The 52,434-nt window shown below is 44.4% G+C and carries 47 protein-coding genes and 1 tRNA gene (1 of these 48 cut by a window edge); 19 read left to right on the top strand and 29 right to left on the bottom strand.

The window, feature by feature from the left end; translation table 11 throughout:
• The 15 genes from EXT48_RS01420 to deoC form a co-directional block, all read right to left on the bottom strand.
• A partial coding sequence (locus EXT48_RS01420) for a GTP-binding protein (protein WP_240703331.1) occupies positions 1 to 180 on the bottom strand: 180 nt, incomplete at its 3' end.
• A 57-nt stretch (positions 181 to 237) separates the two neighbouring features.
• A complete protein-coding gene (fusA, locus tag EXT48_RS01415; protein ID WP_010607821.1) occupies positions 238 to 2,352 on the bottom strand; it encodes an elongation factor G in 2,115 nt (704 codons plus the stop codon).
• A 27-nt stretch (positions 2,353 to 2,379) separates the two neighbouring features.
• Positions 2,380 to 2,850: a 30S ribosomal protein S7 gene (gene rpsG / locus EXT48_RS01410; RefSeq protein WP_010376219.1), complete on the bottom strand. Its 471-nt coding sequence runs from the start codon at positions 2,848 to 2,850 to the stop codon at positions 2,380 to 2,382.
• Between the two features lie 101 nt (positions 2,851 to 2,951).
• Complete coding sequence (gene rpsL / locus EXT48_RS01405) at positions 2,952 to 3,326, bottom strand: 30S ribosomal protein S12 (protein ID WP_010367657.1); 375 nt, start codon at positions 3,324 to 3,326, stop codon at positions 2,952 to 2,954.
• A gap of 350 nt (positions 3,327 to 3,676) precedes the next feature.
• Positions 3,677 to 7,858 (bottom strand): DNA-directed RNA polymerase subunit beta', encoded by a 4,182-nt coding sequence (rpoC, locus tag EXT48_RS01400; protein WP_010607820.1) that lies wholly within the window; start codon positions 7,856 to 7,858, stop codon positions 3,677 to 3,679.
• A gap of 109 nt (positions 7,859 to 7,967) precedes the next feature.
• Positions 7,968 to 11,993 (bottom strand): DNA-directed RNA polymerase subunit beta, encoded by a 4,026-nt coding sequence (rpoB, locus tag EXT48_RS01395; protein ID WP_010607819.1) that lies wholly within the window; start codon positions 11,991 to 11,993, stop codon positions 7,968 to 7,970.
• Positions 11,994 to 12,343: 350 nt separating this feature from the next.
• On the bottom strand, positions 12,344 to 12,706 hold the full coding sequence (gene rplL / locus EXT48_RS01390) for a 50S ribosomal protein L7/L12 (protein WP_010376226.1): 363 nt from the start codon (positions 12,704 to 12,706) through the stop codon (positions 12,344 to 12,346).
• A 71-nt stretch (positions 12,707 to 12,777) separates the two neighbouring features.
• Positions 12,778 to 13,272 carry a 50S ribosomal protein L10 gene (rplJ, locus tag EXT48_RS01385; protein WP_010376227.1) on the bottom strand — a complete coding sequence of 165 codons (495 nt, stop codon included), beginning with the start codon at positions 13,270 to 13,272 and terminating at the stop codon, positions 12,778 to 12,780.
• 337 nt (positions 13,273 to 13,609) lie between these two features.
• The gene (gene rplA / locus EXT48_RS01380; protein ID WP_010376228.1) at positions 13,610 to 14,314 is read right to left on the bottom strand and encodes a 50S ribosomal protein L1; all 705 of its coding nucleotides are present in this window, start codon (positions 14,312 to 14,314) and stop codon (positions 13,610 to 13,612) included.
• Positions 14,315 to 14,320: 6 nt separating this feature from the next.
• On the bottom strand, positions 14,321 to 14,749 hold the full coding sequence (gene rplK / locus EXT48_RS01375) for a 50S ribosomal protein L11 (protein ID WP_010376229.1): 429 nt from the start codon (positions 14,747 to 14,749) through the stop codon (positions 14,321 to 14,323).
• A 167-nt stretch (positions 14,750 to 14,916) separates the two neighbouring features.
• Complete coding sequence (nusG, locus tag EXT48_RS01370) at positions 14,917 to 15,474, bottom strand: transcription termination/antitermination protein NusG (RefSeq protein WP_010376230.1); 558 nt, start codon at positions 15,472 to 15,474, stop codon at positions 14,917 to 14,919.
• Positions 15,475 to 15,478: 4 nt separating this feature from the next.
• Positions 15,479 to 15,856, bottom strand: a complete 378-nt coding sequence (gene secE, locus EXT48_RS01365) for a preprotein translocase subunit SecE (RefSeq protein ID WP_010376231.1) — start codon at positions 15,854 to 15,856, stop codon at positions 15,479 to 15,481.
• Between the two features lie 133 nt (positions 15,857 to 15,989).
• Positions 15,990 to 16,066 (bottom strand) — tRNA-Trp (locus EXT48_RS01360).
• 96 nt (positions 16,067 to 16,162) lie between these two features.
• Positions 16,163 to 16,663, bottom strand: a complete 501-nt coding sequence (locus EXT48_RS01355; RefSeq protein ID WP_017219218.1) for a hypothetical protein — start codon at positions 16,661 to 16,663, stop codon at positions 16,163 to 16,165.
• Positions 16,647 to 17,396: a deoxyribose-phosphate aldolase gene (deoC, locus tag EXT48_RS01350; RefSeq protein WP_130163380.1), complete on the bottom strand. Its 750-nt coding sequence runs from the start codon at positions 17,394 to 17,396 to the stop codon at positions 16,647 to 16,649. Before deoC ends, EXT48_RS01355 begins: the two co-directional genes overlap by 17 nt.
• Positions 17,397 to 17,797: 401 nt before the next feature.
• Between deoC and cysG the strand changes: the two genes are divergently transcribed.
• The 6 genes from cysG to cysQ are packed head-to-tail and all read left to right on the top strand — an operon-like array spanning position 17,798 to position 24,716.
• Positions 17,798 to 19,219 carry a siroheme synthase CysG gene (gene cysG / locus EXT48_RS01345; protein ID WP_130163379.1) on the top strand — a complete coding sequence of 474 codons (1,422 nt, stop codon included), beginning with the start codon at positions 17,798 to 17,800 and terminating at the stop codon, positions 19,217 to 19,219.
• A gap of 42 nt (positions 19,220 to 19,261) precedes the next feature.
• Positions 19,262 to 20,161 (top strand): sulfate adenylyltransferase subunit CysD, encoded by a 900-nt coding sequence (gene cysD, locus EXT48_RS01340; RefSeq protein WP_010376235.1) that lies wholly within the window; start codon positions 19,262 to 19,264, stop codon positions 20,159 to 20,161.
• Positions 20,161 to 21,576, top strand: a complete 1,416-nt coding sequence (gene cysN, locus EXT48_RS01335) for a sulfate adenylyltransferase subunit CysN (protein ID WP_017219215.1) — start codon at positions 20,161 to 20,163, stop codon at positions 21,574 to 21,576. Before cysD ends, cysN begins: the two co-directional genes overlap by 1 nt.
• A gap of 33 nt (positions 21,577 to 21,609) precedes the next feature.
• Positions 21,610 to 23,334, top strand: coding sequence for an SLC13 family permease (locus tag EXT48_RS01330; RefSeq protein ID WP_205992048.1), 1,725 nt, complete (start codon positions 21,610 to 21,612; stop codon positions 23,332 to 23,334).
• A gap of 11 nt (positions 23,335 to 23,345) precedes the next feature.
• Complete coding sequence (cysC, locus tag EXT48_RS01325; protein ID WP_010607813.1) at positions 23,346 to 23,942, top strand: adenylyl-sulfate kinase; 597 nt, start codon at positions 23,346 to 23,348, stop codon at positions 23,940 to 23,942.
• Positions 23,943 to 23,945: 3 nt separating this feature from the next.
• Positions 23,946 to 24,716 (top strand): 3'(2'),5'-bisphosphate nucleotidase CysQ, encoded by a 771-nt coding sequence (cysQ, locus tag EXT48_RS01320; RefSeq protein ID WP_039494571.1) that lies wholly within the window; start codon positions 23,946 to 23,948, stop codon positions 24,714 to 24,716.
• A gap of 48 nt (positions 24,717 to 24,764) precedes the next feature.
• Here the strand turns inward: cysQ and EXT48_RS01315 are convergent, their stop codons facing one another.
• Both EXT48_RS01315 and EXT48_RS01310 read right to left on the bottom strand, forming a co-directional pair.
• Positions 24,765 to 25,595 (bottom strand): arylamine N-acetyltransferase, encoded by an 831-nt coding sequence (locus EXT48_RS01315; RefSeq protein ID WP_130163377.1) that lies wholly within the window; start codon positions 25,593 to 25,595, stop codon positions 24,765 to 24,767.
• A gap of 133 nt (positions 25,596 to 25,728) precedes the next feature.
• Positions 25,729 to 28,386 carry a bifunctional diguanylate cyclase/phosphodiesterase gene (locus EXT48_RS01310; protein ID WP_240703335.1) on the bottom strand — a complete coding sequence of 886 codons (2,658 nt, stop codon included), beginning with the start codon at positions 28,384 to 28,386 and terminating at the stop codon, positions 25,729 to 25,731.
• A 156-nt stretch (positions 28,387 to 28,542) separates the two neighbouring features.
• On the opposite strand from EXT48_RS01310, the gene EXT48_RS01305 reads away from it, so the two are divergent.
• The gene (locus EXT48_RS01305) at positions 28,543 to 29,523 is read left to right on the top strand and encodes an extracellular solute-binding protein (RefSeq protein ID WP_240703334.1); all 981 of its coding nucleotides are present in this window, start codon (positions 28,543 to 28,545) and stop codon (positions 29,521 to 29,523) included.
• On the opposite strand, the gene EXT48_RS01300 is transcribed toward EXT48_RS01305, so the two are convergent.
• Both EXT48_RS01300 and EXT48_RS01295 read right to left on the bottom strand, forming a co-directional pair.
• On the bottom strand, positions 29,500 to 30,162 hold the full coding sequence (locus EXT48_RS01300; protein ID WP_130163375.1) for a hypothetical protein: 663 nt from the start codon (positions 30,160 to 30,162) through the stop codon (positions 29,500 to 29,502). The genes EXT48_RS01305 and EXT48_RS01300 overlap by 24 nt on opposite strands.
• A gap of 84 nt (positions 30,163 to 30,246) precedes the next feature.
• Positions 30,247 to 30,516, bottom strand: coding sequence for a hypothetical protein (locus EXT48_RS01295; protein ID WP_130163374.1), 270 nt, complete (start codon positions 30,514 to 30,516; stop codon positions 30,247 to 30,249).
• Positions 30,517 to 30,714: 198 nt separating this feature from the next.
• On the opposite strand from EXT48_RS01295, the gene EXT48_RS01290 reads away from it, so the two are divergent.
• Entirely contained in the window at positions 30,715 to 31,083 is a 369-nt protein-coding gene (locus EXT48_RS01290; RefSeq protein ID WP_039494580.1) for an RNA-binding S4 domain-containing protein, read from the top strand.
• Positions 31,084 to 31,351: 268 nt separating this feature from the next.
• Positions 31,352 to 34,090, top strand: coding sequence for an aconitate hydratase AcnA (gene acnA / locus EXT48_RS01285; RefSeq protein ID WP_130163373.1), 2,739 nt, complete (start codon positions 31,352 to 31,354; stop codon positions 34,088 to 34,090).
• Positions 34,091 to 34,533: 443 nt separating this feature from the next.
• Here acnA and EXT48_RS01280 read toward each other — a convergent pair whose 3' ends face one another.
• Positions 34,534 to 34,812, bottom strand: a complete 279-nt coding sequence (locus tag EXT48_RS01280; RefSeq protein ID WP_130163372.1) for a hypothetical protein — start codon at positions 34,810 to 34,812, stop codon at positions 34,534 to 34,536.
• 108 nt (positions 34,813 to 34,920) lie between these two features.
• The gene (locus tag EXT48_RS01275) at positions 34,921 to 35,634 is read right to left on the bottom strand and encodes a hypothetical protein (RefSeq protein ID WP_240703333.1); all 714 of its coding nucleotides are present in this window, start codon (positions 35,632 to 35,634) and stop codon (positions 34,921 to 34,923) included.
• Between the two features lie 144 nt (positions 35,635 to 35,778).
• Between EXT48_RS01275 and EXT48_RS01270 the strand changes: the two genes are divergently transcribed.
• The 3 genes from EXT48_RS01270 (at position 35,779) to EXT48_RS01260 (ending at position 37,668) form a co-directional block, all read left to right on the top strand.
• A complete protein-coding gene (locus tag EXT48_RS01270; protein ID WP_010376255.1) occupies positions 35,779 to 36,216 on the top strand; it encodes a PaaI family thioesterase in 438 nt (145 codons plus the stop codon).
• Between the two features lie 76 nt (positions 36,217 to 36,292).
• Positions 36,293 to 36,511, top strand: a complete 219-nt coding sequence (locus EXT48_RS23835) for a hypothetical protein (protein ID WP_130163370.1) — start codon at positions 36,293 to 36,295, stop codon at positions 36,509 to 36,511.
• A gap of 71 nt (positions 36,512 to 36,582) precedes the next feature.
• Positions 36,583 to 37,668, top strand: coding sequence for an NAD(P)/FAD-dependent oxidoreductase (locus tag EXT48_RS01260; protein ID WP_130163369.1), 1,086 nt, complete (start codon positions 36,583 to 36,585; stop codon positions 37,666 to 37,668).
• Here EXT48_RS01260 and EXT48_RS01255 read toward each other — a convergent pair.
• From EXT48_RS01255 to EXT48_RS01235, 5 genes are all read right to left on the bottom strand, one after another.
• Positions 37,665 to 38,204, bottom strand: a complete 540-nt coding sequence (locus EXT48_RS01255) for a DUF4124 domain-containing protein (RefSeq protein ID WP_130163368.1) — start codon at positions 38,202 to 38,204, stop codon at positions 37,665 to 37,667. The genes EXT48_RS01260 and EXT48_RS01255 overlap by 4 nt on opposite strands.
• 13 nt (positions 38,205 to 38,217) lie before the next feature.
• Positions 38,218 to 38,985 carry an amino acid ABC transporter substrate-binding protein gene (locus EXT48_RS01250; RefSeq protein WP_205992046.1) on the bottom strand — a complete coding sequence of 256 codons (768 nt, stop codon included), beginning with the start codon at positions 38,983 to 38,985 and terminating at the stop codon, positions 38,218 to 38,220.
• 104 nt (positions 38,986 to 39,089) lie between these two features.
• Positions 39,090 to 39,830 carry a phosphoadenylyl-sulfate reductase gene (locus EXT48_RS01245; protein WP_130163367.1) on the bottom strand — a complete coding sequence of 247 codons (741 nt, stop codon included), beginning with the start codon at positions 39,828 to 39,830 and terminating at the stop codon, positions 39,090 to 39,092.
• A gap of 38 nt (positions 39,831 to 39,868) precedes the next feature.
• Complete coding sequence (gene cysI, locus EXT48_RS01240; RefSeq protein ID WP_099031162.1) at positions 39,869 to 41,590, bottom strand: assimilatory sulfite reductase (NADPH) hemoprotein subunit; 1,722 nt, start codon at positions 41,588 to 41,590, stop codon at positions 39,869 to 39,871.
• A 44-nt stretch (positions 41,591 to 41,634) separates the two neighbouring features.
• Positions 41,635 to 43,452, bottom strand: a complete 1,818-nt coding sequence (locus EXT48_RS01235; RefSeq protein WP_130163384.1) for an assimilatory sulfite reductase (NADPH) flavoprotein subunit — start codon at positions 43,450 to 43,452, stop codon at positions 41,635 to 41,637.
• A 300-nt stretch (positions 43,453 to 43,752) separates the two neighbouring features.
• On the opposite strand from EXT48_RS01235, the gene EXT48_RS01230 reads away from it, so the two are divergent.
• Positions 43,753 to 45,363, top strand: coding sequence for an endonuclease (locus EXT48_RS01230; protein WP_130163366.1), 1,611 nt, complete (start codon positions 43,753 to 43,755; stop codon positions 45,361 to 45,363).
• A 58-nt stretch (positions 45,364 to 45,421) separates the two neighbouring features.
• On the opposite strand, the gene EXT48_RS01225 is transcribed toward EXT48_RS01230, so the two are convergent.
• Together EXT48_RS01225 and EXT48_RS01220 are read right to left on the bottom strand one after the other, a co-directional pair.
• A complete protein-coding gene (locus EXT48_RS01225) occupies positions 45,422 to 46,591 on the bottom strand; it encodes a DUF3103 family protein (protein ID WP_130163365.1) in 1,170 nt (389 codons plus the stop codon).
• Positions 46,592 to 46,709: 118 nt separating this feature from the next.
• Positions 46,710 to 47,090: a hypothetical protein gene (locus EXT48_RS01220; RefSeq protein WP_010376275.1), complete on the bottom strand. Its 381-nt coding sequence runs from the start codon at positions 47,088 to 47,090 to the stop codon at positions 46,710 to 46,712.
• A gap of 155 nt (positions 47,091 to 47,245) precedes the next feature.
• Here EXT48_RS01220 and EXT48_RS01215 point away from each other — a divergent pair, with 155 nt between their 5' ends.
• The 4 genes from EXT48_RS01215 (at position 47,246) to EXT48_RS01200 (ending at position 50,704) form a co-directional block, all read left to right on the top strand.
• Positions 47,246 to 47,956: a hypothetical protein gene (locus tag EXT48_RS01215; RefSeq protein ID WP_130163383.1), complete on the top strand. Its 711-nt coding sequence runs from the start codon at positions 47,246 to 47,248 to the stop codon at positions 47,954 to 47,956.
• Positions 47,957 to 48,041: 85 nt separating this feature from the next.
• Positions 48,042 to 48,662 (top strand): endonuclease, encoded by a 621-nt coding sequence (locus EXT48_RS01210; protein ID WP_130163364.1) that lies wholly within the window; start codon positions 48,042 to 48,044, stop codon positions 48,660 to 48,662.
• Between the two features lie 63 nt (positions 48,663 to 48,725).
• Positions 48,726 to 50,318 carry a S41 family peptidase gene (locus tag EXT48_RS01205; protein ID WP_130163363.1) on the top strand — a complete coding sequence of 531 codons (1,593 nt, stop codon included), beginning with the start codon at positions 48,726 to 48,728 and terminating at the stop codon, positions 50,316 to 50,318.
• Positions 50,318 to 50,704: a hypothetical protein gene (locus EXT48_RS01200; RefSeq protein ID WP_130163362.1), complete on the top strand. Its 387-nt coding sequence runs from the start codon at positions 50,318 to 50,320 to the stop codon at positions 50,702 to 50,704. The genes EXT48_RS01205 and EXT48_RS01200 overlap by 1 nt, the downstream gene beginning before the upstream one ends.
• Positions 50,705 to 50,727: 23 nt before the next feature.
• Here the strand turns inward: EXT48_RS01200 and EXT48_RS01195 are convergent, their stop codons facing one another.
• Complete coding sequence (locus EXT48_RS01195) at positions 50,728 to 51,615, bottom strand: LysR family transcriptional regulator (protein ID WP_010376285.1); 888 nt, start codon at positions 51,613 to 51,615, stop codon at positions 50,728 to 50,730.
• 107 nt (positions 51,616 to 51,722) lie between these two features.
• Between EXT48_RS01195 and EXT48_RS01190 the strand changes: the two genes are divergently transcribed.
• Both EXT48_RS01190 and EXT48_RS01185 read left to right on the top strand, forming a co-directional pair.
• Positions 51,723 to 52,289, top strand: coding sequence for an NADPH-dependent FMN reductase (locus EXT48_RS01190; RefSeq protein ID WP_130163361.1), 567 nt, complete (start codon positions 51,723 to 51,725; stop codon positions 52,287 to 52,289).
• A gap of 121 nt (positions 52,290 to 52,410) precedes the next feature.
• A protein-coding gene (locus tag EXT48_RS01185) for a 4'-phosphopantetheinyl transferase (RefSeq protein ID WP_130163360.1) crosses the window boundary here: on the top strand, positions 52,411 to 52,434 show its 5' end (the start). 663 nt of this gene lie beyond the right edge of the window; only the first 24 of its 687 coding nucleotides appear in the window; its start codon is at positions 52,411 to 52,413; its stop codon lies off the right edge, out of view.

Here is a 52,434-nt window from a genome sequence, read left to right as displayed (position 1 = left end):
ACCACGCTCACGCTCTTCTGGAGCGTTATCGATTGATGCGAAGTCTTTTGCTGTACCACCGTATACTTTTGCAAGTACGTTAGTGATTGCTGCAGTTAGTGTAGTTTTACCGTGGTCAACGTGGCCGATAGTACCAACGTTTACGTGCGGTTTTACGCGTTCAAACTTTTCTTTTGCCATTTTCAAATTTCCTATAAAGAAATTAAAGTCCAGCCCTAAGACCGGACCGAACTAAAATTACTTAACAGCGCGAGCTGCAATTATTGCATCAGCTACGTTTTTAGCCGCTTCAGCATACTTTAGGAATTCCATAGAGTATGATGCGCGCCCTTGTGTAGCGGAGCGTAAGTCTGTTGCATAACCAAACATTTCAGAAAGCGGTACCTGAGCATTAATTTGCTTCGAGCCACCAAAAGCTTCTTCCATGCCTTCAATTATGCCACGACGACGGTTTAAGTCGCCTACTACATCACCCATGTTTTCTTCAGGGGTGATTACTTCTACTTTCATGACAGGCTCAAGTAGAACCGGACTTGCTTCAAGCGCGCCCTTTCTAAAGCCCATCGAACCTGCGATCTTAAACGCCATCTCGTTTGAGTCAACATCGTGGAACGAGCCATCAAACAGGGTAGCTTTAACACCCAATAGCGGATAACCAGCAAGAACACCTTGCTTCATCTGCTCTTGAATACCTTTATCAACCGCTGGGATATACTCTTTTGGTACTGTACCTCCTACGATTTCGTTAACGAATTCGTATATTGGCGCATCATCATCAGAGACATCCATTGGTTCTAGCTTCAACCAAACGTGACCATATTGACCACGACCACCAGATTGACGCACAAACTTACCTTCAGCTTCAACAGAAGCTCGGATAGTTTCGCGGTATGCAACCTGAGGCTTACCAACGTTACACACAACGTTAAACTCACGCTTCATACGATCAACAATGATATCTAAGTGAAGTTCACCCATACCAGAGATAATCGTCTGACCTGATTCTTCGTCCGTTTCTACACGGAATGAAGGATCTTCTGCTGCAAGTTTACCAAGCGCAACGCCCATTTTTTCTTGGTCAGCTACTGTTTTAGGTTCTACTGCGACCGAGATTACAGGCTCAGGGAACTCCATACGTTCTAACGTAATTGGGGCATCTTGAGCACAAAGTGTATCACCAGTAGTCACATCTTTTAGGCCGATAGCAGCCGCGATGTCACCCGCATGAACTTCTTTAATCTCTTCACGCGAGTTTGAGTGCATTTGAACTATACGTCCAAAACGCTCTTTTTTACCTTTAACAGGATTTAGTACCGAATCACCTTGGCTAACTTTACCAGAGTAAACTCGGAAGAAAGTAAGTGTGCCAACGAATGGATCGGTTGCGATCTTAAATGCAAGCGCCGCAAACGGTGCATTATCGTCAGCTTCACGCGTATCTTCGGTTTCGTCTTCTAAGACACCTTGGATAGCTTTTACTTCAGTAGGCGAAGGCATGAATTCAATCACAGCGTCAAGCACAGCCTGAACACCTTTGTTCTTGAATGCACTACCTGTCGTCATTGGCACAATTTCATTGGCCAATGTGCGTTGGCGAAGGGCTGATTTAATCTCTTCTTCGCTCAACTCACCATCTTCAAGATATTTTTCCATTAGCTCTTCAGAAGCTTCTGCAGCGCTCTCAATTAGATGAGAACGCCATTCTTCAGCAAGCTCAAGAAGATCTGCAGGGACCTCTTCATAGTTGAAAGTCATCCCCTGGTCTTCTTCATTCCAGTTAATCGCTTTCATCTTGATAAGGTCAATAACACCTTTAAATTCATCTTCAGCACCAATTGGTAGCTGAATAGGCACAGGTGTAGCACCGAGACGTTTTTTAACTTGTTCAACAACAGACAAGAAGTTTGCTCCCGTACGATCCATCTTATTGACGAAAATCATACGTGGTACTTCGTATTTGTTTGCCTGACGCCAAACGGTCTCAGTTTGCGGTTGCACACCTGATGAAGCACATAACACAACAACAGCACCATCAAGTACGCGCAATGAACGCTCTACTTCGATAGTAAAATCTACATGTCCTGGAGTATCGATGATGTTTACACGATGCTCATCAAACTGAGCATCCATCCCTTTCCAGAAACACGTCGTTGCAGCAGAAGTGATCGTGATACCACGCTCTTGCTCCTGCTCCATCCAGTCCATAGTTGCGGCACCGTCGTGTACCTCACCAATCTTATGAGAAAGACCAGTATAGAAAAGTACGCGCTCGGTCGTAGTTGTTTTACCCGCATCTACGTGAGCACATATACCAATGTTACGGTAGCGCTCAATCGGAGTTGTCCGTGCCATAATATCCTCTTAAAGGGTGTTAGCAGATTACCAACGGTAGTGAGCGAATGCTTTGTTCGCTTCAGCCATACGGTGAACGTCTTCACGTTTCTTAACCGCAGTGCCTTTGTTTTCAGCAGCGTCGATCATCTCTTGAGCAAGACGAAGACCCATTGATTTTTCGCCACGCTTACGTGCAGCTTCAACCAACCAACGCATACCTAGTGCGTTACGACGCACTGGACGTACTTCAACTGGTACTTGGTACGTTGAACCACCAACACGGCGAGATTTAACCTCTACCTGTGGGCGAACGTTATCAAGTGCAGATTCAAAGATTTCTAGGTGCGACTTGCCTGATTTTTCAGCAGCCACGTCTAGCGCACCATATACGATTTTTTCAGCAGTAGATTTCTTGCCGTCAAGCATTACTACGTTAACGAATTTAGCAAGAAGCTCTGATCCGAACTTCGGATCTGGAAGAATTTTACGTTGACCTATTACGCGTCTTCTAGGCATTTTCTTTCTCCGGTATCTTCAGGTCCGTGCTAAACACGGATTCCCAAAACAATATATAAAAATTTAAAACTTAAGTGCTTGGCCTTACTAACGGAGAACCATTAGCCCTTAGGACGTTTTGCACCGTACTTAGAACGAGCCTGTCTACGGTCGTTTACGCCTGCACAGTCAAGTGCACCACGAACAGTGTGGAAACGCACACCTGGTAAGTCTTTAACACGACCACCACGGATTAGGATTACACTGTGCTCTTGTAGGTTGTGACCTTCACCACCAATGTATGAAGTTACTTCGAAACCGTTAGTTAAACGTACACGCGCTACTTTACGTAATGCAGAGTTTGGTTTCTTAGGTGTTGTTGTATATACACGAGTACATACACCACGCTTTTGTGGACAAGCTTTAAGAGCAGCAGAGTTGCTCTTTGTAACCTTGCTACGACGTGGCTTACGCACTAGCTGGTTAATAGTTGCCATTAAATAGCTCCTGAATTAATAAATTACTACTGAAAAATAAAATCTTACCATTTAGGTCAAATCCAATTTTCTTGAACGACTAAAATGGGTGGCCGAATTTTAATGACCAAAGTTTAACCTGTCAACCAAAAGTCGTCATCAGCGCTAAGTAAATGTATGCAATTCGGATGGTTTTGTCTGCGAAGCTATTGAAAGTTAACAAAAGTTAGCGATTGCATTGAAAAACCTTTGTTGCAGTATACATATTGATGTGACGCTTTGATGGCAATTCGACCTGCGAGTTGAAAAGGCATAAAAAAACCGCTGTATTCACACAGCGGTTTTTCAATTAATTCGCTAAATGGCGAGGATTACTCGTTGCCACCTAGTAAATCAGCGTTTAGTGCGTCTGTTAGCGCTTGAGTTGCCTCTTCAGCACTTACTGTTTGCTCTTCAACAGCTGCTTCACCTTGCTTACGACGGTTGATGCGCTCTTCATGGTATGCGAAACCTGTACCCGCTGGGATCAAACGACCCACGATTACGTTTTCTTTCAGACCACGTAGCTCATCGCTCTTACCGTTAACCGCAGCTTCGGTTAGAACACGTGTTGTTTCCTGGAACGATGCCGCAGAAATAAACGATTCAGTCGCAAGTGACGCTTTAGTAATACCCATTAGTTGGATTTCAAACTTAGCTGGGATCTTACCTTGCATTTCTAGTTCACGGTTAGCGATGTTTACACGTGCAACTTCAGCTTGCTCGCCTACTAGGAATTCACTGTCACCACCATCAAGGATGATACACTTACGAAGCATCTGACGAACGATAGTCTCAATGTGTTTATCGTTAATCTTTACGCCCTGTAGACGGTATACTTCTTGTACTTCGTTAGTGATGTAGTTAGATACATCAGTAACACCACGTAGACGTAGGATGTCGTGCGGAGACTCTGGACCATCGGCGATTACTTCACCTTTAGCCACTTGCTCACCTTCGAACACGTTAAGCTGACGCCATTTCGGGATCATCTCTTCGTATGCATCACCCTCTTCCGGTGTGATCACAAGACGTTTCTTACCTTTAGTCTCTTTACCGAAGCTAACGGTACCTGTGATTTCTGCAAGGATTGCAGGATCTTTTGGCTTACGCGCTTCGAATAGGTCAGCAACTCGAGGTAGACCACCCGTGATGTCACGAGTCTTCGAACCTTCTTGTGGAATACGAGCCAGTACCGAACCAGGTAGTACTGTTGCACCATCTGTGATTTCAATCGTTGTGAATGAAGGTAGACGGATCTCTTGAAGACCACGTTCTTCGTTCTCAATGATTAGTTTAGGCTCTTTCGCGTTTACTTTCGCAAGATCCTTAACAACCACACGTGTTAGACCAGTTAATTCATCAGTCTGTGCTTCAGTGTTTGAATCATCGATATCGCTGAACGATACTTTTGACTCATGTTCAATGATGATTGGGTGGCTATGCGGGTCCCAAGTAGCAACGATATCGTTACCTTTAACGTCAGCACCATCTTGTACAGTTAATACTGCACCGTAAGGAACTTTATAACGCTCTTTCTCACGACCGTGTTCATCGATTATCGTGATCTCAGTTGAACGAGACGTGATAACGATTTTGCCATCAGCATTGATTACAAACTTCGCATTGTGAAGTTTCAGATTACCATTGTTCTTAACTTGAACACTGTTCTCTGCAGAAGCTCGTGATGCCGCACCACCGATGTGGAATGTACGCATCGTAAGCTGTGTACCCGGCTCACCGATTGACTGTGCCGCGATTACACCAACTGCTTCACCAGGGTTGATGATGTGGCCACGTGCCAAGTCACGACCATAACAGTGTGCACACACACCAAAGTCGTTTTGACAGGTGATTACAGAACGTACTTTAACTTCGTCTACTGAGTGCTCTTCTAGAAGGTCACACAGTTTTTCGTCAATCATTACGTTACGTTCAACCAGTACTTCTGTTGTACCAGGCTTAACCACGTCTTCAGCAACAACACGACCTAGTACGCGCTCACGAAGCGGCTCTACAACGTCACCACCTTCAATTAGCGGCTTCATTACTAGACCTTCTTCGGTACCACAGTCTGATTCATTGATAACCAAATCTTGTGCTACGTCTACTAGACGACGAGTTAGGTAACCCGAGTTCGCTGTCTTAAGTGCCGTATCCGCTAGACCCTTACGCGCACCGTGCGTCGAGATAAAGTACTGTAGTACGTTTAGACCTTCACGGAAGTTCGCTGTAATCGGCGTTTCGATGATTGAACCATCTGGACGTGCCATTAGACCACGCATACCCGCTAGCTGACGGATCTGAGCTGCACTACCACGAGCGCCTGAGTCTGCCATCATAAACACTGAGTTAAATGACGGTTGCTCTTCTTCGTTACCTTCAGCGTTGATAACCGTTTCTTTTGAAAGGTTAGCCATCATCTCGCGAGAAAGGTTTTCGTTTACACGTGACCAGATATCGATAACTTTGTTGTATTTCTCACCGGCAGTTACAAGACCTGATTGGAACTGTTGGTTGATTTCTGCAACTTCAGCTTCCGCACGATCGATGATCTCACCTTTAGTTGGTGGGATTACCATGTCATTGATACCGATAGAAACACCTGACTTCATCGCGTAGTGGAAACCGGTATACATCACTTGGTCAGCAAAGATAACAGTATCTTTAAGACCTAGACGACGGTAACACTCGTTAAGAAGACCAGAAATTTGTTTCTTACCTAGTGGTTTGTTGATCAGTTCAAACGGCAAGCCTTCAGGGATATTCAATGAAAGGATTGCACGACCTACTGTCGTATCTACTAGGTGAGTTAAAGTGCCGCGCTCACGTGTTTCTTCGTCGATAGTCACTTCTGTGATACGCACTTTAACACGAGCGTGAAGCTCAGCAGCACCTACACGGTATGCTTTTTCAGCTTCTTTAGCATCTTTAAATACTAAACCTTCACCTTTACCGTTGATGCGATCGCGAGTCATGTAGTAAAGACCTAGTACAACGTCCTGTGAAGGAACGATGATTGGTTCACCGTTAGCTGGTGCTAGGATGTTGTTGGTAGACATCATCAATGCACGCGCTTCCAACTGCGCTTCAAGCGTCAGTGGTACGTGAACAGCCATTTGGTCACCATCGAAGTCAGCGTTATACGCCGCACACACTAGCGGGTGCAGGTGGATCGCTTTACCTTCGATAAGTACAGGTTCGAATGCTTGGATACCTAGACGGTGAAGTGTTGGCGCACGGTTAAGTAAAACCGGGTGCTCACGGATAACTTCGTCTAGTACGTCCCAAACCTCTGGTACTTCACGCTCAACCATCTTCTTCGCAGCTTTGATGGTTGTCGCCATACCACGGCGCTCTAGTTTACCGTAGATAAATGGCTTGAATAGCTCAAGTGCCATCTTCTTAGGTAGGCCACACTGATGTAGTTTCAGTGTAGGACCAACGGTGATAACAGAACGGCCTGAGTAGTCAACACGCTTACCTAGAAGGTTTTGACGGAAACGACCTTGCTTACCTTTGATCATGTCAGCAAGCGACTTCAGTGGACGCTTGTTAGAACCTGTAATTGCACGGCCACGACGACCATTATCAAGTAGCGCATCAACCGCTTCTTGAAGCATACGCTTTTCGTTACGTACGATGATGTCTGGTGCAGCTAGGTCTAGAAGACGCTTCAAACGGTTGTTACGGTTGATCACACGACGGTAAAGGTCGTTCAGATCTGAAGTCGCAAAACGACCGCCGTCTAGTGGTACTAGAGGACGTAGATCTGGTGGAAGAACCGGTAGCACGCTCATTACCATCCACTCAGGGTTGTTACCTGATTGGTGGAACGCTTCCATTAGTTTAAGACGCTTAGTGATTTTCTTACGCTTAGTTTCAGAGTTGATTGTTGGCAACTCTTCACGCATTTCAGCGATTAACTGACCAAGGTCTAGGTCACGAAGTAGATCAAGTACAGCTTCTGCACCCATCTTCGCTTCAAACTCATCACCGTGCTCTTCAAGTGCATCTAGGTATTCTTCTTCACCTAGTAGTTGACCGCGCTCTAGCGTAGTCATACCTGGCTCAGTTACCACGAATGATTCGAAATAAAGTACGCGCTCGATATCACGAAGCGTCATATCTAGCATTAGGCCGATACGTGACGGAAGTGATTTCAAGAACCAAATATGCGCAACTGGGCTAGCCAGCTCGATGTGACCCATACGGTCACGACGTACTTTTGTTAGCGTTACTTCAACGCCACACTTTTCACAGATAACACCACGGTGCTTCAAGCGCTTGTATTTACCACACAAACACTCGTAATCTTTTACTGGGCCGAAGATACGGGCACAGAATAAGCCATCACGCTCAGGCTTGAAAGTACGGTAGTTGATTGTCTCAGGTTTCTTTACTTCACCGTAAGACCATGAACGCACCATGTCTGGCGAAGCAAGACCAATGCGAATTGCATCGAATTCTTCGGTCTTATTTTGTTGCTTCAGAAACTTAAGTAAGTCTTTCACCTTAGCTCTCCTGTCGGAGGTTAATCTTGAGGGCAAGCCATGCTTGCCCCTACATTCTTTTCAGTCCGGTTGCAGTTATGCAACGCCGCAGCGCACTGCGGCGGTCGGATTAAATTTCTTCCAACTCGATGTTGATACCTAGCGAGCGGATTTCTTTCAACAGTACGTTGAACGACTCAGGCATACCCGGTTCCATCTTGTGGTTACCGTCTACGATGTTCTTATACATCTTAGTACGACCGTTAACGTCATCCGACTTCACTGTCAACATTTCTTGTAGCGTGTAGGCAGCACCGTATGCTTCTAGTGCCCATACCTCCATCTCACCGAAACGCTGACCACCGAACTGTGCCTTACCACCCAGCGGCTGCTGAGTAACTAGGCTGTAAGAACCTGTTGAACGCGCGTGCATCTTGTCATCAACAAGGTGGTTCAGTTTCAGCATGTACATGTAGCCTACTGTCACTTGACGCTCAAATGCATCACCAGTACGACCATCATATAACGTTACCTGACCACTTCTTGGATAACCACCAAGCTCTAGCATGTCTTTGATTTCAGCTTCACGTGCACCATCAAATGCTGGTGTTGCGATTGGAAGACCACCTTTAAGGTTATCTGCCAAGCGACGGATTTCATCATCAGAGAAGTTAGCAATATCTACTTTCTGACGGCAGTCACCGATTTCGTAAGCTTTCTTGATGAATTCGCGTAGCTCGTGAATTTCACGTTGCTCTTTCATCATTTCTTCAAGACGTTCACCGATACCACGAGCAGCTAGACCCATGTGAGTTTCTAGGATCTGACCGATGTTCATACGTGATGGTACACCCAGCGGGTTAAGTACGATATCTACAGTACGACCTTTATCATCGTAAGGCATGTCTTCAACAGGAACGATAGTTGAGATTACACCCTTGTTACCGTGACGACCCGCCATCTTATCACCAGGTTGGATACGACGTTTAACAGCTAGGTATACTTTAACAATCTTAAGTACGCCAGGTGCTAGGTCATCACCTTGAGTGATCTTACGACGCTTGTTTTCGAAACGCTTATCGTAGTCAGCTTTAAGCTCGTCATACTGTGCAGCTAGTTGCTCAAGCTCTGCTTGATGCTCTTCATCAGCAAGGCTTTGTGTTAGTAGCTTCTCAGTGTTAAAGCCAGCAAGCTGCTCTTCACTCATACCTGATTTAATCAGTAGGTTACGAGCGTGAGTCAGGATACCGCCTTCAAGGATTCTGAACTCTTCGTTGAAGTCTTTCTTCGCTTCGCGAAGCTGCATATCTTCAACTTCAAGTGCACGTTTGTCTTTTTCAACACCGTCACGCGTAAACACTTGTACGTCGATAACCGTACCAGATACAGAGTTTGGTACACGTAGTGAGCTGTCTTTAACGTCAGACGCTTTTTCACCGAAGATAGCGCGTAGTAGCTTTTCTTCAGGTGTTAGCTGCGTTTCACCTTTAGGCGTTACTTTACCTACAAGGATGTCGCCGCCTTTCACTTCAGCACCGATATATACAACGCCTGATTCGTCAAGCTTACCTAGTGCAGACTCACCAACGTTTGGAATATCCGCAGTGATTTCTTCTGGACCAAGCTTAGTATCACGAGCAATACACTGAAGCTCTTGAATGTGGATAGTCGTTAGACGATCTTCTTTTACAACATTCTCTGAAAGTAGGATTGAATCCTCGAAGTTGTAACCATTCCAAGGCATGAACGCTACGCGTAGGTTCTGACCAAGTGCTAAGTCACCTAGGTCTGTTGAAGGACCATCAGCAAGCACGTCACCACGTACCACCGGCTCACCAACCATACAAGTTGGTTTCTGGTTGATACAAGTGTTTTGGTTTGAACGTGTGTACTTAGTTAAGTTATAGATGTCGATGCCCGCTTCACCTTGGATGCGCTCATCTTCATTAACGTTAACAACAATACGGCTTGCATCAGCATACTTAACGATACCGCCACGCTTAGCAACGATTGTTACACCAGAGTCTTTCGCTAGTGTACGCTCAATACCAGTACCAACTAACGGCTTATCAGCACGTAGTGTAGGTACAGCTTGACGTTGCATGTTCGATCCCATCAATGCGCGGTTCGCGTCATCGTGTTCTAGGAATGGGATAAGCGCTGCCGCCACAGAGATTACCTGCTGTGGAGATACGTCCATATACTGGATGCTGTCGCTTGGCATAAAGGTTGATTCACCTTTAAAACGACATGGAATCAATTCTTCAGCAAATTGGTTATCATCAGTTAGCGTTGTATTCGCCTGTGCGATAACGAACTGACCTTCTTCAATTGCTGATAGGTAATCAACATCGTCAGTAACGATACCGTCTACTACTTTGCGGTATGGAGTCTCTAAGAAACCATAGTCGTTTGTACGCGCGTAAGTAGATAGCGAGTTGATTAGACCGATGTTTGGACCTTCAGGCGTTTCGATAGGACAAACACGACCGTAGTGCGTTACGTGTACGTCACGTACTTCGAAGCCAGCACGCTCACGAGTTAGACCACCCGGACCTAATGCAGAAATACGACGCTTGTGCGTTACTTCTGAAAGCGGGTTGTTCTGGTCCATAAACTGTGAAAGCTGTGAAGAACCAAAGAATTCTTTTACTGCTGCAGAGATTGGCTTAGCGTTGATCAAATCCTGTGGCATAACGTTATCTAGGTCACCAAGACTTAGACGCTCACGTACTGCACGCTCAACACGTACAAGGCCGACACGGAATTGGTTTTCAGCCATTTCACCTACAGAACGGATACGACGGTTACCTAAGTGGTCGATGTCATCAACATCGCCTTTACCGTTACGGATGTCGATCAATACCTTCATCACGCTCACGATATCTTCTTTAGATAACGTACCGTCACCTTCGTCTGAATCATAACCAACACGGCTATTGAACTTCATACGACCAACCGTTGAAAGGTCGTAGCGCTCTTCAGAGAAGAATAGGTTATCAAATAACGCTTCTGCAGCTTCTTTTGTTGGTGGCTCACCAGGGCGCATCATGCGATAGATTTCTACCAATGCTTCTAGGCGATTGTTAGTAGAATCAACACGTAATGTCTCTGACATGTACGCACCGCTGTCTACTTCGTTGATGTAAAGCGTATCGATCTTTGAGTGACCCGCTTTCACCAATTCAGCCATAAGCTCTAGTGATAGTTCAGTGTTCGCTTCTGCAATCACTTCGCCTGTTGATTCGTCGATATAGTTTTTAGCAACAACACGACCGATGATGTACTCATGCGGTACTTCAAGAGTGTCGATGCCTTGCTTTTCGATGCTCTTAATGTGGCGTGCAGTAATACGACGGCCTTTTTCAACCAATACGTCACCGTTTGCATCTTTAATATCAAATGCAGCGGTTTCACCACGTAGGCGTGAAGGCACAAGTTCCATCAACACTTTGCCATCTTTTACTTCGAAACTTGTCGTTTCAAAGAATAGTGCCAAGATTTCTTCTGAAGTGAACTCTAGTGCACGTAAGATGATAGATGCTGGTAGTTTACGGCGACGGTCAATACGAACGTAAAGGTTATCTTTAACGTCGAATTCAAAGTCAAGCCATGAACCACGGTAAGGGATCACACGTGCGTTATATAACACTTTACCAGATGAGTGTGATTTACCACGGTCGTTATCAAAGAATACACCAGGTGAACGGTGTAGCTGAGAAACGATAACACGCTCAGTACCATTGATTACAAAAGTACCGGTGTCTGTCATGAGCGGGATTTCGCCCATGTAAACTTCTTGCTCTTTTATGTCTTTGACTGTGCCAGGTGCATCTTTGTCCATTAGCACAAGACGTAGTTTAACGCGAAGTGGAGCAGAATATGTCACACCGCGAATTTGACATTCTTTAACGTCAAATACTGGCTCGCCAATACGATAACTGACGTATTGAAGTTCAGAGTTGCCCGAGTAGCTCTTGATAGGGAATACAGAACGGAAAGCAGCTTCCAATCCAGTATCGCCATCGGCATCAGGCGCAATGAACTTATCGAACGATTCCAACTGCATTTGCAGTAGGAAAGGTATGTCCAAAACCTGTGGACGTTTACCAAAATCCTTACGGATACGTTTCTTTTCAGAATAAGAGTAAGCCATGGGGTTCCTCAGCTTGCTGATCTTTGACCCAACCTGTCCAAAATTGAACAGACTTCACTGGCATCTAAGCCATGATAACAACATCTAAATTGTCACACTAACTTGCTTAACTAACGGCTTAAATGAGCACAATTCAGGCTATATTCAAATCGTTAATGTCATCAAATTAGTGTTACTTCAAATGCCATTGCGATTTTCAACAAAAACTTCTAAGTTATTGAAAATTACAGTGAAATTCGAAGATTTATGCACGATAGAAATGCATATCTCTATAGCGCAAAAGGGCCGGTGATTAAATAATCACCAGCCCTTGCCTGATTTCTCAGGCAGCGAACCTAGCGGGAGCTAGATTACTTGATCTCAACTTGAGCACCAGCTTCTTCAAGATCTTTCTTAAGAGCTTCAGCTTCTTCCTTAGATACACCTTCTTTGATAGGTGCAGGAGCAGACTCAACTAGAGCTTTAGCTTCTTTAAGGCCTAGACCTGTTGCGCCACGTACCGCTTTGATTGCAGCAACTTTGTTACCGCCAGCAGCAGCTAGGATTACGTCGAACTCAGTCTTTTCTTCAGCAGCTTCAGCAGGACCAGCAGCAACAACAGCAGCAGCTGCAGTTACACCGAACTTCTCTTCCATAGCTTCAACTAGTTCAACAACTTCCATTACTGACATTTCAGCAATAGCGTCAAGGATTTGGTCTTTAGTTACAGACATTTCAAATTTCCTAATTATTTACGAACCCATGCGGTTCAAAAAATTTATTAAAGAAAGGAGCGTTGCTTAAATTAAGCAGCTTGCTCAGCTTTCTGTACACGTACCGCTTCAATTGTTTTACACAATTTGCCAGCAGACGCTTCTTTCATAGCGCTCATTAAGCGTGCAACAGCTTCGTCGTAAGTAGGTAGCTTAGCAAGCATATCTACGTCAACGATTTTGCCTTCGAATGCAGCAGTTTTAAGCTCAAATGCTTCGTTCTTTTTCGCGAAATCTGCAAAGATACGCGCAGCAGCACCAGGGTGCTCTGAAGAGAAAGCGATTAGGCTTGGACCAACTAGTGATTCATTAAGGCATTCGTAATCAGTGCCTTCAACCGCACGTCTAGCTAGGGTGTTACGAACAACTTTCATCCATACACCAGCTTCACGAGCTTCTTTACGAAGAGCAGTGATTGCACCTACTGTTACACCACGAGAATCAGCAACAACTGCTGAAAGAGCACCTTTGGCAGCTTCGTTGACTTCAGCAACAATTGCTTTTTTGTCTTGAAGATTTAAAGCCATGGGTGTTACTCCTGGTTTATAGAAAAACAAACATGTTTTTCAGTTCTACTCTACCCTGCTAAAAACTTTAGCAGAGATGCTTTTTACGGCGAGAGCCAGAAGATTAGGAAAATCTAGCTGGGATTCACACCGTCTACGTAGGACGATTAAGGCCGAAGCCACCTACGGTCTTGGACGGAAGCGCAATTTATCGATTCATTGTAGACCATGATGGAAACAATTTTCGAAATTATGCGCTTCAACCCGAATTCTTTGCTTTGTAAAGAAGTACACTTCTCTACAAAATGGCGCAAAATTATAGTCTAATTTTTACGCCATGTAAACGCTAAACTCTAAATTATACTACTTGAGTATTTAGAGTAGCTTGGTCTAAAGCAACACCAGCACCCATCGTAGTAGAGATGCTTACTTTCTTCACGAAAGTACCTTTTGCAGTAGAAGGCTTAGCCTTCTTAAGCGCGATGATTAGCGCTTCAAGGTTTTCTTGAAGTTGGTTAGCGTCAAAGTCTACTTTACCGATAGTAGTGTGGATGATACCGTTCTTATCGTTACGGTAACGAACCTGACCAGCTTTAGCGTTCTTAACAGCTTCTGCAACGTTAGGCGTTACAGTACCTGTCTTAGGGTTAGGCATAAGACCACGTGGACCTAGGATTTGACCTAGTTGACCAACAACGCGCATTGCATCTGGAGAAGCAACAACAACGTCAAAGTTCATTTCGCCTTTCTTAACTTGCTCTGCAAGGTCTTCCATACCTACTAAATCAGCACCAGCTTCTTTAGCAGCTTCAGCATTTGCACCTTGAGTGAATACCGCTACGCGTACATCACGACCAGTACCGTGAGGTAGTACAGTTGCACCACGTACGTTTTGGTCAGATTTACGAGCATCGATACCTAGGTTTACAGCAACGTCAACACTTTCAACGAACTTAGCAGTAGCAAGTTCTTTTAGAAGAGCAACAGCTTCGTTGATTTCGTACTCTTTAGTCGCATCCACTTTCTCGCGGATAGTACGCATACGCTTAGTTAATTTAGCCATTCTCAATTACTCCTCTACGTTCAAGCCCATTGCACGTGCAGAACCTGCAATCGTGCGTACAGCTGCGTCCATATCAGCAGCAGTAAGATCTGGACGTTTCGTCTCAACGATCTCTTCAAGTTGAGCACGAGTAACTGTACCAACTTTTTCAGTGTTAGGACGACCAGAACCAGACTTGATACCAGCAGCCTTCTTAAGAAGGTATGCCGCAGGTGGAGTCTTCATTTCAAAAGTGAAAGAACGGTCACTGTAAACAGAAATAACAACAGGAACAGGTGCGCCTTTTTCGATAGACTCTGTACGTGCGTTGAACGCTTTACAGAATTCCATGATGTTTACACCGTGTTGACCTAGTGCAGGACCTACTGGAGGACTAGGGTTAGCCATACCAGCAGCAACTTGTAGCTTGATTAGAGCTTCAACTTTCTTAGCCATGATAATACCTCAATTGTGGGTCTTTGCCTCGTGCGCGCGAGGACGCGTACTCAAACGGCTTCCCAGTTAAAAAATTCAGTCTTTTTGCCGCATATTTTTGCGTACAACAAAAAGGCCGCTGATTATAGATTAATCAGCGGCCTTTGACAACTTTTTCAAGTTAGAATTTATTTGTCTTTCTCAACCTGACCAAATTCTAGGTCTACAGGCGTTGAACGACCGAAAATAAGTACCGATACTTTCAGGCGACTCTTTTCGTAATCCACTTCTTCAACCACACCGTTGAAGTCAGCAAATGGACCATCTGTAACACGAACCACTTCACCCGGCTCGAATAAAGTAGCAGGTTTCGGTGCTTCAGCATTTTCTTGCAGACGGTTAAGAATACGATCCGCTTCTTTTTGACTGATTGGTGCAGGACGGTCTGACGTACCACCAACAAAGCCCATTACACGCGGTGTACTATTCACCAAGTGCCAAGACGCATCGTCCATTACCATTTGAACTAATACATAGCCAGGGAAGAATTTACGCTCAGATTTACGTTTCTGACCTGCACGCATTTCAACCACTTCTTCAGTCGGCACAAGGATCTCACCGAATAGGTCTTCTAACCCTTCGATTTTAATATGCTCGATAATGGTTTGTGCTACGCGTTTTTCAAAACCTGAAAACGCTTGGATCACGTACCAACGTAATTTCTTTTCTTTGTTCTCATCCGACATGGGATCAGATCTCCAATCCAGTTAAAAAGCCTACTGCACGGAAAAGTATACCATCTAATCCCCATAGGATTAATGCCATAATCACCGTTGCAATGATCACGATGAAAGTAGTGTGAGTCGCTTCCTGACGCGTTGGCCAGATAACTTTACGTACTTCAATACGTGATTCTTTAGCAAAAGCGATAAAGGTACGGCCTTTTTCAGTCGTTACCAAAATGCCCAAAGCCGCAGCGATAGCTGCAACTACGCCAACAGCGCGTACTAAAACAGATAAATCGGCATATAGATAATTACCAACTACGGCACCAGTTAGAAGTGCAATAGCAGCTAGCCACTTTACCGTGTCCATCGAGCTTGACGAGTTTTCAACATTAGTGCTCATAATCAATTTTACCTTAAATACAGACACAACAACCCTGCATAGAACAGGGTAAATCCATTCAATCCAAATTTACAAATAAGCGACTTAAGTGGTTTTGGGTCACGTTATTTTAAATGTGGACTTGTTGCTGAATTGGCAGGGGCGGCAGGACTCGAACCCGCAACCATCGGTTTTGGAGACCGCTGTTCTACCAATTGGAACTACGCCCCTGCAAAGTGGATGCCCATTATACTGACGAAGCAAACGAAAACAAGTGTAAAAGATATGCAAAGTAACATTTAATCTAAACTTAGTTTTGCGACGTCTTCAGAAAAGACGCAATAAATCTCCGTGATAAAAATCACAAAGCACCCAAACTTGTTCAAATGGGTGACAATCAGGGATCTCCCAAGTGGCTTTTAAGCGCTTAAAATCGTCAAGATGATAAATGGGGCTAGCATTTCGAATTAACAACCAAACGCGTTGTGAATCATAGTGTTTTTTGGCTTTTTGATTGAGCAACCGCTGTAAACCGATACTCAGTTGATCGGAGTCAGCGGCTTGACTCATTGCTGCCAGCTCTCTTTGCGTGGAGAGAGACAGCGGACGCCCAAGCACAGCCATCGCTTCTTTCTCACTGGCATAAAAATGGGCTATTTCTATATCGAGCTGTGTTTTTCCTTGATAACAACTGACGTCCGGTTTATTGGGCTCATTGTGCCAAATATGGCGCATATGCACTGCAAACTGCTTTTCATAACTGCGTAAAAACAGTTTAGCCGCGTCATGCTCAAGTTTTATCTTTTCTGCTTCACTCGCTCTGTCCATTCACAACCACTGCTACATCACTCAATAGGCTTGAAGCGCCGAATCTAAAATTCTTGGCATTGAGCCACTCGGCCCCCATAATTTCTTCGGCCAATCGTAAATATCGCTGCGCTTCTACTACTGACTTTACTCCACCGGCCGCTTTAAATCCAACCGATTTACCACTGCTTTTGATTGCCTTAAGGATAACTTCAGCCGCTTCTGGTGTAGCATTGACAGCAACCTTTCCTGTACTTGTTTTAACAAAGTCCGCGCCCGCCATAATGGCAAGCTGCGCGGCCTCCGCAATGAGCTTTGGTTTGGCCAATACGCCACTTTCGATGATGACCTTGAGCTTTGCTTTACCTTGACAAGCAAGCTTGCTTGAATGCACATATTGCCAAGGTGTATCTGGATCACCCGCCATCAGCTGCTGATAAGGAAGCACGAGATCAATTTCGTCGGCACCATCAGCGATTGCTAAATGAGTTTGTGCAACGACCTGCTGGAGCTTTTGCTCTCCCGATGGGAAGTTGGTCACCGTTGCTACTTTTATCTGCGACCACTCACGCTTTTCCAACTCTTCTTTTACTAACGTCACAAACTGCGGATACACACAAATAGCCGCTGGTAGTCCAATATCAGGGTTAATGCTATTCAATAACGCGAGAATACTTGCCGGCGTATCGTCCTCTTTCAAAGAGGTCAAATCCATTAAACTCAGCGACAACCGAGCATCAGATTGTAAAGTCATTACCGTGTTCCTTTTCGTTCTATGTAATAAGCCGAGGGCCTGTTCATCTTTCAAGTTTGTTTTTGCAGCAAAGGTCAACAGACCCTAGTTAAATGCATACAGCAGCACCAGCAATAGGACAAATGTCCGCATACAATTACCTGTCGGATACGGTTTTTACTATTGTTCATTAAATGAATATCTCATAACCAAACACTATAATCGTCAAATCACAGCAAAAACTTAAGCTAACCACATGAAATAAAAAGAAAATGATATTTAGCCACTTTCTTTATAACTTTTGGTTATATTGAGTCGGTTTAAATTATTTTTTCCCACATTTGCAACTCTATATGCTGCGCTCTATTACCGATATCAATCAATATTGATATCAACCGTCGTGATGTTTAGCAGAGGTTATCGTGCAATACTTGCCAATTTTTACCAAACTAGAAAATAAACCTGTATTGATTGTAGGTGGTGGTGAGGTTGCGCTGAGAAAGTGCCGCGCCTTTTTAAAAGCCAATGCAGCAGTCACTTTGGTTTCACCTGAGTTTTGCACTGAGCTTTTATCACTAGCAGCAGATTCAAGCGTTGCACTTCGGCATAAGCCATTTGATGCATCAGACCTAGACAATGCCATGTTAGTCGTTGCAGCAACGGATATTGAAGCCGTAAATGCAGAGGTGGCAGAGCTTGCTGAAGCGCGCAACCTTTTCGTTAACGTAGTCGATGACCAACCAAAGTGTAATTTTATTTTTCCTTCAATCGTGGATAGAAACCCTATAACGATTGCCATATCTAGTGCTGGAACTGCGCCCGTCCTTGCAAGACGATTACGAGAGAAGTTAGAAACCCTTATTCCACAGCATATTGGTCCGCTGGCAACGCTTGTTGGTCAATTCAGACATAAAGTAAAAGCGCGTTTTAAACACTTTGCTGACCGCCGTCAGTTTTGGGAATCTGTCTTTGATTCAAATGTGGTAGGTGAAGTACAAGCTGGTAACAATGAAAATGCACAAATTCAACTTGAAGCCATGCTAGAAAGCACTCCTTCACCTGAAGGCGAGGTGTATGTCGTCGGTGCGGGTCCTGGTGACCCGGAGCTGCTGACGCTTAAAGCATTACAACTCATGCAACAAGCCGATGTTGTGGTATATGACTACCTCGTTTCAGACGAAATCATGGATCTTGTACGTCGTGACGCTGATTTAATCTGCGTGGGCAAAAAAGCCGGTAATCATAGCGTTAAACAAGAGCACACCAACGAGATTTTGGTTGATTTAGCCAAACAAGGTAAAAAGGTTTGTAGGATAAAAGGCGGCGACCCATTTATTTACGGTCGCGGTGGCGAAGAAGTGCAAGTGTTGGCCGAAAATAACGTGAAATACCAAATTGTTCCTGGCATTACTGCTGCAGCTGGATGTAGCGCATATGCAGGTATTCCATTAACTCATAGAGATCATGCTCAAGCTATTCAATTTGTGACTGGACATTGTAAGCAAGATGGACAAGAACTCGACTGGGAAGGCTTGGCTAAAGCGAATCAAACGCTTGCTGTATACATGGGAGTGATTAAATCGCCGCACATTCAGGCGCAATTACTCACTCATGGGCGCTCGCCGAGTACACCTGTAGCAATTGTTGAGAATGGCACACGCAAATCTCAGCGTGTCGTAAGAACACAATTAGATCAACTTGCACAGACTATTACTGCGCATGATATTCAGTCGCCAGCACTATTGATTATTGGTGAAGTAGCAGCATTACATGAGCAATTAGCTTGGTTTAATAAGAACAATCAAATCAGTAGCTTTGCTCAACCCATTACGCAAGTCGCGTAATAACAGTCACAGATAGTTAAATTTATAAGTAGGACATTAATCATGGCTTTAACCCATCTCCAGCAACTCGAAGCTGAGAGCATAAAGATCATCCGAGAGGTTGCCGCAGAGTTTGAAAACCCGGTAATGCTGTATTCGATTGGTAAAGACTCGTCGGTACTGCTTCACCTTGCTCGTAAGGCTTTCTACCCTGCGAAGATCCCTTTTCCTCTACTCCATGTTGATACCAATTGGAAGTTTAGAGAAATGATCGAGTTTCGCGATAGGTTAGCAAAAGAGTATGGATTTGAACTGCTTGTGCACAAAAATCCAGAAGGACTTGAGATGAACATCAGTCCATTTGTTCATGGTTCATCTAAGCATACCGATATCATGAAAACACAAGGCCTGAAGCAAGCGCTAGATCAATATGGCTTTGATGCGGCTTTTGGTGGTGCGCGCCGTGATGAAGAAAAATCTCGCGCAAAAGAACGAGTTTATTCATTTAGAGATAAACACCATCGCTGGGATCCTAAAAACCAACGTCCGGAGTTATGGAATACATATAACGGTCAAGTGAACCCTGGCGAAAGCATTCGAGTTTTCCCATTATCAAACTGGACAGAGCTCGATATTTGGCAATATATCTACCAAGAAGGTATTGAGATAGTGCCACTTTACCTCTCAAAGCCAAGACCAGTTGTTGAGCGTAACGGAACATTAATTATGGTCGATGACGACCGCATGCCACTTGCTGAAGGTGAAGTGCCTGAAATGAAATCTGTACGCTTCAGAACACTTGGCTGTTACCCACTAACGGGGGCAGTTGAATCAGAAGCCGATACGCTCACTGGAATTATCGAAGAAATGTTGTTATCTACGTCATCAGAACGTGAAGGACGAGTGATTGATCATGATTCATCAGGATCAATGGAGAAGAAAAAGCGCGAGGGGTATTTCTAATGTCAACAGCAAATGAAGTGAAAGAATTAGGCATTGAAACCTACTTAGCGCGTCAGCAAGACAAGAGCTTGTTGCGCATGATGACCTGCGGCAGCGTAGATGACGGTAAATCAACGCTGATCGGCCGTTTGCTACACGATAGCCATCAAATCTATGAAGACCAATTAGCTGCGCTACACAAAGACAATGAAAAAGTCGGCAATGCGGGTGAAGATCTAGATTTAGCGTTACTCGTTGATGGCTTACAAGCGGAGCGTGAGCAAGGTATTACCATTGATGTGGCTTACCGCTATTTCTCGACAGCAAAGCGTAAATTTATTATTGCCGATACGCCGGGACACGAGCAATACACACGTAATATGGTTACGGGTGCTTCAACCAGTGATTTGGCTATTATCCTTGTCGATGCCCGTTATGGTGTGCAAGTTCAGACTAAACGCCATAGCTTTATCTGTGATTCACTGGGTATCAAACAGTTCGTTGTCGCGATAAACAAGATGGATATTGTTGACTTTGATGAGGCCGTATTTGAGCGCATAAAGGCCGACTATTTGAAGTTTGCTGAGCAACTGAACGTACGAGATATTCGCTTTGTGCCAATGTCAGCACTTAAAGGCGACAATGTTGTAAACCGCTCAGAAAAAACACCTTATTATCAAGACAAACCATTGCTGGAACTGCTGGAAGATTCTCCTGCAGCAGAGCCTAATCATGGTTTTGAAGCGCGATTCCCGGTGCAATATGTAGTGCGTCCTAACCTAGATTTTCGTGGTTTCCAAGGCACATTAACCTCTGGTAGCTTAAGCGTTGGCCAAGCGGTTAAAGTATTGCCATCAGGTAAGACTTCAACCATTAAAGAACTCGTGACTTTTGATGGCAATCTAACCCAAGTGGAAACCGGACAAGCATTCACTATCACCCTAGCAGATGAAGTCGATGTGAGTCGTGGCGATGTGATTGTGCCTGCAGAGTCGACTGCTCAGGTGACGAATCAGATCACAGCTAAGCTGGTATGGATGCACGAAACACCACTCCAGCTGGGTAAAAGTTATAACCTTAAATTGGGTAGCAAGAAAACTGCGGCAATCGTGAAAAATATCGAGCACACTATCGATGTGAATACACTTGAGCACGGTCAAGCCGATTCATTATCATTAAATGAAATTGCTATCGTGACCATCGAGCTGACAGAAAATGTCGTTGCGGATGAGTATTTAAATAATCGTGAAACTGGCTCGTTTATCTTAATTGATCGCCTATCAAACCTAACCATAGGTGCGGGTATGGTGGAAACGGTTGAAGCAGCAACAGCAACGTCCTCAAGTCAGTTTAGTGAATTTGAGATTGAGTTTAATGCATTAGTTCGCAAGCACTTCCCTCATTGGCAAGCGCTTGATATTTCGAAGTTAAAATAATGCAATTTAGCCTGTTAGTCGAGGTATGACGTCATTATGGAACAAGTCATTTTAACAGGCATTATGCTAGCGTTAGTCGTGTGTCTTTTTGCCACACGCATTAACGCTGCATGGCTATTCACAGGCGCAATCGCCACTAGTTATTTGACTGGCCTTATCGATCTTGAATCGATGTTGGTGAATTATGCGAATCCGTCTTTAATCACGCTTGTGCTACTTATCCTAGTTTCTATTGCGATTGAAAAAACAACCTTAGTCAAAAAACTCGCCCACTCAATGGCACAAGGTAGTCTCGCAAAAGCGGTGATTAAACTGGGTTTATCCACCGCCTTTTTGTCATCTTTTACCAATAACACGGCGGTGGTTGCCTCGCTGATCACGACCGTTAAAGAGAGCAAAACACATGCGCCTTCTAAGCTGCTATTACCGCTTTCTTATACCGCTATTTTAGGTGGTACGTTAACGCTGATAGGTACTTCTACCAATCTTATTGTTAATGGCTTTGCCGTAGAAGCAGGGATGGCGCCGCTGGGCTTTTTTGACTTTACCTTAGTTGGTATCGCCGTCCTGAGTGTTGGTTTATTGACCATCACGATTATGCTCAAATATTTGCCCGACAACGGCAAAAATAACGATGAGGTCGTACCGTTCTATTTAGAAGGAAAAGTTGAGCCAAGCTCCAAGCTAGTTGGTCGCACGGTTGAAGAAAACGGCCTACGCGACCTTAAAGACTTATTCCTTGCTGAAATCATTCGCGGTGAACGACGGATCTGCGCCGTAACGCCACAACAAGAAATTCTTGCTGGTGATGTTCTGCTATTTGTGGGCGACATCAACTCAGTGCCACTGTTACAGCGTTTCGATGGATTAAAAATAGTCCATGATAAACACGAGAAAGACGTTGAGCACTTGGTGGAAGTGGTCGTAAGTCAGTCTTCGCGCTTTCTTGGAAAAACTATTAAAGAGATCCGCTTTAGGGAGCAGTTTCATGCCGCTATTATTGCGATACGTCGTGGTCATGATCGCCTACAAGGTGGAATCGGTCAGGTCGAATTACAAGCGGGCGACTCTTTAATACTTGCCCCAAGCAGCGATTTTTATGCACTCCCCAATCTCAAACGCGAATTTGTGTATATCTCGGGCCTAGATTTACAAACACATCTATCTCGCAATAAGTCCAACACGGTACTTGCGAGTTTTGCGACAGTGGTTGGCCTTAGTATCTTTGGGGTTGTGCCGCTGGTAAAAGGGTTGATTGTGTTACTCGCCGCACTTGTGGTGCTCGGCACAATTAAAGTCCCAGAGATGAAACGCCGCTTTCCTATTGAGCTTGTCGCTATTGTTGGCAGTGCGATAGGACTGGCTAAGTTAATGATTGAAACCGGACTGGCAGCAGAGATTTCCTCGAGCTTATTGTGGTTGTTAGGGGATTTTGGTCCTTACGGCGCATTTATCGCCATTTTTGTGATGACTGTGATATTTACCGAGCTCATCACTAACAATGCCGCGGCAGCACTTTCATTCCCAGTAGCCTATGCGCTGGCAAGTGGTTTTGATGTAAATCCACTGCCATTTGTAATGGCGGTAGCCTTTGGCGCATCCGCGAGCTTTATCTCACCTTTTGGCTATCAAACTAACCTCATGGTGTATAGCGCAGGCAACTATCGAATTCGTGATTACGTCACCATGGGACTGCCCTTGTCATTGATTTATTCAGCAACGGTACTGACTGTTATTCCATTTGTCTTTCCATTTTAATAGAGCAAAGTATGGACGAAAATATTGTTTGGCATAACTATGCCGTAGATAAAACAAAACGTAGCGAATTAAAAGGTCATAAGCCTTGCGTGCTTTGGTTTACAGGCTTTTCAGGCTCAGGGAAAAGCACCGTGGCCAATGCACTTGAGCATGCACTGCAAGCTAAAGGCATACATACCTACCTCCTTGATGGGGATAATGTCAGGCATGGACTGTGTAAAGACTTAGGGTTCAGTGATGAGGACCGCGTCGAAAACATTCGTCGAGTGGGTGAACTCAGCAAACTCATGGTCGATGCGGGACTAATGGTACTCACCGCTTTCATCTCTCCTTTTCAAGCAGAACGAGACATGGTGCGTAACTTAGTCGCAAGCGGCGAGTTTATTGAAGTATACCTAGATACGCCGCTCGCAGTTTGCGAGCAACGAGACCCTAAAGGTTTGTATAAAAAAGCGCGTGCTGGAGAAATAAAACACTTTACTGGCATTGATTCGGCGTATGAGCCCCCAATTAGTCCAGAAATATGTTTAAATACTTCCGAGCAGTCGCTGGAAGAATCTGTCCAGCAGCTAATACACTATCTACTGTCAAAAAATTTAATAGGGTAAGTCATGAATCATACGGATCTGCTGGAAGAAGTATTAAATCTGAGTATTCGCGCTGGTGAAGCGATTATGGAGATTTATGCCAAGGACTTTAATGTTGAATATAAAGAAGATGAAAGTCCCGTCACTGAGGCAGATCTCGCTGCACATCAAATTATTGTTGCAGGCCTTAAAACCCTCACTCCCGAAATGCCGATATTAAGCGAAGAAAGCGCAGGAATAGATTGGCAAGAGCGCCAACAATGGCAAGAGTATTGGCTGGTTGACCCCATTGATGGCACCAAGGAATTCATCAAGAAAAATGGCGAATTTACGGTAAATATTGCACTTATTAATAACGGTGAACCCATTCTTGGTGTTGTTCATGCTCCAGCACTTAATGAAAGCTACCTTGCAGAAAAAAGTATTGGCGCGTTCAAGCAAACGGGTGAAGCTCGCATAGAGCTCAAAGTCACCACCAAGCCCAATCAAGGTTTAATCAAAGTAGTTGGCTCGCGCTCACATCCTTCACCAGATTTAGCCGAGTACCTTACCCGCTTCGAGCAAGTCGACATGGTACCTAAAGGCAGTTCACTTAAGTTATGCTTAGTGGCAGAAAGTAAAGCCGATGTTTATCCTCGCCTTGGCCCAACTTCAGAGTGGGATACCGGGGCCGGACACGCGGTGGCGAGTATCGCAGGGGCAAAGGTCAGCCAAGTGAATGGCGAGCCTCTGCGCTATAATCAAAAAGCCGAGTATCTTAACCCCTATTTTGTGGTTTCTAGGTTAGAAGACTAAGTTAGAAGGTGGTAATACCGTAAACTAATTCACGTACAACCAGTCGAATTAACGTTCGACTGGTTTATTTGCGGCGCGAGTTAGGACTTTATCGTATACGCTTTTTAAAACTGCTCTTGGCGTTTCAAGCAAAAATGTCTCTTTTACTAACTGCTCTAGCTGAGCAAAGCTCTCCACTTTAGTTTCAGTAACACTGCCATCACATTCATGCCATTCGAAATAACTCTGATTACGCAGTAAATAACGGTGGCAATCTGTAATTCGAGAGACCACTAAGTTATTCACAAACGCCGCTTCAGGATGTTGATGGGAATAAAAGTGTGCCACTTCACAATCGGATTCGAACACTTCAGCAAGGTCGACATGATATAAAGTGAGCGGAGCTTCTCCTTCCTCTAACAGAGTCACTTTGACTGTGTCTGCTGTTTTTTGTACCTGATAAGTCTGCCGGCCTTGGATAGTTAAGGCCTGATTGATGTTAATCGGTACACGAGGCGACTTCACTCCAAATCCTGCATCAACCAAGTACTGATCACCATCCAAATTAAGCAATGTCATCCGGTGAGAACGAGGATTGGAGGAGCTACCATTTAGCATTACTCTCGCAAGAACCGGCCTTACTGTAAAACCAAGCTGTTGTAGCGCTAAAAATGCCACTTTGTTATGCTCAAAGCAGTAGCCACCTCGTTTGTTGGTCACTAAACGGCCAAATAGTGGTAATGGGTCAAGCAACAGACGCTCACCATACATGGCATTAATACTAGAGAAGGCGTAGCGAGAAAGGTGTTTTTGTTGTAACTCGGTGACCAGCTCAATCCCAGCAAAGTGCTGTAACGATAAGCTGCTAAGATATTGATTGATATTCGCTTCTAATTCCATGACTGACTCCTAAAGTTGATGGAGGCAGGTTAAAACCTCAACCCATGTTAAGGTCAATAGGTATTTTCACTTTTTCAGCCATTATTTCTATCACCTAATGAGATGTCACTTTGTTATCCAAACCTCAGGTTAACTAGGCAAATAACTGATGCACTTTTTTGTTCGGCAAAGCGAGGCGTTTAGCTTCTGCCACAACCAGTGGCTTCGACATAAAATAGCCTTGCGTTTGATGACAATAAAGCCTTGATAACGTATCAAGCTGCGCTGCCGTTTCAATACCCTCGGCTGTCACGACAAGGTTAAAGCTGTGCGCAATCGCACAAATCGCTTCAATGAGTTGCGTCGCCTTACCGCCCAGCTCAATGCCGGACATAAAAGCCCTATCTATTTTAATGCCATCCACGGGAAGATGATTGAGCCGGGCAAGGCTGCTATAACCTGTGCCAAAGTCATCAATATAGATGCCAAATCCCGCTTGATGAAGTTGTTCCAGCGGCCCTATAAGCATGTTTTCCTCTGCCATCATGGCGGATTCTGTCAACTCAAGCTTAATTTGTTTCATCGCAACATTTTCATCCTCACAGCGAGACACTAACCAATCGATAAATTCCTGCGACTGGAGTTGCAACGGAGAAACATTAACAGCAACAAAAAGGGTGCTGTCTCCTACGGCATTGATAAAATTGAGCGCCTGATCAAATACCCAGCGACCAAGCTCTGAAATCTTCGCGCATTGTTCTGCGATGGGAATAAATTCCGCAGGACTTACTTCTCCGAGCGTTGGGCTATTCCAGCGTAGTAGCGCTTCGAACCCTTTTAAATTCTGCCCTTTTTGACAATAAACGGGCTGCAAATTCAGGCTTAGTTCGCGAGACATGACTATTGCCTGTAGCGCTTGCTCAATCTGGATCTTTCGACCTGCTTCGCAAGCGATTGCATTAGTGAATATGTGATAAGTGTTCTTGCCTCGCTTCTTTGCCTCATACATTGCAATATCGGCATCATGTAGTAGCTTCTCTGCATCGCAATGTAGACACGGAACGGTAAAGTGACGTACGCCAACGCTGCCACTTACACAGTGGCTGTTACCCTGATACAGAAATGGCGCTCGGATCCGCGCAAGAATATCTTCAAGCACTCCCTCAATTGGTTCATGTAGATGCTCATCGTAAATAAGGACGGCGAATTCATCACCGCCAAGCCGGGCAATATCGGCATAGCTACTAAGCAGCATACGCATTCTTGTTGCAAATTCGATAAGCAGCTTATCGCCGGCTTGATGGCCTAAGGTATCGTTTATTAGCTTAAAGCGGTCTAAGTCGATATATAGCAAAGTAAACTTGGCGCGCTTACGCTCTCTGAGCTTATCAACCAAAGACACAAAGCTCTGACGGTTTAGCAGATCGGTCAAGCTGTCATGTTGCGCTTTATATCGCAATTGCTCTTGGAACAGTTTAGCCTGAGTAATGTCCGTCACTCTCCCCTCATACAGGCAACTATCCGGTTGATGCAGCCAATGCCCAGAATGTCTAAGCCAGATATGCTCTCCCGATTCTGCTTTTGCTAACCACTCCATTTCTTGGTGAGCTTGCTTAGTGGCAACAATCTGGTTCCACCGCTCATGACACTCAGAGTCTTGCATAAGTGCACTAAAGTCTGTATTTGGCGAAGGAATACGCCCACCAAAAAGTAACGCATTGAAAGCGGGGTTGGAGTCAATAATGTAGCCCAGGCGGTCTAGTACAAATAAACCTTCATGGCTATTAACGAATAAACTTTTATACTTACGCTCTGCAGCGACCTGTTGCTGCAAAGCCCCTAAGCGCTTATTAGATTCGACTTGTAACCTGTGGTTAGACACCTCTAAGCTTTTAGTTCTTTCAACAACTAAATTATTGACGGTGTCATTGCGGTTTTTCAGTTGTCTTAGCTGGAGCCACACCAATAAAATACAGGCGGCCAGAATACCTAAAAAGAGTACAATCAGTACGCTATGGTTATTTAACCAACTTGGATGTAAACACGCCTCATCATACAACTGCATGGTAATGGGCAAACCATAAAAATTAATGGTGTGTACCGCACTTGGCGTTAAATTATGAAGGTCGAAGCGCTTCTGCCAATCGGAGCTATAAATAATTTCTTTTTTTGAAGAGACCAATAAGTGTTGCTTGCGCTGCTGATATAATTGGCCAAATAATGAATCCAATAAAAAAGGTAACTCAAAACTTAACCCCAGTAGCGTTTTAAACTCTCCAAAACGCGGTTGCTCAATCAGTACACTGAGTTTTTGCCTATTTGGCCAGACATAGGTCGTTAAGTCATTCTCATCCCGCTCTGCAAAAATATCTCTCTCAAGCACCTCCGCCTGCCCGACAGTCTGACCAACTTCAGACACAGGTGCAGCACGGGTAACCACCAACCATTGGTTAGCCTGTTTATCTAGATTGCCTCTAATTTTAAAGTCAAAATAGCCTCTTTCTCGCTGCACTTTCTCTAATATGGAGAATTGATAAGGTGAAACCACTGCGTACGTTTCCATACTCAACCCTAAATTCGCCGTGGTAAGCTGTGATTGCGCTATCTCATAAAAGTCTGCATCTTGATGGGTGTTGAGGTAGGCGTCTATCGAATACAGTAGGTGAGCAACGTGTTGCAACTTACTATCCAGTAAGTATTCTAATCGTGTCAACTCCTGCGCACTTTTGCTTTCTGATTGGTTTTGGTAGTAAACATTCGCTATCAAGCCAACATATATCAAACAAGCGAACAGCAAGATGAACCCCAGCACAGGAAGCCTTCGCTTAAAAACCTGTTGAGTACTCTGGAGAATGGCATTTGTAAAAACGCGTCGTTTAATTCTGGACATCTTCATCGAACATTGTATGCTACACCCATTCGATAATAATTCTTATTTGCAATGAATAAAAGTAAACTTTTCCTTTTTTTGCTCTTTTGGGTACATTTTGGTCAAGCGGTTGCAAAGCAGCCCCACACCTCGCAAGTAAACGTCTATTCATTTAGAAAATATGAATTAATTCAACCTGTCCTCCAGGCATTTGAAAAAGAGACTGGGATCACCGTAAACCTAGTAAATGGTAAATCAGCACAACTGCTTGAGCGTCTCAAAAGCGATGGCGCCGACTCAAAGGCCGATGTGTTGCTCACCTCCGATCTAATTCAGTTGCATGATTACAAAGCACTACTGCGTCCTATCGACAAGATCACAAATTGGCAAGCTGTAAATCATGAACTCAAGGATGATGATAAGCGGTGGATCAGTGTTTCGATAAGGACACGCGCATTATTCCGTAAAAAAGGCGTTTCTACGCCCTTGCCCGAGCACTTTTCGGATTTAGATAAAACGCTTTACCAGGGTAAGTTTTGCATTCGCCAGTGGTCTCATAGTTATAATTTGACGTTAGCATCGAGCCTCTATGCTTCTTCGAATAGCAATGACTCCTCATGGTTCAACCACGCTAATACGCTATTAGCAAAACGCCCTGTGGGAGGGGATAGAGATCAACTGCGAGCGCTTGCACAAGGTCAATGTGAATTTGCGCTGGCGAATCACTATTATTGGAGCATGATGCAACACTCCGAAAATAAGCGCGATAAGGCACTTGCCGAACAGCTAGAGATCCACTTTCTGAAAATGCACTCGGGAAAAACACCTATTTCTACCACCACGGTTGCGATAGCAAAGCACTCACCCAATGCACACAATGCCGAGTTATTTATTGATTTCTTGCTGAAACCAAGCACTCAGTCCATGTATGCTAATTTGCTTCATGAATATCCTGTGATCCAGAGCTCGCAAACGGCTCCGGCTCCGTTTGCCCCCGCCACGAAACAGGTGAAACTCGGCCTGCAGCAAGTGTCACGAGCTCAGCGAGTTATCAACTCACTCAGCAAAGATCACTTGTAAGTCACAGTTAAATACAGGCACTGGTCCATCGAAAAGCTGCTGGCGGGTAAATGTTTTTGCAGGCTTGGGTCCCTGTAATGTCTGCACTGTATGTTCGCGCTCGGCATACACTTGTTGGTAGGGATGTTGTTCGGGTTTCTCACGCCATGTGAGCGTGAGATATTTACTTTTATAAGTCCAACGCCCCCGGTACTCAGTGCCAACCTGCAGCCAATGACCATTGGGTTTCAGCTGCAATTGGATAGAATCGTCTTTGCATTGGTGGGCAAATAATAGATCTGGCAATGCTTGAGCAGCTCTGTTTTGCACCAGATACAACCCCGCGTTATTCGGTGTATAACGGTGCCCTTCCATATTAAATTCTGAAATTGTCAGCGTATCAAAACCAATCTTTTTCACCACATATTCAATATCTCTAAGCCACTTGTCGCCTGAAGTCATCGGTGGAATATTTAATTGTGCACTCTCATATTGTAGCGGTACGGGAAGCTCGGTAAAACGATAATGAATATCTCGCTTTTCTAAAGCTTGAACTAAGTTAGCTCTAGTACCTTCATCAAGACCGGATTCAAAGATGTGTAAAGTTTGGGTACTACAGCCACTCAACAATAAAGTAGCAATTGCGAAAATACGTTGCATTGTCATCCTTGGTGTTACGCCTCGGTTTGAAATGCACCTTATCTGGGAAGTACACTTCAACCTCAGTCTTATTAATACTTCAAATTAACACCTAGACAACCAATTTTCAACAGACACTTTTGGATAGAGAATATCTTTAAACAATCGATGCTGTTGATGACGTAGATGCCGCTCCTGACTTGGCAGCCCGGCTTGTACCTGACTATGATGCTCATTAAATCGAGAGATGACAGAAAGCTTATCCTTGGCTTGCGTGAGAGACTCATTGACATAGTGACGTACATCATCCGCGGTCATTAGATCAGTCTTATCAACGTTCATAAGCTCTTTTCTTAATGCTGTGCGAATACCCATCGTTGCCTCCATAAAATACTGATAAAAACAAATCGCGTGGTCGGCTTGCAAGATACACACCAAATGCTTCAATAATGTTAAAGACCCCGGATTTAACGAAAAAGTTTCGTCATTCACCGCAGTAATTTTATATACTGTCGTATAAGGCAATAAGACACTGGCTGTGTTAGGTAAATACGGCATGTTGAGGTTATAAAAATGCAAGATGGGTTTATTGAAATTGAGCTCGAAGAAGAGCCGATAGAATTGTGTAACCTTTTGAAAGTGCTCGACTTAGCAGAAACTGGCGGACATGCTAAGTTATTGATCACTGAAGGTTATGTAGCAGTCAACGATGAAATATGTACGCAAAAACGTAAAAAGATTTATTCAGGCGATATTCTGCATTTTGATGGTGATGAATTTCATTTAACCTTAGCACCTGATGCAACGCCGCAACCGCGATCAGTTGCCACTCCACGCGCCGAAACGGCACCAATGCCGAGTAAGAAAAAACGACAAAAGTCAGGAAAATCTTACACACAAGTGGACAAAAATACAGGCCGAAAACCCATTTCCTTTGGCTAGCAATCCCAGACGCTGACGTATTTAATTACAAAAATGCTCACCTTTTTAGTGCACCGATGCCTCGCGAAAGTGCACTTCCCCCTTGAAAAAGTCCCCAATCAACACTAGGACTATAGCAGTACAAAAAAACGGCAAGTCTGCAACTGGTACATTCTATGCACCTTGTTTTGCATTTTTAGAACAAAACCAATTCACTTAATTGGATGCTCTACTTCCCGCTTATATAGAGCAAATCTTAAGTGCAGTTGGTATAAGGAAAGGGTCAAGCATGAATAATTCATATAACACCCTGACTCAGCTTACCGTCGGCGAGCGTCAGGTCCATATTCACTCACTTCCAGCTTTAAGCGATAGGGCAAGAAGATTACCGTTTTCGCTTAAAATTTTATTAGAAAATTTACTGCGTCATGAAGATGGCAAGAACGTGACTGCTCAAGACATCGATGCCTTACTCAACTGGAAGCCGGAGGATAAACCAAGTAAAGAAGTTGCTTTCACGCCCGCGCGTGTCGTGATGCAGGACTTTACAGGCGTACCAGCCATCGTAGATCTTGCCGCAATGCGTGACGCTATGGCAAAACTCGGTGGCGATCCAAATAAAATCAATCCCTTATCACCCGCTGAAATGGTCATAGACCACTCAGTACAAGTAGACGAATATGGCCACGATGGCGCCTTTGATCTTAATGCTAAGTTAGAGTACCAACGCAACAAAGAGCGCTATGAATTTTTGCGCTGGGGGCAAGGCGCGTTTGACAATCTAAAAGTGGTGCCACCCGCAACCGGGATCGTGCACCAAGTTAACCTAGAGTATTTAGCACGTGTCGTATTCGAAAAAGAAATCGACGGTATGCCATTCGCCTACCCTGATACGTTAGTGGGAACCGACTCTCATACCACAATGATCAACGGTCTTGGCATTTTAGGTTGGGGCGTAGGCGGCATTGAGGCCGAAGCCGCCATGCTTGGTCAGCCAATTTCGCTGCTCATTCCTCAGGTCGTTGGTTTTAAACTTGAAGGACAGTTGCCTGAAGGCACAACCGCAACCGATCTGGTACTCACCGTGACACAAATGCTACGTGAACACGGCGTAGTGGGTAAGTTTGTCGAGTTCTTTGGCGATGGTTTAGCAGACTTACCACTTGCCGATCGTGCCACCATCGCCAACATGGCACCTGAATATGGGGCAACCTGCGGTATTTTCCCCATTGATAACGAGACCTTGGAATATCTACGACTAACCAATCGTGATGAAGAAAAAATTGCATTAATTGAAGGTTATGCCAAGCATCAAGGCATGTGGCGAGAACCTGGAGATGAACCACTTTACACCGACGTACTGACACTAGACTTAGCGACAGTGGTTCCGAGCCTTGCAGGTCCAAAGCGCCCACAAGATAGAATTCCTCTCAATGACGCAGGCAAAACAATTCAAGCCCATTTGGGTGAATTCCAGCATGAGCGCAGTGAAAAAAATGCCGTGTCAGATCAAGATGAAGCTCGCACTGTTGGTGAAGGCGGGACTTCTCGAGTTGACCAAGATGAGCCCGCAACGCTTGGCGTCGGTAAGGTTACATTTAAAGATCAAGAGTTTGAGTTGGTCGATGGCGCCTGTGTTATTGCCGCAATCACAAGTTGCACAAACACCTCTAATCCAAGTGTTATTCTTGCCGCAGGTCTTGTTGCACAAAAAGCAAAGGCACTTGGCTTAAAACCTAAGCCTTGGGTGAAAACCTCATTGGCTCCTGGCTCAAAAGTAGTTACCGACTACCTCAAACAAGCCGACCTATTGGAACCACTTGCTAAACTAGGCTTTGATTTAGTGGGCTATGGTTGTACGACTTGTATCGGCAACTCAGGCCCTTTACCAAAAGAAATAAACGAAGCCATCGTTAAACATCAGCTGGTTGTCAGTTCCATCTTATCAGGAAACCGCAACTTTGAGGGGCGGATCCACCAAGATGTAAAAATGAACTTCCTCGCCTCGCCGCCACTTGTCGTTGCGTATGCGCTTGCAGGTCGCACTGATATCGATGTCTACAATGAGCCATTGTGCCAAACCGATGATGGCCAAGATGTGTTCTTAAAAGACATTTGGCCATCAGTCTCAGAAGTCAGTGAACTTGTGTCTCAGACAGTCACACAAGCCATGTTTGAGAAGAACTATGCAGACGTTTACCAAGGCGACCAACATTGGCAACAAATCGCGGTAAATCAGAGTGAGCGCTATGATTGGCAAGATAGCTCTACTTATATTCGAAAAGCTCCTTTCTTTGATGATATGAGTAAAGAACCACCAGGGATCCCAAGCATCAAAGGCGCACGCTGTCTCGCTAAACTGGGCGACTCAGTGACGACTGACCACATTTCTCCAGCAGGTAATATTAAAGCTTCGGCACCAGCTGGGGAGTATTTACAAGCGCAAGGAGTGAAACAAGCTGATTTTAACTCTTATGGTTCACGTCGTGGTAATCACGAAGTCATGATGCGAGGTACGTTTGCAAACGTACGTTTACGCAATCAATTGGCTCCGGGTACAGAAGGTGGTATTACTCGCCTATTACCAGAGGGCGAACTTATGAGTATTTTCGATGCGGCAGAGCAATACCAACAGCGCAATACGCCACTCGTTGTACTCGCGGGCAGTGAGTACGGCACGGGTTCATCACGAGACTGGGCTGCTAAAGGGTCTTTACTACTTGGGATTAAGACCGTACTTGCTAAAAGCTACGAACGTATTCACCGTTCTAACCTCATCGGCATGGGGGTATTACCGCTACAATTTAAACCAGATGATGGCCACGAAGAGCTGGGATTAACTGGCGAAGAAGAGTTTGAAATTGAAGGGATATACGACACATCAACCGAAGTGATAGTCACGGCAACGAATGCGGATGGCAAAGAAATCAAGTTTTCGGCGGATATCCGGATCGATACCCCTAAAGAGTGGGAGTACTACCAACATGGCGGTATTTTGCAGTATGTATTGAGGCAAATGCTTAATTAATCTATTGTTAGATAAACGCCAGCACACCCGGCTGGCGTTTTAACTTATACCAATTTGCTGACTTGATTTTGAGGCGAGAAAATCTTGTTGATCACGCCGCTACCGCGTCCTACTATCATCAGGGTATCTACATCGATGCAGGCAAGGTAAAATTTTGCTATTTAATTGTTCTAAATGAGAAATTCTCACGCTGCTAGTGTCAGATTTGCTTCTTCAAATTGAACAATTCTTAAGGCAAATTGGTATTAACCTGAAGTTTGAATAAGGAATACTCTGGATTTATAAACCACTTTGAGTTCTATTCAACCTCTATAATAGCTAACCAATGTTGGTAATTGATCAGACCTGATTACTCAAAATTGCAGGCTATTGTCGCGTAACTTCAATGTTAATCTCTAGCATTGACTGCTAGAGAAGATTTAATGCTGCGCTTCTTAGGTTATTTATCTCAGTACAGTTGAGACTTGCTCAATATGTGTGATAGAAGCTTTGCCTTCTAGCGAACGAAAAACATGAACAATAGCAGGGTAAGTTGAACTATTTGGCGCCACTACACTCGCATTGCAAAAAAAAGCAAAGTTGGTACCAGCCACAACCTGCGTCGCAACAGCAACTGGTTGGTATTCAACTCCCACGAAGTGCTCTAGAGCATCTGCAAATGCCAATTTTGCTTCGTTGCTTAGCTCTGCCGAAAAGGCACTATAACCACCTAATGTACTCATAAATTTCTCCTTATCTGTTTTAATTGGACTCTTAAAAAGAGCAAGAACAGTATAGGGGGCTGAGCACACCCCCATCAATTACACTAAGTTACACACCATTACACTAAATTAAAACCTGCGAGTGTAAATCAGCGTAATGGTATTGATGCCACCATCATCAAGCGCACTGCCAATTCCAAACTTCAGCGCCGATTGTGAACTAAACCAATAATCGGTCTGTAACTCCACTACGGATTGATCAAAATCATCTTCACGTAATCGAGCTGATACAGACACTTGCCAGTCCTTAGCCAAATAATAACCGGCATGGATCTGCCAAAAGTCGATGTCGGCTGCGACTTTTTGCATTTTTACATCCCATCCAACGCCATTATCAATCTCTGTATAACGAAAAAATGGCGCAATTGCCGTTTCTGTATCTCGTTCATCCACTCCGTAGTTATCAAATTCTGAGCGCTCACCGATGAGCGTAACCCCAAGCTGCATATTCTCACTAACAAAACGTCCCACTTGGACCAGCGCTATCGTATCTCGCGTCGCAGTAAAAAGTGCAGAGTCATCTCTAAATTGGGTTACATCAACAGCAACTCGCCAGTCTCGCCCAATAAAGAATTCCGCATCAGCTTGGTAAAGATGCCAATCATCATTTTTAAAACCACCTACAGAGAAGTTATTACTTTTTTGCAGGTATCCCTGTAAACCATGGGGTGTGCCATTATCCTTTAATTCAGTGAGATAGTGTCGATACTGAACACCTAAAAATCCATCCTCAATCTCTAAAAACTCTCCGAAGCCAACACTTACTTCGTGAGAATTAGCCATGCTAAATCCTGAATAAAATAACAGCCCGATCAGTGACAACGCCTTCATACTTTTCCCCTTCATATTAAGGCAACGATTGTAACTGTGAAAAAAAACCGCCATAGTAAAAAAATGTAAGCATATGTATTCAAAAGAGAGACAAGCATGGCAATCTGGTTCAAACCCGTAAGTGTAGAGTTATGCAAAAAGCTGGAAGATGGCATGACGGGTAAAGGTACACTCATGAAAACGTTAGGGATAGAAATCAGCGAGGTGGGTGACGACTACTTGGTTGCGACTATGCCAGCCATTCCTGAGCACCATAATCCCATGGGTATGGTCCATGGCGGCGCAAACGTTGCTTTAGCGGAAACCGTTGCAAGTTACGCAGCAAACTTTGTTGTAGATACCGAACAATTCTACTGTGTTGGGCAAGAGATCAATGCTAATCACTTAAAAGCATCAAGAACAGGCATACTCACAGCCATTGCTAAGCCTGTACATCTCGGTAAACGTTCATCTGTATGGGAGATCCGCATCACTAACAGTCGCAATGAACTATGCTGCATTTCCAGAATGACCGCCGCCGTAGTATCACGCTAAAACTTGATCTATCACAACTACAAAAAACCAAACCACTTCATTATTATTGCAACACAAAGAATAGTGAGGTGGTACTGTGTCAACTCAAAAGCTTTGGCCTCTGCATATACTCATTGTGACGGGATTGATTTTAATTTTCACGGGCCACACCATGTTAACGAGCGATTGGTTGATTGATTTAGGCCCGAACGGATTTATAATTGGTGCGAGCTGTGTCGCACTCGGTCTCATTTGTTCTTTACCGACTAAAATATATCTGACCATTTTGCTAATGCGTCGAGAGCACCGAGATTAACGCATACCAGCTTGATATTGGGTTGATTTTACTGCACCCTGAGCGTCTAGGTTTATGAAGGTACTTAGTTTGTGGAAAAGGTCGACACCCTAATTATTGGCGCTGGCGTTGTAGGCTTAGCAATAGCAGCAAAACTCAGCCATAGCCGCAGCGTTATTGTTATCGATAAAGAATCTCGTGTGGGTGAGCATACGAGTAGCCGTAATAGCGAAGTGATCCATGCGGGCATTTACTACCCTTATGGTAGCTTAAAGCACCAGCTCTGCGTTCGAGGAAAAGCACTCCTTTACACACACTGTAAACAGCTAAACATCCCCTTTCAGCGACTCGGTAAATTCATTGTTGCGACAACCGAAGAGGAAGCGCAAAGCCTAGAACAAATTAAGACGCGTGCCCATGCTAACTCAGTCACAGATCTTGACTTTGCTTCATCCAACACCATCGAGCAACAGCTCAGCTATTTGAAAATACATAGCGCACTATTCTCTCCCTCCACCGGTATTGTAGACAGCCACCAATTTATGCTGTCACTCATCGCTGAGATTGAAAGTAATGGGGGGATTGTTGCGACGCAAAGTGAGTTTATGCACGCACAGCAATTAGGCAGTGATTTTATTGTTGCGTTGCGCTGCGATGGCGAGCAGTTCGAAATGGGCTGTAGCCAGCTGATAAACAGCGCTGGGCTGAACGCCCCAGATGTACTCAATAAAATTACCGGTGATAGCGACAAAGCCATCGCCTATTATTGTCGCGGCCGTTACTATCGCTATCAAGGTAAGCACCCTTTTCAACAGCTCATCTACCCTCTACCTAACACGCATGGATTAGGCGTACACGCGACATTGGATTTAGCTGGGCAACTCAAGTTTGGCCCTGATACCGACTATATTGAAAACATAGATTATCAGTTTGATGACTCCCAAAAAGCGCGCTTTGTCACCGCAATAAAGCGATACTGGCCGACTCTGGATGAGAATAGACTGACAGCGGATTACACTGGAATAAGACCTAAATTAAGCAAAGAAAAGCAAAGCGACTTTGTAATTCAGTTCGAGGCAACCCATGGAATATCAGGCTTTGTTAACTTAATGGCGATTGAGTCACCAGGATTGACCGCAAGTCTCGCCATTGCAGAATATATTGAACAACGACTTTAGCGCTGATTTTCCTCCAGCGCCTTTTCAAGCTGTTTCGTTCTATCATCCATCAGCTGTTGGATGTTTTTTGCATCTTCCATCACCTGTTTTACCGCTTTTGGATTTAATGCCGTTGGTAATGCCGAAGCAGCTTCTTTACTTACGGCTTGCTCTGACTGTTTATTCAGAATGCTTGTGTCTTCGGCTGCTATCACGGTAATTTTGCGCTCGTCTAATTGATAGTGCTGCGACTCGCCGTTTGGATTGGGTTTATCTGAGTAATGCCATTGTCCCTTGGCGTCGCGCCAACGATACACTTGCACCCCAGACGTTGGTTGCTGAGTATCGTCACTCACAAGCTCCTTCGTGTGGGTTTTCACTTTATCAAGCACTGTCACACCTTGATCCGTTAACTCTGTTACCTGCTGCTCAACCTTGTTGGTCAACGAACTTACATTTAACCATGGCTTACCATCAGGGCGCTTCAATACAAACAAACTGGCTAACGCCACCAGCATTATCATAATCATCAAGTAACTTGCGGCTTTCATCTTCATACTCTGACTTTCCTTAGAGCCCATACTTTAACAGTATCTGCTTAAATTGCTCCGTTTTTTTAAAGTCAGCATAAAAGCGATTAAAGTCATCACACAATTTTTTCGCTCTTTGAGTGCGACCAAACTGCAATTGTAACGGCGCCACATCCGAAACGCCGCGCACGCTGATGGTACTTTTTAACACTGGATATTTCAGCTGTAACCAACGTAGTGTTGGTGCGCCAACAATAGAAAAAGCAAGACTTTTGTCACTTCCGCCTGCAAGCACGGACAAGATATCAAATTCTGAGTAGTAGTCTTTGCGCTGCAGCAAATTACTGTCAAAATACGGCTCTAACTGAGGATAGGTATAGCCAAATCGACCTAAAAATAGATGTTCATTTAAGCCGTTTACATCAAATTGTTCAGCCTGCTTGTGTGTAACAAATACATCTTCAATTGTGTAAATTGGCGCACTCCAACACATTTGCATAGTGCCACGATACCAATGCTCTGACTCCATCCGCACATCGACATTTCCTCGTTCGATTTCTACAGACGAACGCTTTTCTGGATAAACAGGGTAATTTGGTTGGTAATGATATTGTGCTGCAAACAGCTCGAAAATATCGATAAGCACACCCTGCTGTTGGGCATGTTCGATAATAAAGGGAGGATAATACTGCACTGCAAAGTTAATAAACGTTTTGCTTTCTTCCGCGGTTTTAGCGTGGCCGGCAAAAGACAAGGTACAACTAAGTAGCAATAATAATATCGTCTTTGGAAAGTAGATCAAAGCCACCTCCAAGACCTTGAACAAATAATAGACTAAGTATGACCGATCGCAGGGATTTTCCAAGTCAAAAAACCAGCCACACTCAAATCTACTAAATGAACATTGCGGATCTAAATACCATCACCATCAATATGCAACCCACACTCACGATTTAGACCGAAGAAGCGTGTTTCTTCCTCTGTCATACCAGGTTCAAGCTTACGGGTGGTGTGAACATCCCCCATAGAAACATAACCTTGTTCCCAGAGCGGGTGATAAGGCAAATCAAACTTCGTAAGATATTGATACACGTCACGATTATGCCAGTCAATAATAGGGTAAAACTTGACTGTGCCGCGACTGAGCTCAACGATTGGTTTATCCGCACGCGTTGAAGACTGCTGACGACGTAAGCCACTGAACCAAGTGCCTGCGCTAAGTTCCCGTAACGCTTGAGTCATCGGCTCAACTTTGTTTAGGGTATTGTATTTTTTAATCCCTTCTTCGCCTTGCTCCCATAACTTACCATACACCGCCTCTTGCCAAGCAGGACTCTGCTTAGCACGGTATATCTTAAGATTGAGCACCAAACGCTCTGACAGTGATTCAATAAATTGATACGTCTCAGGAAACAAATAGCCCGTATCGGTAAGCACCACTGGAATGTCAGGCTGCTGCTGAGTCAAAAGATGTAACATAACCGCAGCTTGAATACCGAAACTAGAAGACAAAAAGTGAGTATCCGGTAAGTTTTCCAGTGCCCAAGCCACTCTCTGCTCGGCAGTTTTATCACTCAGTAAGGCATTAGCATCCGCGAGTAGCATCTGCTGAGTTGCGCTGTCCAGAGTCAATATTTGCTTAAAATCACTCATTTTCTCATCCAATGGACAGCCTAGCTGCCCGTTCTATATCAAGCGTGGAAATCAGTTTTTGACACTTTTACTTCCGCAACGATTTCTTTGCGGATGACATAGTCACCAAAACATTCATCTTCGTTGCGCTCACTGACCCACTGGCCAATCAATTCATCTAGAGCTGGCAGGAATACGTCTTCGCCAACATTCTCCAAGTACAGCTTAGGAATGCGAGTACCAGCACGGTTACCACCTAAATACATATTGTATTTACCAGGTCCTTTACCCACAAATCCAACCTCAGCTAGCATCGCTCGACCACAGCCGTTAGGGCAGCCAACTACACGAAGGATAATATTCTCTTCAGCAACCTCGTGCTTGGCGAGCAGCCCTTCTACCTTTGTCACTAGCTCAGGTAAATAGCGCTCCGCCTCAGCCATCGCAAGTGGACACGTCGGTAGCGATACACACGCCATCGAGTTTTTGCGCTGTTCTGAATGTTTGCTATCTATCAAACCATGCTCGCGGGCAATTTGTTCGATTTGCGCTTTATCCTCAGCTGCAACTCCAGCAATAATTAAGTTTTGGTTTGCAGTCATGCGGAAATCCCCTTTGTGGATCTCTGCAATTTTGCGACAACCTGTTTTAAGTGGTTTATCTGGGAAATCTAAAATACGGCCATTTTCGATAAACACCGTTAAGTGATGCTTACCATCAATACCTTCAACCCAACCAAAGCGGTCGCCACGGTGAGTGAATTCATAAGGACGGCTTGGCTCAAACGTCATACCGGCACGGTTTTCAACTTCCGCTTTAAACGCCTCAGTACCAAATGTATCTAGCGTATATTTAGTTTTTGCATTTTTACGGTTTACTCGGTTACCCCAGTCACGTTGCACAGAAACCACATGCTCAGCAACGGCAAGTGTATGCTCAAGCGGAATAAAGCCAAGGTCATCTGCTTTACGTGGATAGGTATTAACGTCACCATGGGTCATCGCCAAACCACCACCCACAAGCACGTTAAAGCCAACTAGCTTGCCTTCATCTGCGATAGCAACAAAGTTAAGGTCATTGGCATGCACATCGACTTCATTGTTTGGCGGAATAGTAACGGTGGTTTTGAACTTGCGTGGTAAATACGTATCGCCCAAAATCGGCTCTGCCGTTGTCTCGGTTTTTTCACCGTTCAACCAGATTTCAGCGTAAGCTTTGGTTTTTGGTAGCAAGTGCTCTGAAATTTTAGCCGCCCACTCGTATGCTTCTTGGTGTAACTCGGATTCAACCGGGTTAGTTGTACACAACACGTTGCGGTTTACATCACCCGCCGTCGCAATAGAATCGATACCTACGCTATTCAGCAGCTGGTGCATCCCTTTGATGTTTGGCTTCAATACACCGTGGAACTGGAAAGTTTGACGCGTTGTCAGACGAATGCTGCCATACATGGTTTTATCCGCTGCAAACTCATCAATCGCCAACCACTGATGTGGTTTTATGATACCGCCAGGCATACGAGCTCGAAGCATCACGTTATGCAGTGGCTCAAGGCGTTGCTTAGTACGCTCTGGGCGGATATCGCGGTCATCTTGCTGATACATACCGTGGAAACGGATCAATTGGAAGTTATCCGCAGTAAAGCCACCGGTTAGTTGATCGGTCAGATCCGTTGAAATTGTGCCACGTAAGTGGGCACTTTGTGACTTCAAACGCTCATTATCAGAAAACTTTGCGTTTGCATCGAGCTTACTATTCGGTTTGATTTCAGAGTTGCTCATTGTCTTTCCTACATTAAAATTGGCTGACGGTATAACAAGACGCGTTAGTAAACGTCTTTCTGATAACGGTTTGCGCTACGCAATGCTTTAAGATATTGCTCAGCTTGTTCATCATCTTTCCCTCCATGGGTTTTAATGATGTCGATAAGTGCCTGGTGTACATCTTTGGCCATTCTGCTAGCGTCACCACAGACATAAAAATGAGCGCCCTTTTCAAGCCATGCAAATACAGCTTCGCCCTTCTCGCGCAGTCTATCTTGCACGTAAATCTTTTCTGCCTGATCACGACTAAATGCCAAATCTACATGTGTTAATAAGCCCGACTTTACATACTTTTGAATTTCAACTTGATAAAGGAAATCTTCTGTAAAGTGTGGATTACCAAAGAACAGCCAGTTTTCACCCTCAGCGTCACGCGCCTCACGTTCTTGCAAGAAGGCTCTAAACGGTGCGATACCTGTACCAGGGCCAACCATGATCACAGGTGTGGCATTGTCGACAGGTAACCTAAAGTTGTCGTTGTGCTCACTGAATACTTTCACTTTCGTGCCTTCTTCAGCACGATTCGCTAAATAACCTGAGCAGCCGCCAAAATGCTTTTCACCAAAGGTATCAAATTCAACTAAACCTACGGTTAAATGCACCTCTTCTTCCACCTCAGCTTGGCTTGACGCGATAGAGTACAGGCGCGCTTGTAATTTGCGACAACAATCAACTAGTGCTTGCGCCTCAATGTTGGCAGGGTTTTGCTTTATCACATCGAAGATTTGGCGTTCTTCAATATAAGCACGCAATGCCGCTTTATCGTTTGCAAGTGCGCTTAGTTCCTCATTCCCAGTTGCAATCGCATACTTTTCAACAAAGCCAGGATACGACTGTGTTAGCTCAAGATGTTCAATTAACGCCGTTTCTAATGAAACCGAGAGTTCACCTATTTTTACAGTTTGTGCTTTGTCGAGTTTTAAGACATCGATCACCGCCGCCACTTCTTGTGGGTCATTTAAGAAATACACGCCAAGTGAATCACCCGGCTGATAGGTGATATCAGAGCCTTCAAGCGAAATTTCAATGTGACGCACATCTTTACTTGAGTTTCTGCCAGTGATCTTTTGTACCACACTCAGCTCGGCCGCGAATGGGTTTTGCTTTGTATATTGACTAGCTGCGGCCTGAGGAGCACCAAACGGCATGCTGATAACATTACCACCACCTGCTTGCTGCTGAGCTTTAAGCGCAGGCTCCAACGCATCTAGCGCCTGTGCGATCCACGCCTCCGCTTCAGCCTCATAATCCACATCTAAGTCAGCACGTGGCACAACAATTTCAGCGCCAAGGGCAGCCAAGCGCGCTTCAAAATCCTTTGCTGTTTGGCAGAAGAATTCATAACTTGAATCACCAAGGCCAATCACAGCTTGCTTTACACCTTCCAGTTTAGGCGTCTTCTTACCAGCTAAGAATTCATGCAATGCTTCTGCATCTTCTGGTGGCTCACCCTCACCGTAAGTAGAGACAGCAATCACTAAGAACTTCTCTTTCTTCAGGTTGGCAGGTTTGTAGTCAGCCATATTGACCAACTTAGTCGTCAAGCCACGCGCTTCCGCCTGAGCTTTAATTTGGTTTGCAACCCCTTTTGCGTTACCAGTTTGTGAACCAAATAAAATAGTCAGAGGTGCAGACTCGTCAGCGCCCGCTGTTGCTTGTCCAGCAATACCTGATAATGCAGCTGAATTTGCGGTTGCAGCTAAATAGCCACTTACCCATGCCTGTTGGATTGGATTTAACTCTCCAACTAAGCCTTGTAGTTTTTGCAGTTGTTCATGTGTCAGCGGACTTGCTGCAGCATTAAGTTGACTTAACAACATCATGGATCCCCGTACCCAAAAGGTTTTGCTTGCTCATTGCATAACTGGCTCGCACGCAGCGTAGCCTACTTTTATTAGCGTGAAGCATACGTGGCAAATTGAGAGATCAAAAAGAATAGAATCTGCTTTTATATTCCTTTTAGTTATTGAAGATTGAAAAGTCCAAAGAAAACAGATTAAAAGAAGTTCGATATTTAACCGCTAAAAAGTTTAACATTGCCGTAACAGTTTTGATGCAAAATCAAACTGTCATACACAGACAATTCAATAATACAGATAATCATAATAATGAGACTAAAAATGAAACACGGGAAATATATAAACCTAATACTCAGTTCTTATTGCTCAATACTCAGCTTAAGCGCTGCTGCAGAAGTTACAAATGGCAGTTTCGAGAGCTGGAGCGGTCAAGTCCCTAGTGGATGGACGACGATAGACTCGGGCATCACACTTAGCTCGGTTACGACACCAATAAAAGACGGTAATCTTGCCGCTGCGGTGCAGGTAACTACTGCAACACAAAGTAGCACAGACTTACAACAGCAAGTAAACGTTGAAGCAGGTAAAAGCTATCAATTTAGCACTTGGGTCTATCACACGGAAGGCGGCGTCAAAGCACGATTAGTGGTGGACGGCTATCATGGTTATTCAGATCAGTTCAATGTCGGGCAGTGGCAACAACTTAGCTATACCTATACCGCAACTGCAACCACTGCGATTGATGTTGGCTTACGTTTTTACGATGGCAGTGGTTTTGACGGTAATGAAACTGTCTACGTTGACGGCTTTGGCCCAACTTCTACCACACCAGAGCCACCTCAGAGCTGTCAAAATAATAGTGTCACTCTCGCTTTGATGACCGATAATTATGGTAGCGAAACAAGCTGGCAAATCACTAATACAGCAAACACAACCGTTGCTAGTGGTAGTGGCTATAGCAATAATCAATCGGTAAATGAAAACTTATGCCTTAACGACGGTAGCTATGCCTTTACGATTTTAGACAGCTATGGCGACGGAATTTGTTGCACCAATGGTAATGGCCAGTATACCTTAACGCACGCTGGTACAACGCTTGCTTCCGGCGGCCAGTTCAGCAATCGTCAAGATCATACCTTTACGCTTGGCACAACTACACCTCCCCCTTCAGGCGATGATTACTATGCCTCTGCTGCTGGACTGAGCGGTTATGCACTGAAAACAGAGTTACACCAGATTATTCGTAACCACCAATCACAAGGATATTCTGCTATTTGGAGCTTTATCGATCAGAACGAGCGCGACCGATATTTTGAAAAAGATAACAGTATATTAGATCGCTACTCTGAAAAGCCAACAGCAAATGATAGTGTTACTTATGTCTCTACCGGATCACAATGCGGCAGTTACAGCGGCGAGGGTGATTGCTATAATCGTGAACACTCATTCCCCAAATCTTGGTTTGGTGGCCAAGTAGAACCGATGAATTCAGATATCCATCATATTTTTGCTTCCGATGGTTATGTAAATTCTAAGCGTAGTAACTATCCATTTGGTGAAGTAGGAAGCGCCTCTTATATCTCAAGTAATGGTAGTCGCTTAGGTTCAGCATCTGGTATTAACTACAGCGGTACCGTATTTGAGCCTATTGATAGTTTCAAAGGAGATTTTGCTCGTGCCTACTTCTATATGGCAACGCGTTATCAAGATGTGATTGCAAATTGGCAAAATAATACCAGCTACAGCAATGCGGTACTCAATGGCACCCAACAGCAAGTCTTCGAAACTTGGGTCGTCAACATGCTAAAAAGATGGCATAACGAAGATCCTGTCGATGCCCTAGAGCAAGCGCGCAACCAAGCTGCTTATGAATTTCAGGGTAACCGAAATCCATTTGTAGACCATCCAGAGTTTGTCGAAGCAATTTGGTAACTATAAATAAAAAAGGCCAGTAACTGGCCTTTTTCAATAACATCATTTTGGCTAATATTTAGCGAGGGTTAATTGTAAGTGGCTCAATCGTCACTTTCGCATTACCACTTGCGCCCATATGCCCGTTATAAGTTTGTCCTTCAAACAAAGTGTAAAACACATCAACGTAGTCATCATCGTTAGTAAACCAATGGCTTGGCATCGCTTTGATCAATTGATTCGTCAGTTGCGGGATAATCGCATAGCCTTGAACATTAGGATCAGGAATAGCGCGCATCACTTGCGTCACAATATCCAAAAGTGTTGTTGCTAATTCTTGATAGTTAGTATTGTCGTCTTGCTCCATCAGCAATAAATCTGCCGCTTGCCAACGATATCGCTCCCAGTGAATGATAATTTGGTTAGGCGTATAGTCCGTACCATCGTGGTCCAAATATGGCATGTCCACAATATCTAGAACGGGCTCATCTCGGGATGGGTTGACGCCTGTTACAATGCCGTAAACTTCCGCAGCCCCAGATACCCAAGGCTCTTCATCGTCATTTAGTCTGATTTTCTTCAATACACTGGTTGAAATCGGCTCAGCATCATCGTTGCTCTGCATAGCGGTTGATGGCATTGCTAAGCCTTGCTTGGCAAACACTTGCTTCATTACCTGAATGCCTTCTTGTTTTACCTTATTGCTATCAAGTTCAACGATTAGCACGGGTCGCTCTGGCATTGTATGTGCGTCAAGTAAATGCAATTGACCTTGCTCATCAAAGGCCTCGACATATTGCCAGCGCTTATCATCACCTTTAGGCGCAAAAGCAATTAATGGCGCTTCACCTTGTTGCCACTTTGTTAGCATTTCGCTAGAAGCAATACGCAGCTGATATAGATTAGAGCTATAGTCAGTCAGGCCTTTTAACGAGCGAGTGTACTGGCTCGCTTCTGTCATGAGCTGCTTAGTTGCCCCCTGAACTTGTAGCTGATCCAGTGAAACTGCATCCTGATACTGGCTAAGTTGAGTTTGAACTTGGGGACCTACGTGATTAAGTGATAGCGCTAATTTTTTCGCAATTTGCTTTTTTATATCAGCAACTTGAACTGGTGCAGCGTTAAATTTATCAAGCTGCTTCAGTGAACTGTAGGTATTAAGATTAACCTTGTCTGCCGCAGAACTTGCGAAAGACATTCCGCCGAGCATGGCTATCATTAGGGTAGAGAGGGTTACATGTTGTTTCATCTTGCGTTCCTAGAAATAATCCGTGTTATGGAATAAACAAGATAAAACAACAAAAATAAATTATCAATACATTAACACGATTAACATGTAAAACAATTTAATCTAGCTTTTAGAGTTTTTATTCTTCTACTGGGTAGATAGTAATTTCTATACCGGCACCTATTGCAGAGATCCTAAGCAACGTATCGGCCTGTAGTGCTTGCGAAAAGCACTTGGGTGACTTGCCTGAGTTAAAGCCAATATCAAAAGTTCGCTTAGTACAACCTAGCCATTGCTTAAGTGCCGCTTTAGAGCAAGACTCAATTAACTCACACAATTGGTTAATCGCTTTGTCAGGGGTTAATTCATTGGTATTCGCTTCGATGCGAGCCAATTGACGATAGTCATCTTGATCGTAATGCAGCACGATAGCATTTTTCTTTAAATCCGAAACTAGCGCACTAATATCCTGCTTTGACTCCAGTTCCAAATCGACATTTAAAAATTGAATTTCAGACATGTATTAAAAGCTACCTTGTAAAGCTAAATCTAGTAATGACTTATTTATCAGTGTGATAAGGACATTACTTATTGGACAATGCGACAATTTGTCACATTCTAAGCACCGTGCGTTATAGTTATCATACTCACGAACAACTAGAATAACATATTGTGATGATTAAAAAACTGCTAAAACCCGCACGTAAACTCCACAAGTACCTTGGCTATTTACTGTTTTTACAGATCTTTGCTTGGCTATTAGGCGGGTTAGTCATGAGCGCGATCCCATTGGAAAAGATCCATGGTAAACACTTAGCGCATAGAAGCTTAGACAACCCCTTTCCCACTGCCGCGTACCAAGCTGATCTCAATCAGTTAGTACAAAGCACGGTGCAAGTGCGCCAAATCCAGTTCAGCCATTTTCTCGATACTCCCATCATCAAATTTAACCAAGATGAGCAGCTTATTTTCAACGGGATAACAGGCGCACCTTTTACCACTCCAAATCAACAGCAAATAATACAACAGGCCAACCAACACCTATTAATTGCAGCGGATGTGAGCGAAATTGAACGACTTGCCAAAGCCCCCAGAGAAGCAGGTTACAAGGAAGATGTTTGGCGAGTCGAGTATAACGATATCCTCTCCACTACCCTGTATCTTAGCGCAACCAGCGGTGAAGTTGTGACGGTTCGTAGCACGTTGTGGCGCATCTTTGATTTTTTTTGGATGTTACACATTATGGATTACGACGAACGTGAGGATTTTAATAACCCCTTGCTCATTTCCTTCGCCGCTACGAGTGTGCTCTTTTGTCTAACAGGGATATTGTTATTATTGCAATCTCCACCTTGGAGAAAACGTCGCCCTGCACTGAATAAATAAAGGGGTTTACCGTATACGCTTGTTGGTATTGATGATTTTTTTGATATAGTGACATTTCCTGTATTCCACCATTTGGTGAGAGGTTATGTCACGATATTGCTATATCTTAGCGCTTAGCTTATTTGTATTAACGGCTAACGCTCAAGAATTCACGTCTTTCTCAAAAGCAAAGAAACATTTATCACAACAAGTTACCGACAATACCCGCACGCTTTATTGTAATTGTAATATCAAAAAGCAAGGCAAAAAGCTGGTCCCAGATCCCGCAAGTTGTGGTTATACCCCGAGGTTACCTTACACTCGCAACGGCAAAGAAAACGCCCGTGCTCAGCGCATTGAGTGGGAGCATATCGTGCCCGCGTGGGAGTTTGGACATCAGTTGCAGTGCTGGCAAGATGGGGGCAGAAAGCACTGCCGTAAAGTCAGTGAGCAATTTAGGAGGATGGAAGCAGATATTCACAATCTTGCTCCAGCAATTGGTGAAATCAATGGGGATCGGTCTAATTTTCGTTTTGGCATGTTACCAAGTACTGAAGCAAACTATGGTGCCTGTCCGGTCAAGATAGACTTTAAATTACGCCGAATTGAACCACCAGAATATGCAAGAAAACGCGTTGCTGAGGCGTATTTTTACATGGAAAAAACCTACGGGCTAAAAATCTCCTCACAGCAGCGGAAATTATTCACGGCTTGGCAGAAACAGTGATTGCGAGATAACCCAAGCAGTGCTAGTTTTTAGTCATACAACTAAAACAGGAACGTGAATACGATGCAACGTATTACTCTAGTTTTCGCATCAACAGCAATGAGCTTGTTATTAGCCGCTTGTGGTGGCGGTGGCAGCGATTCATTAGGCACCGATAACCCTGGTAATAACACGGGACAAACCGAGCCGCCAACTTGGACGTTTAATCAATTTCCTGCGTCAAGTCAGTTTATTAACTATTGCGCCTCGCCAAGAACGGGTACTGACAAATATAACAACAACCAACCTTATCCCGATAAGGTTGGTACGGCGATGCATGAAAAAATGTGGCTCCGCTCTTTTACCAACGAAACCTACCTTTGGTACGACGAAGTACTAGATAACGACCCAACACAATTCGATACCGTTATTGATTACTTCGAGCAATTAAAAACAAACCAAACGACGGCGTCGGGTAATGCCAAAGATCAATTTCATTTCTACGAATCTTATGAAAGCTTCCAAAAAGAAGCGCAATCGGGTGTTGCAACCGGTTATGGCATTCGTTGGGCAGCCATATCCACATCACCACCACGTAATTTTACTGTCGCCGCAGTAGAGCCTAATTCACCAGCCGCGAATGCAGGGATCGTACGTGGAGATAAGATCCTCTCGATAGATGGCGTCGACTTTATTTCAAGTGATAATACCGCTGCACTGAATGCTGGCCTATCACCAGAGCAAAGCGAGCCCCATCGTTTTGTATTTGAAGATAAAGCTGGTAACGATAAATCAGTCACCCTGACTTCAGTCGATATTGAAACCTCACCGGTGCAAAACGCTAAAGTCATTAGCTATGGCGGCAAGCAGGTTGGATATGTGCAGTTCAATCAATTTATTCCAACAGCGCAAGAAGGATTAATTGAAGCCTTTAATCTATTTAAAACACAACAAATAGACGACTTGGTACTCGACATGCGTTACAACGGTGGTGGTCGCGTCATTATGGCAGCGCAACTAGGCTATATGGTTGCGGGCAACAGCAGCCTAAACAAAACCTTCACTTATAGCACCTTAAATGACAAGCGTACTGCTGAAGAAGAACGAACAGAATTTGAGTCTAGAGCAATTAACTGGGCTGAAAACAAGTTTACATCCACCACTTTGCCCACCGTAACCTTACCTAGAGTTTATATCCTCTCAACACGAGGCACGGCCTCTGCCAGTGAAAATGTAATTAATGGCCTGCGCGGCATTGATGTTGAAGTCTTTTTGATCGGTGGTACCACTCGAGGCAAGCCCTATGGCTTTGTGCCCGCGCAAAACTGCGGCACGGTTTACTATACCATTCAGTTTGGTTCAGAAAATGCGAAGGGCTTTGATGCTTATGCTGATGGCTTTACCCCTTCAGGAGCGTCAAGCAGCGGTGAAATTGGTCTAAGCGCACAAGTACCAGGTTGTATTGTCGCAGATGACTTCTCAGCACCGCTAGGCAGTCAGGAGGAAGATCTTTTCGCCGCAGCACTGACGCATATAGATACTGGTCGTTGCCCAGATGTAGCGCAATTTGCGCCTACCGCTCAGCCACAGTATCAAAATAAGGAGCATGCGGTTACGCTCCCAGTCTATCCACTACGGGAAAATGCAATTTTAATGAAGCCTAAGGAGCCGCAATAATGGCGCTGCTAAAAGCGGTGAAAATCACCGCTTTGGCTTTATTGCTGCAAGCGTGCAATAGCGCGCCTGCAGCAACTTCGGTTAATGAAGCTGTACTCTCGGCTTCTTCGCCCGAAGTGTTATCACAACTCAAGCAAGCTATAGTAAAACTCAAAGGCGGTGTACCACCGACGCTCGCAAGTACCGTTTTTCAACGTAGTCCAACACTACTGCTTGAGCATGGCCAAAGCCTAGATGGCAATGGCAGTCCAATTTTAGGCGCCCATAATCTCGCTTATGAGAGTTTCATCTTGCAGCTTCGTGACACCCAGTGTGTGCTCTACTATCCGAAAAAAGATACTTATGTCGTGCTCAGTAAAGTTAGCTGCAAAAAGCTGGAAAAATAACGCCAGCCGTAATTCTCTTAACCTCAGTTCAGGTTAGCAAAATGGCGCTTTAACACGTCACATAATGCCTGTACTTTGGCCGTTCGGTGAACCAGTACATGGGTAACTAGCCAAACTTGGCTTAACCATTTTAACTCATCACGCAACACCGGCTGTAAATCTGGATAACGCTTTGCTACATCGTGCTGTAGCCCACCAATACCTAAACCATTAACAATGGCACGCGACGCATCTGACGTTTCAGATACCCTAAGCGTCACTTGTGTCTCAGGGATATGTTCATCTACCCAAGCGAAATATGGCACTCTTGCATTAAATCCGGCCACACCAGAGACAAAGTAATGCGCCTGTAACGCTTCAAGTGTTTTAGGGATCCCCATACGCTTGATATAGCTTGAAGACGCATACAAGCCAGCTTCTAACGTATTTAGGTGCTGCACTATGTAGTCGGGCTCATCGGGCTTTGGCCCTGCCCTCACCGCAACATGCGCCTGTCCGTGATCTAAGCGTAAACGCTTTTGGTCGAGAATGACTTCAAGTTGCACCTGTGGGTGTAATTGCTGAAAAGTCAAACAAGGCTCCGACAGCATATCCATAAAACCACTGACCGTTGTCACCAAAAGCTTACCTCTAAGCTGGCTGTCCGAGGCAACAATAGAAGTACTCAACTCCATCAAGCGCTCGTCTATTTGACTCGCCGTCGCAAGTAGCTTTTCTCCTGCCTGTGTTACCTGATAACCTCGGGCATGACGGTGAAATAACCGCGTTCCCAATGCTTCTTCTAAGCTATTTATTCGCCTCAGTACCGTACTGTGGTGGATCTCTAAATGTTCAGCCGCCGCTGATAAGGTGCCAAGCTTGGCAACCGTATAAGCGACCTTAAGATCCTGCCAATCTGTGAATTTATCCATAACCACCTCTGTGCATATATGCACACAAGCTTTGCGTTTATTTCGGTTTTGTGCAAGTAAAATTTTGCTACTATCACTTTAACGAAACAAAATAAGGTATCAGCAAGATGACTACAGCAAAAATTATCGCACTAGCAGGCAGTTTAAGAAAAGACAGCTACAACCAATTACTCATCCAAGCCGCGGCAAACTTTGCACTAGAAAGTGGCGCAGAAGTAGAAGTGATCAAGTTACAAGACTTAGATATTCCAATGTTCGATGAAGATCTTGAAGCGCAAGGCACACCAAAAGGTGCTCAACTTTTAAAAGACAAGCTGCGCGATGCCGATGGTATTCTATTAGCAAGCCCAGAATACAATGGTTCTTTCACTGCGGTGCTCAAGAACGCAATAGATTGGGCATCTAGAACAGAACAAGGTGCAGTGCCAGCATTTAGAAACAAAATAGTGGCACTCTATGCAGCCTCACCAGGCGGCTTAGGTGGATTACGTGGCCTAAACCATGTTCGTGATGTGTTGTCTGGCATTGGCAGTTTAGTCCTCGCAGACCAATTGGCTGTACCGAGCGCATTTAATGTATTTGATGATCAAGGTAAAATTAAAGACCCGGAACTTGCTGAAAAAGTATCAAGCCTCGCTCTGCAACTGGTGTCAGTTGCAAGTAAGCTAAAATAACTTTCAATCTCTCGTTCATATCTTGCTATGGACGCTTAGCTCATGCACACTAAGCGTCCAAAGCGAATTAGAGGCGCTATATCAGCCTTGTAATAATGGATACGAATAACGGGAGTCAGCTTTGCAAAGCACTCAGAGTCACCTA

The sequence above is a fragment of the Pseudoalteromonas sp. CO348 genome, assembly GCF_004208845.1.
Lineage (GTDB): Bacteria > Pseudomonadota > Gammaproteobacteria > Enterobacterales > Alteromonadaceae > Pseudoalteromonas > Pseudoalteromonas maricaloris.
The sequence above is the reverse complement of the archived record's forward strand: the minus strand, read 5'-3'. Positions and strand labels throughout refer to the sequence as shown.

What these genes read in the sequence shown, in the direction of transcription:
- fusA (WP_010607821.1), bottom strand. Translation starts at nt 2,352, where the DNA reads ATGGCACGGACAACTCCGATTGAGCGCTACCGTAACATTGGTATATGT.
- rpsG (WP_010376219.1), bottom strand. Translation starts at nt 2,850, where the DNA reads ATGCCTAGAAGACGCGTAATAGGTCAACGTAAAATTCTTCCAGATCCG.
- rpsL (WP_010367657.1), bottom strand. Translation starts at nt 3,326, where the DNA reads ATGGCAACTATTAACCAGCTAGTGCGTAAGCCACGTCGTAGCAAGGTT.
- rpoB (WP_010607819.1), bottom strand. Translation starts at nt 11,993, where the DNA reads ATGGCTTACTCTTATTCTGAAAAGAAACGTATCCGTAAGGATTTTGGT.
- rplL (WP_010376226.1), bottom strand. Translation starts at nt 12,706, where the DNA reads ATGTCTGTAACTAAAGACCAAATCCTTGACGCTATTGCTGAAATGTCA.
- rplJ (WP_010376227.1), bottom strand. Translation starts at nt 13,272, where the DNA reads ATGGCTTTAAATCTTCAAGACAAAAAAGCAATTGTTGCTGAAGTCAAC.
- rplA (WP_010376228.1), bottom strand. Translation starts at nt 14,314, where the DNA reads ATGGCTAAATTAACTAAGCGTATGCGTACTATCCGCGAGAAAGTGGAT.
- rplK (WP_010376229.1), bottom strand. Translation starts at nt 14,749, where the DNA reads ATGGCTAAGAAAGTTGAAGCTCTAATCAAGCTACAAGTTGCTGCTGGT.
- nusG (WP_010376230.1), bottom strand. Translation starts at nt 15,474, where the DNA reads ATGTCGGATGAGAACAAAGAAAAGAAATTACGTTGGTACGTGATCCAA.
- secE (WP_010376231.1), bottom strand. Translation starts at nt 15,856, where the DNA reads ATGAGCACTAATGTTGAAAACTCGTCAAGCTCGATGGACACGGTAAAG.
- EXT48_RS01355 (WP_017219218.1), bottom strand. Translation starts at nt 16,663, where the DNA reads ATGGACAGAGCGAGTGAAGCAGAAAAGATAAAACTTGAGCATGACGCG.
- deoC (WP_130163380.1), bottom strand. Translation starts at nt 17,396, where the DNA reads ATGACTTTACAATCTGATGCTCGGTTGTCGCTGAGTTTAATGGATTTG.
- cysD (WP_010376235.1), top strand. Translation starts at nt 19,262, where the DNA reads ATGGCTTTAACCCATCTCCAGCAACTCGAAGCTGAGAGCATAAAGATC.
- cysN (WP_017219215.1), top strand. Translation starts at nt 20,161, where the DNA reads ATGTCAACAGCAAATGAAGTGAAAGAATTAGGCATTGAAACCTACTTA.
- cysC (WP_010607813.1), top strand. Translation starts at nt 23,346, where the DNA reads ATGGACGAAAATATTGTTTGGCATAACTATGCCGTAGATAAAACAAAA.
- cysQ (WP_039494571.1), top strand. Translation starts at nt 23,946, where the DNA reads ATGAATCATACGGATCTGCTGGAAGAAGTATTAAATCTGAGTATTCGC.
- EXT48_RS01315 (WP_130163377.1), bottom strand. Translation starts at nt 25,595, where the DNA reads ATGGAATTAGAAGCGAATATCAATCAATATCTTAGCAGCTTATCGTTA.
- EXT48_RS01300 (WP_130163375.1), bottom strand. Translation starts at nt 30,162, where the DNA reads ATGCAACGTATTTTCGCAATTGCTACTTTATTGTTGAGTGGCTGTAGT.
- EXT48_RS01295 (WP_130163374.1), bottom strand. Translation starts at nt 30,516, where the DNA reads ATGGGTATTCGCACAGCATTAAGAAAAGAGCTTATGAACGTTGATAAG.
- EXT48_RS01290 (WP_039494580.1), top strand. Translation starts at nt 30,715, where the DNA reads ATGCAAGATGGGTTTATTGAAATTGAGCTCGAAGAAGAGCCGATAGAA.
- acnA (WP_130163373.1), top strand. Translation starts at nt 31,352, where the DNA reads ATGAATAATTCATATAACACCCTGACTCAGCTTACCGTCGGCGAGCGT.
- EXT48_RS01280 (WP_130163372.1), bottom strand. Translation starts at nt 34,812, where the DNA reads ATGAGTACATTAGGTGGTTATAGTGCCTTTTCGGCAGAGCTAAGCAAC.
- EXT48_RS01275 (WP_240703333.1), bottom strand. Translation starts at nt 35,634, where the DNA reads ATGGCTAATTCTCACGAAGTAAGTGTTGGCTTCGGAGAGTTTTTAGAG.
- EXT48_RS01270 (WP_010376255.1), top strand. Translation starts at nt 35,779, where the DNA reads ATGGCAATCTGGTTCAAACCCGTAAGTGTAGAGTTATGCAAAAAGCTG.
- EXT48_RS01255 (WP_130163368.1), bottom strand. Translation starts at nt 38,204, where the DNA reads ATGAAGATGAAAGCCGCAAGTTACTTGATGATTATGATAATGCTGGTG.
- EXT48_RS01245 (WP_130163367.1), bottom strand. Translation starts at nt 39,830, where the DNA reads ATGAGTGATTTTAAGCAAATATTGACTCTGGACAGCGCAACTCAGCAG.
- cysI (WP_099031162.1), bottom strand. Translation starts at nt 41,590, where the DNA reads ATGAGCAACTCTGAAATCAAACCGAATAGTAAGCTCGATGCAAACGCA.
- EXT48_RS01235 (WP_130163384.1), bottom strand. Translation starts at nt 43,452, where the DNA reads ATGTTGTTAAGTCAACTTAATGCTGCAGCAAGTCCGCTGACACATGAA.
- EXT48_RS01230 (WP_130163366.1), top strand. Translation starts at nt 43,753, where the DNA reads ATGAAACACGGGAAATATATAAACCTAATACTCAGTTCTTATTGCTCA.
- EXT48_RS01225 (WP_130163365.1), bottom strand. Translation starts at nt 46,591, where the DNA reads ATGAAACAACATGTAACCCTCTCTACCCTAATGATAGCCATGCTCGGC.
- EXT48_RS01220 (WP_010376275.1), bottom strand. Translation starts at nt 47,090, where the DNA reads ATGTCTGAAATTCAATTTTTAAATGTCGATTTGGAACTGGAGTCAAAG.
- EXT48_RS01215 (WP_130163383.1), top strand. Translation starts at nt 47,246, where the DNA reads ATGATTAAAAAACTGCTAAAACCCGCACGTAAACTCCACAAGTACCTT.
- EXT48_RS01210 (WP_130163364.1), top strand. Translation starts at nt 48,042, where the DNA reads ATGTCACGATATTGCTATATCTTAGCGCTTAGCTTATTTGTATTAACG.
- EXT48_RS01205 (WP_130163363.1), top strand. Translation starts at nt 48,726, where the DNA reads ATGCAACGTATTACTCTAGTTTTCGCATCAACAGCAATGAGCTTGTTA.
- EXT48_RS01200 (WP_130163362.1), top strand. Translation starts at nt 50,318, where the DNA reads ATGGCGCTGCTAAAAGCGGTGAAAATCACCGCTTTGGCTTTATTGCTG.
- EXT48_RS01195 (WP_010376285.1), bottom strand. Translation starts at nt 51,615, where the DNA reads ATGGATAAATTCACAGATTGGCAGGATCTTAAGGTCGCTTATACGGTT.
- EXT48_RS01190 (WP_130163361.1), top strand. Translation starts at nt 51,723, where the DNA reads ATGACTACAGCAAAAATTATCGCACTAGCAGGCAGTTTAAGAAAAGAC.